Annotated in this window: 41 protein-coding genes, 4 rRNA genes and 1 pseudogene (2 of these 46 cut by a window edge); 20 read left to right on the forward strand and 26 right to left on the reverse strand. The window is 47.1% G+C overall.

What is annotated here, in order from left to right:
* The 5 genes from FJQ87_RS00215 to nfuA form a co-directional block, all read right to left on the reverse strand.
* A 16S ribosomal RNA gene (locus tag FJQ87_RS00215) occupies positions 1 to 701 on the reverse strand (it extends 846 nt beyond the left edge of the window).
* A gap of 1025 nt (positions 702 to 1726) precedes the next feature.
* Positions 1727 to 1842: ribosomal RNA gene (rrf, locus tag FJQ87_RS00220) — 5S ribosomal RNA — on the reverse strand.
* Positions 1843 to 1942: 100 nt separating this feature from the next.
* A 23S ribosomal RNA gene (locus FJQ87_RS00225) occupies positions 1943 to 4834 on the reverse strand.
* A 299-nt stretch (positions 4835 to 5133) separates the two neighbouring features.
* Positions 5134 to 6680 (reverse strand): 16S ribosomal RNA (locus FJQ87_RS00230).
* Together the 16S, 23S and 5S rRNA genes form the textbook arrangement of a ribosomal RNA operon.
* A gap of 533 nt (positions 6681 to 7213) precedes the next feature.
* The gene (gene nfuA / locus FJQ87_RS00235; RefSeq protein ID WP_140929979.1) at positions 7214 to 7792 is read right to left on the reverse strand and encodes a Fe-S biogenesis protein NfuA; all 579 of its coding nucleotides are present in this window, start codon (positions 7790 to 7792) and stop codon (positions 7214 to 7216) included.
* Between the two features lie 213 nt (positions 7793 to 8005).
* Between nfuA and FJQ87_RS00240 the strand changes: the two genes are divergently transcribed.
* Positions 8006 to 10552: a M14 family zinc carboxypeptidase gene (locus FJQ87_RS00240; RefSeq protein WP_140929980.1), complete on the forward strand. Its 2547-nt coding sequence runs from the start codon at positions 8006 to 8008 to the stop codon at positions 10550 to 10552.
* A gap of 61 nt (positions 10553 to 10613) precedes the next feature.
* Here FJQ87_RS00240 and FJQ87_RS00245 read toward each other — a convergent pair whose 3' ends face one another.
* The gene (locus FJQ87_RS00245) at positions 10614 to 11396 is read right to left on the reverse strand and encodes a ComF family protein (RefSeq protein ID WP_240778782.1); all 783 of its coding nucleotides are present in this window, start codon (positions 11394 to 11396) and stop codon (positions 10614 to 10616) included.
* A gap of 44 nt (positions 11397 to 11440) precedes the next feature.
* On the opposite strand from FJQ87_RS00245, the gene bioH reads away from it, so the two are divergent.
* A complete protein-coding gene (bioH, locus tag FJQ87_RS00250; RefSeq protein WP_140929981.1) occupies positions 11441 to 12238 on the forward strand; it encodes a pimeloyl-ACP methyl ester esterase BioH in 798 nt (265 codons plus the stop codon).
* 58 nt (positions 12239 to 12296) lie between these two features.
* Complete coding sequence (locus FJQ87_RS00255) at positions 12297 to 12764, forward strand: hypothetical protein (protein ID WP_140929982.1); 468 nt, start codon at positions 12297 to 12299, stop codon at positions 12762 to 12764.
* A 58-nt stretch (positions 12765 to 12822) separates the two neighbouring features.
* Here FJQ87_RS00255 and FJQ87_RS00260 read toward each other — a convergent pair whose 3' ends face one another.
* The 3 genes from FJQ87_RS00260 to FJQ87_RS00270 form a co-directional block, all read right to left on the reverse strand.
* The gene (locus FJQ87_RS00260) at positions 12823 to 15129 is read right to left on the reverse strand and encodes a Tex family protein (RefSeq protein WP_140929983.1); all 2307 of its coding nucleotides are present in this window, start codon (positions 15127 to 15129) and stop codon (positions 12823 to 12825) included.
* A 78-nt stretch (positions 15130 to 15207) separates the two neighbouring features.
* The gene (gene greB / locus FJQ87_RS00265) at positions 15208 to 15690 is read right to left on the reverse strand and encodes a transcription elongation factor GreB (RefSeq protein ID WP_140929984.1); all 483 of its coding nucleotides are present in this window, start codon (positions 15688 to 15690) and stop codon (positions 15208 to 15210) included.
* A gap of 394 nt (positions 15691 to 16084) precedes the next feature.
* Positions 16085 to 17884 carry an aryl-sulfate sulfotransferase gene (locus FJQ87_RS00270; protein WP_140929985.1) on the reverse strand — a complete coding sequence of 600 codons (1800 nt, stop codon included), beginning with the start codon at positions 17882 to 17884 and terminating at the stop codon, positions 16085 to 16087.
* A 258-nt stretch (positions 17885 to 18142) separates the two neighbouring features.
* On the opposite strand from FJQ87_RS00270, the gene FJQ87_RS00275 reads away from it, so the two are divergent.
* The 4 genes from FJQ87_RS00275 (at position 18143) to envZ (ending at position 22920) form a co-directional block, all read left to right on the forward strand.
* A complete protein-coding gene (locus FJQ87_RS00275; protein ID WP_140929986.1) occupies positions 18143 to 19186 on the forward strand; it encodes an HlyD family secretion protein in 1044 nt (347 codons plus the stop codon).
* Positions 19186 to 20703 carry a DHA2 family efflux MFS transporter permease subunit gene (locus tag FJQ87_RS00280; protein ID WP_140929987.1) on the forward strand — a complete coding sequence of 506 codons (1518 nt, stop codon included), beginning with the start codon at positions 19186 to 19188 and terminating at the stop codon, positions 20701 to 20703. Before FJQ87_RS00275 ends, FJQ87_RS00280 begins: the two co-directional genes overlap by 1 nt.
* Positions 20704 to 20815: 112 nt before the next feature.
* Positions 20816 to 21586 carry a two-component system response regulator OmpR gene (gene ompR, locus FJQ87_RS00285; RefSeq protein WP_276613151.1) on the forward strand — a complete coding sequence of 257 codons (771 nt, stop codon included), beginning with the start codon at positions 20816 to 20818 and terminating at the stop codon, positions 21584 to 21586.
* On the forward strand, positions 21583 to 22920 hold the full coding sequence (gene envZ, locus FJQ87_RS00290; RefSeq protein ID WP_140929988.1) for a two-component system sensor histidine kinase EnvZ: 1338 nt from the start codon (positions 21583 to 21585) through the stop codon (positions 22918 to 22920). Before ompR ends, envZ begins: the two co-directional genes overlap by 4 nt.
* A gap of 67 nt (positions 22921 to 22987) precedes the next feature.
* On the opposite strand, the gene FJQ87_RS00295 is transcribed toward envZ, so the two are convergent.
* Positions 22988 to 23461, reverse strand: a complete 474-nt coding sequence (locus FJQ87_RS00295; protein WP_140929989.1) for a peroxiredoxin — start codon at positions 23459 to 23461, stop codon at positions 22988 to 22990.
* Between the two features lie 435 nt (positions 23462 to 23896).
* On the opposite strand from FJQ87_RS00295, the gene FJQ87_RS00300 reads away from it, so the two are divergent.
* A complete protein-coding gene (locus tag FJQ87_RS00300) occupies positions 23897 to 25405 on the forward strand; it encodes an oligopeptide:H+ symporter (protein WP_140929990.1) in 1509 nt (502 codons plus the stop codon).
* Positions 25406 to 25480: 75 nt separating this feature from the next.
* Here the strand turns inward: FJQ87_RS00300 and FJQ87_RS00305 are convergent, their stop codons facing one another.
* From FJQ87_RS00305 to FJQ87_RS00325, 5 genes are all read right to left on the reverse strand, one after another.
* Positions 25481 to 26191 (reverse strand): ABC-type transport auxiliary lipoprotein family protein, encoded by a 711-nt coding sequence (locus FJQ87_RS00305; protein ID WP_140929991.1) that lies wholly within the window; start codon positions 26189 to 26191, stop codon positions 25481 to 25483.
* Positions 26188 to 27861, reverse strand: coding sequence for an intermembrane transport protein PqiB (gene pqiB / locus FJQ87_RS00310; RefSeq protein WP_140929992.1), 1674 nt, complete (start codon positions 27859 to 27861; stop codon positions 26188 to 26190). The genes FJQ87_RS00305 and pqiB overlap by 4 nt, the downstream gene beginning before the upstream one ends.
* The gene (locus tag FJQ87_RS00315) at positions 27848 to 29041 is read right to left on the reverse strand and encodes a paraquat-inducible protein A (RefSeq protein WP_240778783.1); all 1194 of its coding nucleotides are present in this window, start codon (positions 29039 to 29041) and stop codon (positions 27848 to 27850) included. Before FJQ87_RS00315 ends, pqiB begins: the two co-directional genes overlap by 14 nt.
* Positions 29042 to 29278: 237 nt before the next feature.
* On the reverse strand, positions 29279 to 29683 hold the full coding sequence (gene mscL, locus FJQ87_RS00320) for a large-conductance mechanosensitive channel protein MscL (RefSeq protein ID WP_140929994.1): 405 nt from the start codon (positions 29681 to 29683) through the stop codon (positions 29279 to 29281).
* A gap of 322 nt (positions 29684 to 30005) precedes the next feature.
* Positions 30006 to 30488, reverse strand: a complete 483-nt coding sequence (locus FJQ87_RS00325; RefSeq protein WP_140929995.1) for a GNAT family N-acetyltransferase — start codon at positions 30486 to 30488, stop codon at positions 30006 to 30008.
* A gap of 494 nt (positions 30489 to 30982) precedes the next feature.
* Between FJQ87_RS00325 and FJQ87_RS00330 the strand changes: the two genes are divergently transcribed.
* Together FJQ87_RS00330 and FJQ87_RS00335 are read left to right on the forward strand one after the other, a co-directional pair.
* The gene (locus tag FJQ87_RS00330) at positions 30983 to 31588 is read left to right on the forward strand and encodes a c-type cytochrome (protein WP_140929996.1); all 606 of its coding nucleotides are present in this window, start codon (positions 30983 to 30985) and stop codon (positions 31586 to 31588) included.
* 10 nt (positions 31589 to 31598) lie between these two features.
* Positions 31599 to 32666: a c-type cytochrome gene (locus tag FJQ87_RS00335; RefSeq protein WP_140929997.1), complete on the forward strand. Its 1068-nt coding sequence runs from the start codon at positions 31599 to 31601 to the stop codon at positions 32664 to 32666.
* A gap of 280 nt (positions 32667 to 32946) precedes the next feature.
* Here the strand turns inward: FJQ87_RS00335 and FJQ87_RS00340 are convergent, their stop codons facing one another.
* From FJQ87_RS00340 to FJQ87_RS00355, 4 genes and pseudogenes are all read right to left on the reverse strand, one after another.
* Complete coding sequence (locus FJQ87_RS00340) at positions 32947 to 33663, reverse strand: hypothetical protein (RefSeq protein ID WP_140929998.1); 717 nt, start codon at positions 33661 to 33663, stop codon at positions 32947 to 32949.
* A 201-nt stretch (positions 33664 to 33864) separates the two neighbouring features.
* Entirely contained in the window at positions 33865 to 35193 is a 1329-nt protein-coding gene (locus tag FJQ87_RS00345) for an ammonia-forming cytochrome c nitrite reductase subunit c552 (protein ID WP_140929999.1), read from the reverse strand.
* Positions 35194 to 35465: 272 nt separating this feature from the next.
* Positions 35466 to 36410 (reverse strand): hypothetical protein, encoded by a 945-nt coding sequence (locus tag FJQ87_RS00350; protein WP_140930000.1) that lies wholly within the window; start codon positions 36408 to 36410, stop codon positions 35466 to 35468.
* A 725-nt stretch (positions 36411 to 37135) separates the two neighbouring features.
* Positions 37136 to 37849, reverse strand: a pseudogene (locus tag FJQ87_RS00355) (class I SAM-dependent methyltransferase); the annotation flags it as partial.
* A 171-nt stretch (positions 37850 to 38020) separates the two neighbouring features.
* Between FJQ87_RS00355 and rlmJ the strand changes: the two are divergent.
* Positions 38021 to 38863 (forward strand): 23S rRNA (adenine(2030)-N(6))-methyltransferase RlmJ, encoded by an 843-nt coding sequence (gene rlmJ / locus FJQ87_RS00360; RefSeq protein ID WP_140930001.1) that lies wholly within the window; start codon positions 38021 to 38023, stop codon positions 38861 to 38863.
* Positions 38864 to 38911: 48 nt separating this feature from the next.
* On the opposite strand, the gene FJQ87_RS00365 is transcribed toward rlmJ, so the two are convergent.
* Positions 38912 to 39850: an IS4 family transposase gene (locus FJQ87_RS00365; RefSeq protein WP_140930002.1), complete on the reverse strand. Its 939-nt coding sequence runs from the start codon at positions 39848 to 39850 to the stop codon at positions 38912 to 38914.
* On the opposite strand from FJQ87_RS00365, the gene FJQ87_RS00370 reads away from it, so the two are divergent.
* Entirely contained in the window at positions 39803 to 40642 is an 840-nt protein-coding gene (locus tag FJQ87_RS00370) for an IS110 family transposase (protein ID WP_140930003.1), read from the forward strand. The genes FJQ87_RS00365 and FJQ87_RS00370 overlap by 48 nt on opposite strands.
* A 328-nt stretch (positions 40643 to 40970) precedes the next feature.
* On the opposite strand, the gene FJQ87_RS00375 is transcribed toward FJQ87_RS00370, so the two are convergent.
* Positions 40971 to 41615: a lytic transglycosylase domain-containing protein gene (locus tag FJQ87_RS00375; RefSeq protein ID WP_206194357.1), complete on the reverse strand. Its 645-nt coding sequence runs from the start codon at positions 41613 to 41615 to the stop codon at positions 40971 to 40973.
* Positions 41616 to 42150: 535 nt separating this feature from the next.
* On the opposite strand from FJQ87_RS00375, the gene FJQ87_RS00380 reads away from it, so the two are divergent.
* Positions 42151 to 43755 (forward strand): AbgT family transporter, encoded by a 1605-nt coding sequence (locus FJQ87_RS00380; protein WP_140930005.1) that lies wholly within the window; start codon positions 42151 to 42153, stop codon positions 43753 to 43755.
* A 210-nt stretch (positions 43756 to 43965) separates the two neighbouring features.
* Positions 43966 to 44523, forward strand: a complete 558-nt coding sequence (gene yfcE / locus FJQ87_RS00385; RefSeq protein ID WP_140930006.1) for a phosphodiesterase — start codon at positions 43966 to 43968, stop codon at positions 44521 to 44523.
* A gap of 86 nt (positions 44524 to 44609) precedes the next feature.
* Here the strand turns inward: yfcE and FJQ87_RS00390 are convergent, their stop codons facing one another.
* Together FJQ87_RS00390 and FJQ87_RS00395 are read right to left on the reverse strand one after the other, a co-directional pair.
* The gene (locus tag FJQ87_RS00390; protein ID WP_140930007.1) at positions 44610 to 47747 is read right to left on the reverse strand and encodes an efflux RND transporter permease subunit; all 3138 of its coding nucleotides are present in this window, start codon (positions 47745 to 47747) and stop codon (positions 44610 to 44612) included.
* Between the two features lie 12 nt (positions 47748 to 47759).
* On the reverse strand, positions 47760 to 48905 hold the full coding sequence (locus FJQ87_RS00395) for an efflux RND transporter periplasmic adaptor subunit (RefSeq protein ID WP_140930008.1): 1146 nt from the start codon (positions 48903 to 48905) through the stop codon (positions 47760 to 47762).
* 436 nt (positions 48906 to 49341) lie between these two features.
* Here FJQ87_RS00395 and FJQ87_RS00400 point away from each other — a divergent pair, with 436 nt between their 5' ends.
* A complete protein-coding gene (locus tag FJQ87_RS00400; protein WP_140933900.1) occupies positions 49342 to 50058 on the forward strand; it encodes a TorF family putative porin in 717 nt (238 codons plus the stop codon).
* 26 nt (positions 50059 to 50084) lie between these two features.
* Here the strand turns inward: FJQ87_RS00400 and FJQ87_RS00405 are convergent, their stop codons facing one another.
* Positions 50085 to 50801 (reverse strand): DNA-3-methyladenine glycosylase I, encoded by a 717-nt coding sequence (locus tag FJQ87_RS00405; protein WP_140930009.1) that lies wholly within the window; start codon positions 50799 to 50801, stop codon positions 50085 to 50087.
* Positions 50802 to 50852: 51 nt separating this feature from the next.
* Here FJQ87_RS00405 and FJQ87_RS00410 point away from each other — a divergent pair, with 51 nt between their 5' ends.
* Both FJQ87_RS00410 and FJQ87_RS00415 read left to right on the forward strand, forming a co-directional pair.
* The gene (locus FJQ87_RS00410; RefSeq protein WP_140930010.1) at positions 50853 to 51779 is read left to right on the forward strand and encodes a LysR family transcriptional regulator; all 927 of its coding nucleotides are present in this window, start codon (positions 50853 to 50855) and stop codon (positions 51777 to 51779) included.
* A gap of 33 nt (positions 51780 to 51812) precedes the next feature.
* The gene (locus tag FJQ87_RS00415) at positions 51813 to 52460 is read left to right on the forward strand and encodes a glutathione S-transferase family protein (RefSeq protein WP_140930011.1); all 648 of its coding nucleotides are present in this window, start codon (positions 51813 to 51815) and stop codon (positions 52458 to 52460) included.
* A gap of 16 nt (positions 52461 to 52476) precedes the next feature.
* Here FJQ87_RS00415 and FJQ87_RS00420 read toward each other — a convergent pair whose 3' ends face one another.
* Both FJQ87_RS00420 and prlC read right to left on the reverse strand, forming a co-directional pair.
* A complete protein-coding gene (locus FJQ87_RS00420) occupies positions 52477 to 53007 on the reverse strand; it encodes a thioesterase family protein (protein ID WP_140930012.1) in 531 nt (176 codons plus the stop codon).
* A gap of 163 nt (positions 53008 to 53170) precedes the next feature.
* Positions 53171 to 55219: an oligopeptidase A gene (gene prlC / locus FJQ87_RS00425; RefSeq protein WP_140930013.1), complete on the reverse strand. Its 2049-nt coding sequence runs from the start codon at positions 55217 to 55219 to the stop codon at positions 53171 to 53173.
* A 283-nt stretch (positions 55220 to 55502) separates the two neighbouring features.
* Between prlC and FJQ87_RS00430 the strand changes: the two genes are divergently transcribed.
* The 3 genes from FJQ87_RS00430 to gorA all read left to right on the forward strand — a co-directional run.
* A complete protein-coding gene (locus tag FJQ87_RS00430) occupies positions 55503 to 56210 on the forward strand; it encodes a hypothetical protein (protein WP_140930014.1) in 708 nt (235 codons plus the stop codon).
* Between the two features lie 141 nt (positions 56211 to 56351).
* Complete coding sequence (locus tag FJQ87_RS00435; RefSeq protein WP_140930015.1) at positions 56352 to 56891, forward strand: hypothetical protein; 540 nt, start codon at positions 56352 to 56354, stop codon at positions 56889 to 56891.
* 119 nt (positions 56892 to 57010) lie between these two features.
* On the forward strand, positions 57011 to 57671 hold the start of the coding sequence (gene gorA / locus FJQ87_RS00440; RefSeq protein ID WP_140930016.1) for a glutathione-disulfide reductase. Its footprint extends 695 nt past the window's final position; the window shows 661 of its 1356 coding nt (coding positions 1-661); it begins with the start codon at positions 57011 to 57013; its stop codon lies beyond the right edge, outside the window.

Below are 57671 nucleotides of genomic sequence, written 5' to 3' on the forward strand. Positions count from 1 at the left end.
GCATTTCACCGCTACACCTGAAATTCTACCCCCCTCTACAAGACTCTAGTTTGCCAGTTCAAAATGCAATTCCCAGGTTGAGCCCGGGGCTTTCACATCTCGCTTAACAAACCGCCTGCGCACGCTTTACGCCCAGTAATTCCGATTAACGCTCGAACCCTCCGTATTACCGCGGCTGCTGGCACGGAGTTAGCCGGTCCTTCTTCTGTAGGTAACGTCACAGCTAACGGGTATTAACCGTCAACCTTTCCTCCCTACTGAAAGTGCTTTACAACCCGAAGGCCTTCTTCACACACGCGGCATGGCTGCATCAGGGTTTCCCCCATTGTGCAATATTCCCCACTGCTGCCTCCCGTAGGAGTCTGGGCCGTGTCTCAGTCCCAGTGTGGCTGATCATCCTCTCAGAACAGCTAGGGATCGTCGCCTAGGTGAGCCTTTACCTCACCTACTAGCTAATCCCACCTGGGCTTATCCATCAGCGCAAGGACCCGAAGGCTCCCCTGCTTTCCCCCGTAGGGCGTATGCGGTATTAGCAGTCGTTTCCAACTGTTATCCCCCACCAATGGGCAAATTCCCAGGCATTACTCACCCGTCCGCCGCTCGCCGGCAAAGTAACAAGTTACTTCCCGCTGCCGCTCGACTTGCATGTGTTAGGCCTGCCGCCAGCGTTCAATCTGAGCCATGATCAAACTCTTCAATTAAAGTTTTGTTCGGACCCGAAAGTCCTGCTCAATGAATTCTGTCGATTCGATGATAAATCATCAAATTTGCATGTTATGCGGACATCGTTCGTTGAAGTCTCTTGCGAGACGTGTTAAATCGTTGTCGATTTATCAACTACTGTGAATGTCCACACAGATTTGCTTGTCTTCTACTTGTTAAAGAACGTTGCCGCTACGGGCTAGGGATGCGTATTTTACGCATTTCCTGTTGTGCGTCAAGTGTTTTATTCAACAACTTGTCGCCACTTCTGAATACCTTAAGTAGTCAGTAAGTCGTCACTATCGGCTGCGTTGCCGCGCCATCTCGTGTCGATGGGCTGCATTATAGGGAGTGTTCGCTATTGTGCAAGCGCTTTTCGCCATAAAGTGTCATTATTTATTTACACTCAACTTACGACCATGACGCGCACAACTTACCCCCAGAGTTACCCACAGCGCATTCATAAATTCAGTAGGCTGGACCTCGCGGATCTCTCGCTCTATCAAGGTTATCCATGACGAACTTCCCCAGTGAAAGGGCTAATCCCTTTGGTTTTCGCTAAGCCACCATCATCAAAAAGCACCAGAATTTACTTATCGTGCAATAAAAGCCGCTAACCAAACTTTCTTTGGCACAAAAAACACTTCAAAGTGAACCCAATGGAAACCTTACATAATTTTCATCCACTCTGAGTCAGCGTTTTGTGGCAAGAGTCAATCATCGCGATGACGATTAAACTTATCGTTGAGTGAGCATTTAACCTAATTTTGGCGGCTATATTGCTACCAAACAGTCTATCCCATAAGAATTGATAAGAGAAAGATGTCTAAATGAAGAGCGCATACGGCTCGCCAAAGGTCTGATTGGTCGATAAACACCACGATTAACATGCTGCTAAGGCAACGATTGGGCTAGCAAGCCCTAGTGCCAGAGGTTATCAGCGTATGTTAACAAAAAATTCCAAACGAAAAAAGCCCGTTGCGTGAGCAACGGGCTTTATCGACTCTCTTACGAGAAATTAGGCGCCTGGAGATGACCTACTCTCGCATGGGGAAACCCCACACTACCATCGGCGCGACTGCGTTTCACTTCTGAGTTCGGAATGGGATCAGGTGGTGCCACAGTGCTATGGTCTCCAGACAAATTTGGAAATTCGGAAAGCTAATTATTGAGTACTCAATCTTCAATCAAGTATTTTTCGATTCTTTCAGGCTTGTTCAGTAAAACCCATCTGGGTTGTATGGTTAAGCCTCTCGGGTCATTAGTACAAGTTAGCTCAACGCCTCACAACGCTTACACACCTTGCCTATCAACGTCCTAGTCTCGGACGGCCCTTCAGAGGACTTATAGTCCTAGGGATGACTCATCTTGGGGCTCGCTTCCCGCTTAGATGCTTTCAGCGGTTATCGATTCCGAACGTAGCTACCGGGCAATGCCATTGGCATGACAACCCGAACACCAGCGGTTCGTCCACTCCGGTCCTCTCGTACTAGGAGCAGCTCCCCTCAATCATCCAACGCCCACGGCAGATAGGGACCGAACTGTCTCACGACGTTCTGAACCCAGCTCGCGTACCACTTTAAATGGCGAACAGCCATACCCTTGGGACCGACTTCAGCCCCAGGATGTGATGAGCCGACATCGAGGTGCCAAACACCGCCGTCGATATGAACTCTTGGGCGGTATCAGCCTGTTATCCCCGGAGTACCTTTTATCCGTTGAGCGATGGCCCTTCCATTCAGAACCACCGGATCACTATGACCTACTTTCGTACCTGCTCGACGTGTCTGTCTCGCAGTTAAGCTGGCTTATGCCATTGCACTAACCGTACGATGTCCGACCGTACTTAGCCAACCTTCGTGCTCCTCCGTTACTCTTTGGGAGGAGACCGCCCCAGTCAAACTACCCACCAGGCACTGTCCCTAATCCCGATAAGGGACCTAGGTTAGAACATCAAAACTACAAGGGTGGTATTTCAAGGACGACTCCACACAAACTAGCGTTCATGCTTCAAAGTCTCCCACCTATCCTACACATGTAGGTTCAATGTTCAGTGCCAAGCTATAGTAAAGGTTCACGGGGTCTTTCCGTCTAGCCGCGGGTATACGGCATCTTCACCGCAATTTCAACTTCACTGAGTCTCGGCTGGAGACAGCGTGGCCATCATTACGCCATTCGTGCAGGTCGGAACTTACCCGACAAGGAATTTCGCTACCTTAGGACCGTTATAGTTACGGCCGCCGTTTACCGGGGCTTCGATCATGAGCTTCTCCGAAGATAACCCAATCAATTAACCTTCCGGCACCGGGCAGGCGTCACACCGTATACTTCATCTTGCGATTTTGCACAGTGCTGTGTTTTTGATAAACAGTTGCAGCCACCTGGTATCTGCGACTCCCGCTAGCTTAGAGAGCAAGTCTCATCACCGGCAGGAGCGTACCTTCTCCCGAAGTTACGGTACCATTTTGCCTAGTTCCTTCAGCCGAGTTCTCTCAAGCGCCTTGGTATTCTCTACCCGACCACCTGTGTCGGTTTGGGGTACGATTCCTGCTAACCTGAAGCTTAGAAGATTTTCCTGGAAGCATGGCATCAACTACTTCAGTCCCGTAGGACCTCGTCATCAGCTCTCAGCGTAAGTATTCCCGGATTTGCCTAAGAATACCGCCTACTACCTTAAACGCGGACTACCAACGCCGCGCTAGCCTAGCCTTCTCCGTCTCTCCATCGCAGTTAGCACAAGTACGGGAATATTAACCCGTTTCCCATCGACTACGCCTTTCGGCCTCGCCTTAGGGTCGACTCACCCTGCCCCGATTAACGTTGGACAGGAACCCTTGGTCTTCCGGCGAGGGGGTTTTTCACCCCCTTTATCGTTACTCATGTCAGCATTCGCACTTCTGATACCTCCAGCGTGGGTTACCCCTTCACCTTCAACGGCTTACAGAACGCTCCTCTACCGCGCATCTCTAATGAAATGCACCCGTAGCTTCGGTGACTAGCTTAGCCCCGTTACATCTTCCGCGCAGGCCGACTCGACTAGTGAGCTATTACGCTTTCTTTAAATGATGGCTGCTTCTAAGCCAACATCCTAGCTGTCTAAGCCTTCCCACATCGTTTCCCACTTAGCTAGTACTTTGGGACCTTAGCTGACGGTCTGGGTTGTTTCCCTTTTGACAACGGACGTTAGCACCCGCTGTCTGTCTCCCGCATAGTACTCATTGGTATTCGGAGTTTGCAAAGGGTTGGTAAGTCGGGATGACCCCCTAGCCTTAACAGTGCTCTACCCCCAATGGTATTCGTGCGAGGCGCTACCTAAATAGCTTTCGAGGAGAACCAGATATCTCCCGGTTTGATTGGCCTTTCACCCCCAGCCACAAGTCATCCGCTAATTTTTCAACATTAGTCGGTTCGGTCCTCCAGTTGATGTTACTCAACCTTCAACCTGCCCATGGCTAGATCACCGGGTTTCGGGTCTACACCTAGCAACTAAACGCGCAGTTAACACTCGGTTTCCCTACGGCTCCGCTATTCGCTTAACCTCGCTACTAAATGTAAGTCGCTGACCCATTATACAAAAGGTACGCAGTCACGGTCTCAAGAACCGCTCCCACTGCTTGTACGTATACGGTTTCAGGTTCTATTTCACTCCCCTCACAGGGGTTCTTTTCGCCTTTCCCTCACGGTACTGGTTCACTATCGGTCAGTCAGGAGTATTTAGCCTTGGAGGATGGTCCCCCCATGTTCAGACAACATATCACGTGTGCCGCCTTACTCGTTTTCATCTAAGGTTAGTTTTCATGTACGGGACTATCACCCTGTACCGTTGGACTTTCCAGACCATTCCACTAACACCCCCTAGACTTAAGGGCTAATCCCCGTTCGCTCGCCGCTACTTAGGGAATCTCGGTTGATTTCTTTTCCTCTGGGTACTTAGATGTTTCAGTTCCCCAGGTTCGCCTCATACAGCTATGTATTCACTGTATGATGACCACTTATGTGGCCGGGTTTCCCCATTCGGACATCGTTAGCTCAAATGCTTGTTACTAGCTCGCCAACGCTTTTCGCAAGTTACTACGTCCTTCATCGCCTCTGACTGCCAAGGCATCCACCGTATACGCTTAGTCACTTAACCATACAACCCAAATGAGTTTCACTTGAGCGTATTGCAACTAGCTGGTTTTACTGTCTCTTGCTTTCGCAAAAGAACGCCTTGATTTACTTCATTTCTGAAGTTAAAGAATATCCAAAACACTTGATTAAAGTATTTTGAGAACTCAATTTTGTATCACCTAATGCTCGCGCACTAAGTTCTACTATCAGCTTTCCAAATTTTTAAAGAACGACATCCCTTCAAAGGAAGGTAATGTTTTGCTCGTCAACAAGACAAGGCAATCTGTGTGAACACTCAACAGTAATTCTAAATCGCATAGGTAAGGAGGTGATCCAGCCCCAGGTTCCCCTAGGGCTACCTTGTTACGACTTCACCCCAGTCATGAACCACACCGTGGTAAACGCCCTCCCCGAAGGGTTAAGCTATCTACTTCTGGTGCAGCCCACTCCCATGGTGTGACGGGCGGTGTGTACAAGGCCCGGGAACGTATTCACCGTGGCATTCTGATCCACGATTACTAGCGATTCCGACTTCATGGAGTCGAGTTGCAGACTCCAATCCGGACTACGATCGGCTTTGTGAGATTAGCTCCACCTCGCGGCTTTGCAACCCTCTGTACCGACCATTGTAGCACGTGTGTAGCCCTACTCGTAAGGGCCATGATGACTTGACGTCGTCCCCACCTTCCTCCGGTTTATCACCGGCAGTCTCCCTAGAGTTCCCACCATTACGTGCTGGCAAATAAGGATAAGGGTTGCGCTCGTTGCGGGACTTAACCCAACATTTCACAACACGAGCTGACGACAGCCATGCAGCACCTGTCTCAGAGTTCCCGAAGGCACTAAGCTATCTCTAGCGAATTCTCTGGATGTCAAGAGTAGGTAAGGTTCTTCGCGTTGCATCGAATTAAACCACATGCTCCACCGCTTGTGCGGGCCCCCGTCAATTCATTTGAGTTTTAACCTTGCGGCCGTACTCCCCAGGCGGTCTACTTAATGCGTTAGCTTGAGAGCCCAGTGTTCAAGACACCAAACTCCGAGTAGACATCGTTTACGGCGTGGACTACCAGGGTATCTAATCCTGTTTGCTCCCCACGCTTTCGTGCATGAGCGTCAGTCTTTGTCCAGGGGGCCGCCTTCGCCACCGGTATTCCTTCAGATCTCTACGCATTTCACCGCTACACCTGAAATTCTACCCCCCTCTACAAGACTCTAGTTTGCCAGTTCAAAATGCAATTCCCAGGTTGAGCCCGGGGCTTTCACATCTCGCTTAACAAACCGCCTGCGCACGCTTTACGCCCAGTAATTCCGATTAACGCTCGGACCCTCCGTATTACCGCGGCTGCTGGCACGGAGTTAGCCGGTCCTTCTTCTGTAGGTAACGTCACAGCTAACGGGTATTAACCGTCAACCTTTCCTCCCTACTGAAAGTGCTTTACAACCCGAAGGCCTTCTTCACACACGCGGCATGGCTGCATCAGGGTTTCCCCCATTGTGCAATATTCCCCACTGCTGCCTCCCGTAGGAGTCTGGGCCGTGTCTCAGTCCCAGTGTGGCTGATCATCCTCTCAGAACAGCTAGGGATCGTCGCCTAGGTGAGCCTTTACCTCACCTACTAGCTAATCCCACCTGGGCTTATCCATCAGCGCAAGGACCCGAAGGCTCCCCTGCTTTCCCCCGTAGGGCGTATGCGGTATTAGCAGTCGTTTCCAACTGTTATCCCCCACCAATGGGCAAATTCCCAGGCATTACTCACCCGTCCGCCGCTCGCCGGCAAAGTAACAAGTTACTTCCCGCTGCCGCTCGACTTGCATGTGTTAGGCCTGCCGCCAGCGTTCAATCTGAGCCATGATCAAACTCTTCAATTAAAGTTTTGTTCGGACCCAAAGGTCCTGCTCAATGAATTCTGTCGATTCGATGATAAATCATCAAATCTGCATGTTATGCGGACATCGTTCGTTGAAGTCTCTTGCGAGACGTGTTAAATCGTTGTCGATTTATCAACTACTGTGAATGTCCACACAGATTTGCTTGTCTTCTACTTGTTAAAGAACGTTGCCTCGCTGGGCTAAGGGTGCGTATTCTACGTATTTTATCTTTAGCGTCAAGTGTTTTTATTTAAATAATCTGCATTTAGTTTTTTGGCGCAGCTAGCGATTAAAAGGCGCCTTATTAATGGGCTGAGAAAAAACAGAGATAAGTAAGTAAAGGTGCTCCTTACATGGACGACTATTCTAGCGCATACAGGGTGGATATAAAAAACCGAGTCCACAATGGGAACTCGGTATTAGGTAATGACTCAATCGCTTAGTAACTGCTTACTCATAGTAGGCTAAGCCATTAGCAAGTTAAGTCATCACTGCAGGTTACTTACTTATGTAACCTTGTATCAAGCAAGTGATTACTGATAAGAGTGATCACCATGTTGATGCTCAGTCACATCGCGCACACCCGTCAACTCACCGGCAAAGCGCTCTAGCATTTGCTTTTCGATACCATCTTTCAAGGTAACATCAACCATAGAGCAACCATTACAACCACCGCCAAACTGCAGAATAGCCACGCCATCGGTGGTGATTTCTACCAGCATAATATTGCCGCCATGGCTTGCAAGCTGTGGATTGATTTCCGATTGGATCATGTATTCAATCCGCTCATTTAACGATGCATCATCGGCCACTTTACGCATTTTGGCGTTAGGAGCTTTTAATGTCAGTTGCGAACCGAGTTGGTCGGTCACAAAGTCGATGCTAGCTTCAGCCAAAAATGGCGCGCTCTTTTCATCAACCATGGCACTAAAACCATTGAATTCTATTTCAACATCATCGGTTTCAACGGCATCGGGTGGGCAATATGACACGCCACACTCAGCTGAAGGGGTACCTGGGCTTATCACAAATACCCGAATATGGGTGCCTTCAGGTTGATCGGCCAATAACTTCGCAAAATGTGCCTGGGCGGCATCGGAAATCGTAATCATCTGAATCCTGCTCTACAGGTTAATACCTGAGTGATTTAGTAAGAATTAACTCTATCATACGCTGACTCAAGTCACCTTTGTAGTCCTGACCTGAGATTATCGGCGTATTTTGAGCTATCTGTCGAATAAACACAAATACAGCAACACTTGCCACCAAGGTAAACAAACTGTTAATTTGCAATGAATTTGTTATGAGTGCGGGACAATAAAAGCATGCCTATTTTGAGCTGTAAGCCCCTTATCGCATCCCTGCTGTTACTGGCAGCTATGTTCAGTGACGCGCTAGCAGCCAATGAGCCTTGGCAGCAACTGTCGCCGCACCAGCCTGAGCTGCCAAGTCCCGAGGCATTTTTAGGCTATCCCTTAGGCGAGTGGCATTTACGTCACGACCAACTTAATCAGTATTTACAGCAATTAACGGCCGCCAGCCCAAGATTGAGTATCGAGGCCACAGGCCATAGCCACCAGCACAGGCAGCAGCTGTCGTTAATCATCACATCTGCTGCTAACCAAGCCAATTTGGCGCAAATCAAACAGCAACGCCAACAAGTTAAGCCAACGGGGGAGCAAGATAAGTTAGTGCTGTGGCTTGCCTATTCGATTCATGGCGATGAAGCGAGCGGCGCTCACACGGCCATGGCATTAAGCTATTACCTAAGCCATAGCCAAGAGCCTTGGGTGCAAGAGTTACTTAATGATGCGGTGATTATTATCACCCCGAGTCAAAACCCAGATGGCATGGATAGATTTGCTACTTGGGCCAATGATAATAAAGGCCAGCAAGCGGTAAACCATCCTGATGATAGGGAGCACAATCAAGTTTGGCCTGGCGGGCGATTTAACCATTATTTAGCTGATCTTAATCGCGACTGGTTGGCGGTATCGCACCCCGAAACCGCGGGGCGTTTAGCGTTATTTCATCGTTGGATGCCGCACTTAGTGGCTGATTTTCATGAGATGGGGCATCACCAAAGTTACTTTTTTCAACCTGGCGTGCCTGAGCGCACTCACCCCCTCACCTCAGCTAACAACCAAGACCTAACCAATCAATTGGCACAATTTCATCGCCAAGCCTTAGATAAGCGCGATCAGCCGTATTTTAGCCGCGAGTCGTTTGATGATTTCTATTACGGCAAAGGCTCAACTTATCCTGACATTAATGGCGCCATTGGCATTTTATTTGAGCAAGCGAGCGCGCGCGGTCAGCGTCAACACTCTAGCGATGGCGAAGTGAGTCTAACCATAGCCATAGGCAATCACTTCGCGACCTCAATCTCAAGCTTACAAGGCGCGTTAGCATTGAAAAAATCGCTACTTAACCATCAGCAAGATTTTTATCAAGGCAAGAAATTGCAGCCGCAAGCGAGCTACGCTGGCCGCTTAGTCGGGACCCAAAGTGATAGTTCGCGCTTACAAGCCTTAGGTAAACTGCTGACGCAGCACCACATTCATTGGCGCTACCTCAACCAAACCATTGCGCTAAACAAGATTCAATTTACGCCTGAGACCAGCATTTTTATTCCTGAGGCGCAGCCGCAAGCAAGCTTAGTCAATGCGCTCTTTGATAAAACCACAGAATTTAAGGATGCCACTTTTTATGATGTCTCAAGCTGGGACATTAGCGCGGCCTTTAACTTAGATGTTGCCGCGACCAGCCTCACCGACAAGCAATTAAGCGCCACAGCTCCTGCGAGTAAGCCCGTGAGTTTAACTGCAGGCGCTGCGCTCATCATAGAGTGGCACTCCCATGCCAGCGCTCAGTTATTAGTTCAATTGCAGCAACTAGGCATTAAAGTTAGGGCCAGCAATCAATCTTTTACGCTCTCAACCAACGCCGGTGATGTGGCCTTTAGCGCTGGCTCGTTAATTATTTTTCAAGCGCAGCCGTTAATGGATAAAGCCGAGATCCTTGCCCAAGTGCAGAAGTTAAGCGCGCGCTATTCACTGCCAGTGTACAGCAGCACTAGCTTTGCCAGTATTAAGGGCATAGATCTTGGTAGTGAGAACATTGCCGCCATAGCCAGTGTCACGCCGCTTATCATCAGCGGCCAAGGCACGAATCCAAGTGAAGTGGGTGAATGGTGGTTATATCTTGATAAGCAACTGGGATTAACTGCGCAGCGCATAGATATCGACAAGCTCAATAACAATAGCCAGATTAACTTATCGGATTTTAGCCATATTATTCTCGCCGATGGTCGCTATCAGGAACCTAAAGCCGATGTCACCACTAAGCTGCAAACCTTTATGGCTCAAGGCGGGGTTATCATCGCCAATCAAGGCGCCTTAAGCTGGCTTAAAAGCAAAAATTTGACTCGTGCCAACCTGATTAGTCACGAGCAGTTAGCGTCGCAATTTAACTCCCTAGGCTTAAGTTATAGCGAGCAAGCTAAGCTCGCTGCAAAAAAAAGTATTGGTGGCGCCATAGTCACTCTTGAGCTTGATAACAGCCATCCTCTTAACTTTGGCATTCAGTCGGCGCATATCCGCGTGCTTAAAAACCAAGTGCTCGCCATCGAGCCTGGCATAGAACCATTTTTAAGCGCAGCGACTTATAGTGATGACTTACTTTCAAGCGGCTATTTAGCGCCAGAATATCAGCAAAGCTTTGCGGGCATGACGGCCTCACGCGTTGAGCAACAAGGCCAAGGCGCCCTTGTGCTATTAACTGATAACTTATTGTTTAGAAATACTTGGCCGCAGAATGAGAAAATTATTGATAACGCCTTATTTATGGTGCCAACCTTTATGACTAAATAGCTGTTACACAATGTAGCGTGCAGTTAAGCCTTTAGAGTATTAGCTAGCAACACTTACCAAGTTAGCGAGCACTTAGCTCAGGAGCTTCGGCGCGTGCAAGACACCAGACTTGCACCAAAATGCCTTCCGCCTCAAGTAGGGTAATAATTTCACGTACAGTTTCACCGGTAGTAACCACATCATCAATCAGCGCTACACTAAACACTGCGGGGCACTGCTTAAGCATAAAAGCATGCTGCATATTATGGCGACGCTGCCGACCATCTAAGCCCGCTTGCGGCAAGGTATCACGCACTCTCACAAGTATGTCAGTGAGCACTGGCAAACCGCTTATCGCTCCAAGCTCAGTTGCAATCACCCGCGCCTGATTAAACCCGCGCGCCTTTAATCGATTAGGATGCAAAGGCACAGGAATTAGTGCTTGCACCGGCCTAACATACCCTAAAGCTAATAAGTGATTAACCCGTATTAACAAGGCTTTGCATAACGGTGGAATGGCCACAAACTGCCGGCGATATTTAATTGCGGCCACCCAAGGGCCAAGTAAGGTGTGGTAACTCATGGGCGCGACTATCCGAGCAGGCTGCAAGCGCTGGCAACTCCCGCAAAAATCGCTACTGCAAGTTAACTGCCTGCCGCAGCCTAAGCATGTCTCTTGCTGATATAAACACGCCTGCAAGCAAAATCCGCATAAGCCTTTGCCGGGATGGGCAATTGCTTGATGACACAAGAGGCAGCGGTTGGGTAAACTGGCAAGCACAGGGGCAACGACAGCGCGCACTAAACTTGTATGGGTGAACTTGTGCCAATACTGGCGCCAATAATAGTGAAGTGATTGTCGCACTGATAACTCCGCCCTCAAACCCCACATAAACCAAGGAATTCGCCGTGACTCTGCCTGTATCTTGCCCGCTTGCTGTCAACATAATAGGTGAAGGCCCAAATCTAGTGTTATTGCATGGCTGGGGAGTCAATAGCGGCGTATTTATGCCCTTAGTGGCGCAATTGTCTCAGTATAAAGTGCATTTAATTGACCTGCCGGGCTTTGGCCATAGCCAGCTCACGAGTAACGAGTTAAATGTGTGGTTAGAACAATTACAAGCCGTAATGCCAAGCAATGCCATTATCTTGGGTTGGTCGTTAGGCGGCCTGCTAGCGAGTTTACTGGTGCATCAACATCCTCAGCATTACCAAGGCTTAATTACCGTGGCGTCATCACCATGCTTTTTAGCTCAAGCAGAGCAAGATTGGCCGGGGATAAAACCACAAGTGCTGAGCTTATTTCACCGCCAACTTGAGTTAGATTTATCCCTCACTATCGAGCGTTTCTTAGCCATTCAAGCCATGGGCTCTGCCAGCGCCAAAACCGATATTAAACAGATAAAAGAGCAAGTATTAGCGCGACCGCTGCCGCAACTGGCGGCGCTTGAAGTGGGACTAGATTGGTTAGCGAGCCTAGATATTCGCGCGCAGACCCAAGAAATTGAACGCCCATGGTTAAGGTTATGGGGCAAACTCGATGGCTTAGTGCCTAAAGGTGTGGTGGATTTAATGCCGCAGCAGCCACAATTTAGTGATCATGTGTTTGATAAAGCTTCCCACGGCCCGTTTATTTCACACCCACAAGAATTTGTGGCGGTGATCCATGAGTGGATTAAGCAGTTGCCGGCTAACTCTCAAGGCTAATTGTCTTTATCGGCCGTTTAGGATTATGCTTTAATCAAAATCGCAGGCAGGAGGCCTTATGCAGTCGGTAACCCACTATCCTCATGTTCCGCTTTCCACGACTAATGTGGGAACTGAGTTAGCTCGGGTTGATAATCTGCAAAAACCGCCATTACTGCCACCGCAGCAAGCTACTCCATCAGCAAATGAGCGGCCGCTTAATCAATATGATAAGTCGCCGCAGCCGTTAAGCATTCAAGAAAAACAGCAACATCAAGGCAAACAAGGCCAGCAAGAACAAGCCAATGTTCAGCAAGCACCAACTGTAGCTGAAAAACTGCCGCCCAAACGATTTGTCACTAAACCCGCCCTCAGCCGGCGCGACTTAATTAAGCCGGCCAAAACACCAGTGAGCTACTTCGCGAACCAGCTAACGCCACCTAAACTTGCGAGCCATTTAATTCCGTTGGTGCGCCAACATGTGCAGAACACCTATCAGCTTAATCAGGCAAGCCCAGCAGTTAATGAGTTTGATGTGCATGCTTAAGCCATAAAAAAACCGGCAATGCCGGTTTTTTTAAAGTGCTCAATAAGCGCAATACATCTTAGTTTTTCTTAAGCTTGGCAAAAGCATCAGCAAAGGCATTACCCATGGCAGCATTAGCTTGCTTAGGCTGTTTTGCCGCTTTTGGCTGACCGCTAGTTTTAGCGGCTGGCTTAGAGGTTGGCTTAGCTGCAGTATTGGCTTTTTCATCAAGGCGCATGCTTAAACCAACACGGCGACGCTCAATATCCACTTCCATTACTTTTACTTTAACCACATCACCCGCTTTCACAACGGTGTGCGGATCTGAGACAAACTTATCGGTCAATGACGAAATATGCACTAAACCATCTTGATGAACACCGACATCCACAAAGGCGCCAAAGTTAGTCACGTTAGTGACTACGCCCTCTAAGATCATATCCAACTTAAGATCTTTAAGTTCTTCCACCCCTTCTTTAAAGTGAGCGGTTTTAAACTCACCGCGCGGATCGCGGCCAGGCTTTTCAAGCTCGCTAATGATGTCGCTAATGGTCGGTAAACCAAAGTTTGCCGTCACAAAAGCGTTGGCATCAACTTTTGCCAATAACTCACTGTTGCCAATAAGCTGCTCGACAGGCACTTGATGATGACGAGCGATATGTTCAACCACGCTATAGGTTTCTGGATGAACTCCGGAAGCATCCAACGGGTTATTGCCGTGTAAACGCAAGAAACCCGCGGCTTGTTCAAAGGCCTTAGGGCCTAAGCGTGGCACCTTAAGTAGCGACTTACGATCGCTAAACTGGCCGTGCTCATCGCGATAGCTCACTAAGTTTTTAGCTAAGGTTTTATTTAAACCAGCGACTTGCGCCAATAACGGCGCGGATGCCATGTTTACGTCAACGCCCACATGGTTTACGCAATCTTCAACCACGGCTTCTAGCGAAGCCGATAACTGGCTTTGGCTCACATCATGCTGATATTGACCAACACCAATAGCTTTAGGCTCAATCTTAACTAATTCAGCCAATGGATCTTGCAGGCGACGGGCAATAGATACTGCGCCGCGAATAGTGACATCAAGATCAGGGAATTCCGCTGAGGCCAGTTCTGATGCTGAATACACAGAAGCGCCCGCCTCTGACACCATGATTTTAGTGACGTTAGCGTGAGTTTCTTTCACATAAGCAATCACTTCGGCGGCCAGTTTGTCGGTTTCGCGGGAAGCCGTGCCATTACCAATAGCAATCAATTCCACCTTATGCATTTTGACTAAGTTGCCTAAGCTGCGAACTGACTTTTCCCACTGATTTTGCGGCGCATGAGGGTGAATAACCGTATGACCCACAAGCTTGCCGGTGTTATCAACAATCGCCACTTTAACGCCTGTGCGCAGACCAGGATCTAGCCCCATAGTCGCTTTAGCGCCAGCCGGTGGTGCCATCAGCAAATCATTAAGATTGCGGGCAAACACTTTAATGGCTTCAGCTTCCGCTTGCTCACGCATGCGGGTAATAAATTCGTTTTCCATTTGCAGCGCGATTTTAATTCGCCACGTGGCAGTAACGACAGTGCGCAGCCAAGTATCCACTTCGCCTTTGCCTAAGTTCAACTGCAAACGATCAAGAATGATGTGCTCACAAATTGCAGCGCCATCACCTTGACTGTCGGCCTGCATGGCCAGTGATAACGCGCCTTCATTGCGACCGCGCAGCATAGCCAGCGCGCGATGGGATGGCACCTTGCTAATGGCTTCTTGATGTTCAAAGTAATCGCGAAACTTAGCGCCTTCTTTTTCTTTACCGGCCACCATTTGGCTTTTAATCACGGCTTCCTGTTGCAAGTGATTACGGATAGACAGCAGTAGCTCAGCGTCTTCTGCAAAGCGCTCCATCAAAATATAACGTGCGCCTTCAAGCACTGCTTTTTCGTCACTAAAGCCAGCCTCTAGATTGACATAGGCGCGCGCACGCTCATTAATATCGCCAGCGCGATCAGCAAGCAGACTGTCAGCCAGCGGCAGTAAGCCAGCTTCAATAGCAATCTGGCCTTTAGTGCGACGCTTAGGCTTAAACGGCAGGTATAAATCTTCAAGACGCGTCTTACTATCAGCGCTATCAATGGCACTGCGCAGTGCAGCGCTTAACTGCCCTTGGGCTTCAATGCTGGCCAAAATGACCTGACGTCTATCATTTAACTCCCGCAAATAACCTAAGCGTGAATGCAAAGTACGCAGCTGGCTATCATCTAAGCCGCCAGTTGCTTCTTTACGATAACGCGCCACAAAGGGCACAGTCGCGCCATCATCTAATAAGGCGATAGTGGCGAGTACTTGTTGTTCACGAACATTCAGTTCTTGGGCGATTTGTAGAGCAATATTATGCATAGTCAACTTCTGTCATATCTCTTGGGTTAAGCTCAGCGCTAGCGGCACGATACCATAAGCGTGAAACTTAACCGTAAACTAATCAGTAAATGCTTGATATTGGATGGCATTGACATACCAAAGTTTCAAGCCCAAAGGCGTGTTTACTTGCACTTCATCATCGACTTGCTTGCCAATTAAGGCGCGAGCCATAGGCGAGTCGATGGTGATATAACCTAATTTAGTATCGAGCTCATCTTTGCCGACTATGCGGTAACGCACCACATCCCCTTGTTCGTTCTCAAGTTCAATGTAGGCACCAAAAAATACCTTGCCATCTTGTTGGGGGGAATAATCGACAATCTTTAATTCTTCAAGACGCTTCACTAGATAACGAACTCGGCTATCTATTTGTCTTAACAGGCGTTTGTTATAAGTGTAATCAGCGTTCTCTGAGCGATCGCCCTGCGCCGCTGCCTCTTGCACTTTTAGGGTGATCTCTGGACGATATTGCTTCCACAGATACTTAAGTTCGGTATCTAAGGTTTGCCAGCCCTTGCGAGTAATCAGGTGTGCTTTCATGTTGTTTTGATCTCACTCTCGACCAAGCAGTTTATCTTGTGCTACTCGAGCTATTAAAGCGGAATGTCAGCTGCGGCTAGTTTATACCAATCACTTTAGGAAAGTGAGTAATTCAACTTATCAGAGTCGCAAGACATTTAGTTAGGGGTATTAGCTCGGGAAGTTTTAGCGCTGAATAGATAAATATTGAGACAAATAGATTGGGCGATGAAATCGATAGCATTGAAACCTAGGGTGTTAATTTAAGCTCTGGCGCTGCGCATAAGGAATAAACGTTATAAAACGCCGCAAATTTAAGGAGGCAATAACCGCAAGCCAAACACTTTCCCACCAGCCTATCAAAGTGAACTAGGCCAGTGGTAAGTTTTAGTGAGCTTAATTTAGTGCGCTTAGTTTATTTAAGCATTTGTTCAGGATGGATAACCTGGGCGCGATAACCGGTCGCAAACATATCGTGGCTTTTGATATCTATGCGCACCGCAGGTTTGGTTTCACCATATCTATGTTCAACCAAAATAGAGTGCACTTTACCTGTGGTTTCATCGAGCTTCATGTTGCCGTAACCGCCACCTAAACCAAATAAACCTGCTGAAGCAAAGTAGCTCATGATGCTGTCTTTATCGGCTTGATATTTAACGATAGAAGTCACTGGCGAATAGCCATCGTAACCTAGCTCATCTTTACCGTATTGCCACACTTGCTCGACAGTCATCTTGTCTTCATCAATCTTATATTCCACCGCGCGCGAATACTTACCAGTGGGGAACATAGGCTGGGCAAGATACCTACCATCGCCATTATCAAATACGGTAAACGTGCCCTTTTCATCAACTTTATAGGCAGTATGCGGGGTATAGACAAAGTCAAACTCGCTGCCAGCACACATGCCGCGCACTGTGCAGTTAATCACTTTGCCATCAGCATCAACTGGGGTTAGCAGCTTAGTGGCTAAGGCGTCATTCCAGCCGCGAGATGGACTTAAAATCCATTTAACTTGCTTATCGCGGCCAATTTTAATCACGGCCGATTGATGGCGCGAGCTAATAATAATGCTGTCATCTTTAGGATCGTAATCGATAGAATTAACGTGAGCCCAGTTGCGGCCAGTTTCAACCCCATGAATGTCGCCCATAGGCGCAGTGCGCAGATCGCGAGCGGATGATTGCTTGCCTGCTTGAGTAATGTCTATGTTTAAACACACGGCGCCAGCATCTAGCGACAAAAGGGCCGCGTCACGCATAGGATCTAAAATAGTGTTGAGATCCCAGTAGTCCACCAGCTTACCGCTCGCATCCACTTCGATAATCTGATCGCGCACGGTATTAACCATGACACCATCGGCGCGGCGGTAGTTTTTGGCCGCTACTCTTAATAAGAAATTACCGTTTTCCACTTGAATGCCTTCATGGGAGGCATCAATAAAGTTACCCGGCAAACGGTGCGATGACACCATGCGACCCATCAAGGTCATTTGCTTCCACGTCTGCCCTTGCACCCATACCATGTTGCCTTCCGCGGTCACGTTCATGCCCATGGCATAACCGGCGCCATCGTAACGGCTAGCATCGTGGGTGGTATAAGGATTCATGTACCAGCGAATATCGCCAGCGGTATCAATGATAAAGAAGCCCGGCTTTCCGTCCCACGAAAATGCGCCGGGCGCGGTGGGATTATTGTGCATTAATGGCGCGGCCTTACCGTCTGGGTTAGTCCAGTTGACGAAATATAATCTGTCTTTAAAGTCAGCATCGACCTGCTTAACGTCAACCGAGGGCGCTTTGGCCCACTGGCTTTCAGAAAAGCCCATATCAACATCTGGGGTCATCAAGCGATAATCGTGCTGCTTAGCTTCACCATTTTCTTGCCAGCTAATAGTGAATTTATTGTAATGATCTGGGTATAAACCAAAGATCGGCACGCCACCTTCATCCAGCACGCGCATATCGGCCACAGCATAGGAAATATCTACGCCTTGTTCGCCTTTCTTATGCACTTTAACGTTAACGTCCGAAATATGATGACCATCTAAGGTCACTAAGGCGGTTAATGGGGCATTTTCATAAGGGTTATGAATGATATAACCAAGAGGCGCACCTGCCACTGGCATAGGTCGCATTCCGGTTGATGAAGCCAGCGCTATTGATGAAGAACCTGCCGATACTACTACCCATACCAGCGCTAATTTTTTCCACATAACTTCTTCCCTCCTGAAAATTCGGCACCAGTATAAATAGCCTCCTACAGGAAAAAACCTTAGAGACCGAACAAGGGGCGGTGGCTCACAATTTCTGAGAGAAATTGCCCTTAAGAGTGAGTTTATAGCGCCAAACCAGCGGTTAAAATTATGTTAATCTTCAAGGGTTTTGGGCCAATGTTGCCAAAAATTAACTCCTAAACTAGGCTGATATTTGCTATTTCTACGCTCAGATAGCTTAAAAATTTAGGGATCATCATGCCAACTACCAACGACAATTCCGCCGACAGTGCAAGCGCGAGCTCCAATAAAGGACGCAACTTGTTCGTATTAGTTGTCATCATCCTTGCCTTTATCGCCGCGGGTTACTTTTATATCCAACATCAAAAAACCTATCCATCCACAGATGATGCTTATATTCACGCCAATATCTTATATGTGGCGCCCCAATTAAGCGGCAAAATCCAAGCAGTGGATGTACAAGATTATCAGCAAGTCAATAAAGGCGACTTACTGGTACAAATCGATCCTGCGCCGTTTGAAGCTCAATTAGCGCAAGCCAAAGCCGTGTACGAGATTGCCGCGCAAAATAACAAAGCGACCGATGACGCCATTCTTGCCGCTAGTGCCAATGTCCGCGCGGCCGATGCCAATCTGACTGATGTTCAAAAGAATTATCGCCGCACCATAGACTTAGTAAATCAAGCCTTATTGCCCCAACAAGATGCTGACAATGCTAAAGCTCAGCTTGCGAGTGCCCAAACTAATCTTGAGGCGGCGCGCGCTAAAATGAGCCAATTAATCACTCAGCAAGGCGCCAAGGGCGATGAAGCGCCACAAGTTAAGCAAGCAGCAGCCGCCTTAAGCCAAGCCACACTCAATTTGTCTTATACCAATATCATGGCGCCCCATGATGGCTATTTAGGCGATGTGTCTGTGCGTCCTGGCAGCGTGGTTTCCCCTGGCTTATCTATGATGCCACTGGTGGAATCAGACACTTTTTGGGTTGAAGCCAACTATAAAGAATCCACAGTTGGGCTATTAACCGTGGGCATGCCGGCCAATATCGTGGTGGATATGTACCCAGATGTAACCTATCAAGGGGTGATAGAAGCCATTTCACCTGCCAGCGGTTCATCGTTCTCATTATTGCCCCCTGAAAATGCCACTGGTAACTGGGTTAAAGTACCGCAGCGCTTCCCGGTTAAAATTAAGTTTCTCTCGTTGGCCGATAAACCCGCGCTGCGCGCTGGGGCGAGCGCCACTGTGACTGTTGATACCTTAGCTGTAGCGGCCAAGTAATGAGTGCTGACACTGCCAGTACCGTATTACCCAAAAACACTCGCACTATGGTGACTTTGGCCGTGATGCTTTCGGCCATCATGGTGCTGCTCGACATGACCATCGCTAACGTCGCGCTGCCGCAAATGATGGGCGCCCTCGGCGTGACCTCTGAGCAAGTGACTTGGGTACTCACCTCTTACTCTATGGCTGAAGCCATTTTTATTCCGATTGCCAGCTATTTATCGCTAAAAATTGGCTTACGCCGGCTATTACTCGTTTCAGTATCAGGCTTTGTGATTAGCTCAGCCTTATGCGGCCAAGCCGACTCACTCGCAGAAATGGTGATATTTAGGATAATGCAGGGCGCGTTTGGCGCGTCGGTAATCCCTTTATCGCAATCTATCATGGTACAAATTTACCCAGCCAATGAGCGCGGTAAAGCCATGGCACTCTTTAGCGTTGGCGTATTACTTGGCCCGATTTTAGGGCCGACACTTGGCGGCATTATCACAGAGAACATGGATTGGCGCTGGATTTTCTATGTCAATTTACCCATAGGTATCTTGTGTTTATCCCTACTGTATTTTTTCGTTAAACTCGATGGTCGCGGTAAAACTAGCGTCGATTGGCCGTTAGTATTTGGTATGGCTATCGGCATAGGTTTGCTGCAAATGGTGTTAGACAGAGGCAATGAAGAAGGTTGGTTTAGCTCGAATCTAATTCTGTTTGCCACCATCATAAGCGTGTGCGCGTGGATTTTCTTTTTGGCAAGATCTTGGCTCACTAAAGGCGTGATAGCGCCCATGTGGCTACTTAAAGATCGCAACTTAGCTGTGTCATGCTTATTGATGGCAGGCTTTTCTATGGGCATGTTTGGCATCACTCAGTTGCAACCTATGATGCTCGAGCAATTGCTCAACTACCCAGTTGAGGCCACAGGCTTTGTCATGGCGCCGCGCGGACTCACCTCGGCCATAGTGTTATTAGCCTTAGCGCGTTATATGGATAGACTCGATCCACGTATGCTGATTGCCATAGGCTTATTACTCAATGCCTTAGGCACCTACTTTATGATGCAGTATTCCATGGCAATTGATCTGCATTGGATATTACTGCCCTCTATCATTCAAGGCGCTGGCATGGGCTTAGTCTTTGCGCCGTTAAGTCAGCTCGCGTATGCCACCTTAAGCAAAAACGATACTGTTAGCGGCGCCGTGGTATTTAACCTTTGTCGCACCTTAGGCGGCTCTTTTGGTATTTCCATTGTAAACACCTACTTTAGCCGTACCCAGCAAGAGCAATGGCACAGCTTAGGCGCCGAGTTATCACCGACTAATCCCCTATTGCAACAAGCGGCAATGGCGCACCACACCAGCATTACTGACCCAAGCTTTATTGCTCAAATCACCCAATTGCTGCAGCAACAATCAACCTTGCTAGCCTTTGTTTATACCTTCGGTTTTATTATGTTTTCATACTTGGCCTTAGTGCCGTTATTGATGCTATTTAAACGTAAAAAACAGGCCAGCGCTTAATGGCAGCCTTAGGGCTGCCAAGTTAATGCAAACAGTTTGGGTAATTTTCTTTCCAGTATTGGTACTTAACTCCTAGTGTCTGTATATTTGCAGCATTATGAGTTCGCTTTGTGTGGCACACTATTTGCCAAGCGGTTACACCAATATGGGTACTATCATGGGACAAGAAACATCTAAAATTTTGATCGTTGATGATGACATGCGCCTGCGCGGATTATTAGAACGCTATTTATTAGAGCAAGGTTTTCAAGTGCGTAGCGCCGCCAACGCCGAACAGATGAATCGTTTATTGGCCCGCGAAAATTTCCATTTAATGGTTTTAGATCTTATGCTGCCGGGCGAAGATGGATTATCTATTTGTCGCCGTTTACGCCAGCAAGGCAATAACTTACCTATCGTCATGCTCACTGCCAAGGGCGATGAAGTTGACCGCATTATCGGCCTAGAATTAGGCGCCGATGACTACCTGCCCAAGCCATTTAATCCACGTGAATTACTGGCGCGGATTAATGCCGTAATGCGCCGGCGCGTACAAGATGTTCCGGGCGCGCCGACCCAGCAAGAAGAGCTGGTCACCTTTGGCGAATTTACCTTGAATCTTGCGACCCGCGAAATGTTCCAAGGCGAAACCAATATTCCGCTCACCAGTGGTGAATTTGCCGTGCTTAAAGTGCTAGTTAAGCATCCGCGTGAACCGTTATCCCGCGATAAACTGATGAACTTAGCCCGCGGGCGTGATTATTCAGCGCTAGAGCGCTCCATTGACGTGCAAGTATCGCGGCTGCGCCGTCTTATCGAAGTGGATCCGACCAGCCCAAGATACATACAGACTGTCTGGGGTCTAGGTTATGTGTTCGTTCCGGATGGCAGCAAAACCAAATGAGTTTAGCTAAATTACGGCGCTGGCTACCCCGCAGCGCTTTTAGCCAAATATTTGTATTGATAGCCTTTTTGCTGTTAATCAATCAAGTAGTGTCTTATATCACGGTCGCGGTTTATTTTATTAAACCTAGCTATCAGCAAATCAATCAATTGATTGCTCGCCAAGTCCATATGCTGTTTGCCGAAGGGGTCGAGATTGGCCGCGAAAACTTAACTTTGACCGATGCTCTCAATGCCAAGGTCAAAGATAATGGCATGCAGATTTATAACCAAAAAGATGCTGTGCTGGCCGGTGTCGATAAAGCCACTTCTTATCAGCTGCTATCCGCGCAAATGTCAGAATACTTAGGCGGTGAAGCCGAAGTGCGTGTCGCCCAAGGGCGCTCGTTTCAAATCTGGATCAAGCCGCCACAAGCTCCTTCGGTATGGATTAAGGTGCCCTTATCTGACTTTAATGAGTTAGAGCTGTCGCCCTTATTACTGTATTTAATCGTGATTGGCGGCCTCAGTGTCTTTGGCGGTTGGTGGTTTGCCCGTCAACAAAATCGGCCACTAAGGCGCTTACAAAAAGCCGCTATTTCAGTATCTAAAGGGCGCTTTCCTGAAACTCTGCCGTTAAGTGGCTCCACTGAATTGATTGAAGTGACCAACGCCTTTAACCACATGGCGCAAAGCATGCGCCAGCTAGAGCAAGATAGAGCCTTGTTAATGGCGGGGATTTCCCATGATTTGCGCACGCCCCTTACCCGTATTCGGCTGGCAAGTGAAATGATGGTTGAGGAAGATCAATATCTTAAAGATGGCATAGTCAATGACATCGAAGATATGGACGCCATTATCGATCAATTTATTTCCTACGTGCGCCAAGACTTAGCGGTCAAACGCGAAGCGCATTCTATCAATCGTTTATTGGAAGATGTGGCGGCGGCGGAAGCGGGTCGAATACACATTGAGCTTAAGCTCTCGCCTTGCCAAGACGTACCCATGAATGACATAGCCATTAAGCGGGTGATTGCCAACTTAGTTGAAAACGCCATTAAATATGGCAATGGCTGGGTCAAAATAGAATCGCGCCAGCTTGATGATGCCATTGAATTTACTATCGAAGATAATGGCGGCGGCATAGCCAATAGCGATATCCCTAAGCTATTTGAACCTTTTACTCGCGGCGATAGCGCGCGCAGCAACACCACAGGTTCAGGCCTAGGACTCGCCATTATCAAACGTATTATTGATATTCATAATGGCCAAGTGGAACTCAGTAATCGTGAGCATGGCGGCTTATTGGCTAAGATTCATTTACCGCTCAGTCAAACTCAATATATTGACGATTGATTGCCAAGATTAATCCCTGATACAAAAATGCCCAGCTTAGCTGGGCATTTTTTGAACCTTAACAAATCTATAGCGTGGCCAATACTGCCTCAGCGCTACTGATCCCAAACTGTTTTTCTGGTTCAACAAACAAGGCTGTCACCACACCATTATCAATCACCATGGCATAACGCTGCGAACGGGTGCCACCAAAACCAGCGGTTTCCATGGTAAGACCCAGTGACTTAGCGAAGCTACCATCGCCATCAGCTAACATGGTGAGCGCTTCAGCGTTATTAGCCTTGCCCCAAGCACGCATCACAAAGGCATCGTTGACTGATACACAAGCAATCAAATCTACGCCTTTGGCCTTAAGCTGGTCGGCATACACTACATACCCAGGTAAGTGAGTTTCAGAGCATGTCGGAGTAAATGCACCAGGCACAGCGAATAACACAGCGCGTTTACCCGCAAAGAGTTCACGCACTTGGTGCTGAGTCATACCTTCTGCAGATAATTCAGCTAACACACCTTCAGGTAACTTTTGTCCAACGGCTATCATAACGACTCCTGTTAATTATTAAGCTTCTACAGCATAGTCCCATTCTGCCTAGACAAAAACCGATAAGCAGCAAGGGTATTGTATAGAAAGTATCACACTTACAGCCATAATGTATAAGCTAATGATATATCAAATATTTAACCGCCAACCTCAGTTAGCTTTCATTAAACAATTGCCACGCTGTGAAAAAACAAATTCAAAAAATAGCTCACACTTGTTCCACTCTCAATAGCGCAATCATCGCCATAATGGATGCGCGCCAGCACCAGAACAAAATGCTAAATTTCCCCCATAAGGCCAGTCCATAAGGAGACTTCAACAAGATTTAATTAAATTCTCGCTGCAATGGCCTGTAACATGCCTAAAAGTCCGGTTGGTTGAAGCCATGCCGCACACTATATTTAATCCAATAAACCTCTCTGATGGGAAATCACGATGACAACTAAGGCTGTTACAGTAAGTCAGACCAAGTCATTCATGACAGTGTCATTGATCGAAATGTGGGAGCGTTTCGGATTCTACGGCATGCAAGCGCTCATAGTGTACTTTATGGTCGAGCGCCTTGGCTTTGAAGATAGCCGCGCCAACTTAGTGTGGAGTGCCTGCGCCGCATTAATTTACGTATCTCCCGCCATTGGTGGCTGGGTCGGCGATAAAGTGCTGGGCACTAAGCGCACTATGATCATAGGCGCCGTCATTCTCACCTTAGGTTATGCCTTAATGGCAGTCCCCTCTGAAAATACTTGGTTCCTATTTTCCGCCCTTGGCGTGATTGTGGTAGGTAACGGGCTATTTAAACCTAATGCCGGTAACTTAGTGCGTAAGATTTACGATGGTGATGATTCTAAAATCGATAGTGCCTTTACCATCTACTACATGGCCGTCAATATTGGCTCGACTTTTTCCATGTTGCTCACCCCGTTAATCAAGGATTATGTCAACAACACCTATGGCAATGGTTATGGCTGGCATGCTGCCTTCTCTGTGTGCTTTATCGGTTTAATTGTCGGTATCAGCAACTATTTAGTCATGCGCCAAAGCTTAGCGGCCTATGGCTCTGAGCCCGATTTACACCCAGTTAATACCCGTAAATTAACCATGGTGCTGGGCTGTTCATTGATTGCAGTGGCTATGTCGGCCATCATTCTTGAATATGAAATGGTCGCGCGGATATTTGTTTATAGCGCTGGCATTGCCGTGCTTGCTATCTTCATTCACCTTATTCGTAGCAGCCATGCCAATGAACGCGCGGGCCTTATTGCTGCACTGGTACTCACCATACAAACCGTATTCTTCTTTATTTTTTACCAGCAAATGTCGACCTCATTAGCGCTATTTGCTCTACGTAATGTCGATTGGGATTTTGTGGTCTTTGGCACCCATTTATGGACTTGGTCACCGGCGCAGTTCCAAGCATTAAACCCGATTTGGATCATGATCCTAAGCCCTGTGCTGGCTTGGGCTTATACCTGGGGCGGCAAGAATAATAAGGATATTTCCATTGCGGCTAAATTTGCCTTAGGCTTTGCCGTCGTGGCCTTAGGTTTCTTTATTTATAGCATTGCCGGCAACTATGCCATTAATGGCAAAACCTCATCTTGGGTAATGATTTGGGGCTATGGCTCGTATTCATTAGGCGAGCTATTAGTCAGTGGTTTAGGGCTAGCTATGATTGCCCGCTACGTGCCTGAGCGCATGGGTGGTTTTATGATGGGTGCCTACTTTGTGGCATCGGGTATTTCACAATACTTAGGCGGAGTTGTCGCTAACTTTGCCAGCGTGCCACAAGGCTTAACTAACCCGCTAGAAACCTTGCCCATCTACACCAGTTTGTTCAATAAGCTTGGGATTGCCGCCCTAGCGTGCACCCTTATCGCCTTGGCTGTATTGCCAATTATGAGCCGCTTAACTAAGACCCATAATAGCCATCAGAACAAAGGCTAATGTTCATCTGCTCTTTTGATATCAGTCTCGCCTTGTTACGTTAAGGCGAGACTGATTTAACCAAACAAACCCACCCTAAATGCTGGCCGTGATCTGCGCAGCTAACTGATTGACTAACTGGCGCATCACAGCAACTGAGGGTGAATAGCCATCAGCTGGCACTTTAGCTTCAAACGCAAACACTTGATCTAACTCATCATCCCCTTGCAAATACTGGTAACGGCCAGAAAGCACTACGGTAGATTGATTGGTCACATGAAAATAATCTATCTGCACCTTAAGCACAGGCGTTGGCGCTTGAGCATTGGCGTTAACTTTAGTGTTAGTGCGCGTTTGCACCACAAAGTCATAGCCTTTGTCACCACTTGCGCTTAAGCCATTAAGATCGCTTAGCAGCGCTTTGCGGGTGCTATCTATCAGCGGCTCAGCCCACATATGAAAACTGGCGTAATGGATTTTATGCTTATCGATTTGCATCACTAAATACGGCTCAGCCAAATACTTAGCTAAGCTCACAGCTACCACTACCTTAGGGCGCACTTGCGCTTTATCGGCGACGCTTAATTGATTTGCAGCATTAACGCCATCGCTAGGTAGTAATGATGCTTGGGTATTTAGTAAGTAATAACTGGTGGTTTTAGGCTCAGCGCTTGAACTGCAGCCAAGCAGTAAGCTACTGAGAGCCAGCAACATTAAGGCGGCGCGCTGACTCTTAACGTTCTGCTTAATCGCACTCAGGTTTATTGGGCAACAGCGTGCCACTCCTGCGGATAATCGGCTAATCATTGAGTCACCTCAGGATGTTTTTTCGGTTCTAAATGCTCAGTCCCAGAATCGAAGATGAGCCCGTTGGGTTGATGTTTTAGCTGCTCTAACAGCGGTTTTAATTCATACATAACATCCGAGATGCTTTGTATGCCTTGCTGCAATTGCTCGTAACCTGTCGAGCCTTGGGAGAAGTCGCCACTTAAACGCGAGATATTTTCAAGGGTGGCGGTTAACTCTTGGATTAATTGCTGCTGATCGGCTGCGGTTAACAGCTTATCTAAGCTATTGGTGCTGCGCTGTAAATCCACCAACAAGGCCGAAGCATTGGCTAAGGTCGTATTAGCATTGGTGAGCGTGGCATTGGCATTGGTCGCCATATCATTGATGGGCAGACGATTGATTTTATCCACCAACTGACCAAATTTGTCGGTGATCTGCGAGAACTCATTTTTCACGGTTGGAATAACCGCATAGCCTTTATAGCTAGCTATCTCTTTAAGCTTAGGTAAATCAAAATGCTGCAAGTCGACAAACAAGCTTCCCGTCAGCACATTGCCAGTTTTTAAGCTCGCCCGCAGGCCACTTTTCACCCAATTTATGTTTTGTTCATTCATTATCTCAGCCCCTTGCTGAGTATCAGGTAAGCCCACGCGCCCAGGGTTTAAGTTAATCAATACCGGAATACTAATGGCATCGTTATAAAGCTCCTTAGGATCAACGCTGCCCAAGTTCACGGCTGTGACTTGTCCAATTTGCACGCCGCGATACTCCACTGGCGCGCCAACATTGAGACCACGAATACTGTCATTCACTAGCATGACGTAAGGCAGCGACTGCGTATATCTGGCGTTACTGGCGCTAAGATAATCTTGATAAATATCAAAATCAGTACGTTCAGTAATTTTGTCGCCAAGCGGCATGCCATCTGGCACATCAAAGGTCACGCCATTGGTGAGCATGGTTTCAACATTGCCGGTATTAACACTTATGCCTTCGGCATTAAGAGAGACAGTTAAGCCGCTTGCATCCCAAAAGCGGGTATTACTAGTAATCAACTCATGATATGGCGCGTTAATAAAGGCGTTGTAGTAAACTACCCGCTGCTCAATGTTAAAAAACACATCATCAATCTGACCCACAGTTAAGCCTTTATAAATGATGGGATCCCCCTTAGCGTAATCAAATTCTTTATTACTATTAAGGGTTAAATGTAAGCCTGGCGTGCCTTTGGGAGTAATAGGGGCAGATTCGAGCGCGGTATAAGTATCGGCGGATTTTTTAGAAGCACCGGGCGCAAGCTCAATATATACCCCTGAAATTAAGGTATCTAAGCCAGATACCCCAGCCAAGGTGATTTTAGGGGTGACCACCCAAAAATTAGTGTCTTCCACCAGCATTTTTTCAGCGCTTTTAGCGAGCCGCGCGGTGACATTCACCCCATCGCCCTCTTCATTGAGACGAATGCTTTCTACTTCACCGATATTAACGTAACGGGATTTAATTTTAGTTTTGCCAGCTTCCATGCCTTCGGCAGAATCAAAATAAATGGTGATGGCAGGCCCTTGATGGCTTAAGTGGTAATACACCATCCAAACACCAATCAAAAGCGCAACTATGGGCACAAACCAGATGGCAGATATGCCTCTAACTGGCTTAATGTCAGCGTCCATTTGCTTATCTAGGTTCATAGCCAACCTTATCGTTATAAATTAATTTAGGTTCAAAACTCATGGCGGCCAACATAGTCACTATCACCACCGCAGCAAAGGCAAAAGTAGCCGAGCCTGGCACTATGCTCATGGCATTGCCTAGCTGCACTAAGCTCGCCAAAATGATCACCACAAAGATATCTATCATCGACCAACGCCCCACAAATTCCGCCAAGCGATACCAACGAATACGCTGCTTGGCGTAGCGAAACGCGCCGGTTTGCACGCTGTAATTAAGCCAAATCAGTACCAGTATTTTGATAATAGGCACCATCACACTCGCCACAAAAATCACCATAGCGATTGGATAAGAGCCGTGATGCCACAATAGCAACACCCCGCCGATGATAGTGCTCGGATCGTCTTGCCCTAACAGCCGCGTATTCATAATCGGCAAGATATTGGCCGGGATATATAACAAGATAGAAGTGATGATTAATGCCCAAGTGCGCTGAATCGACAGGCTGGGTTGCACCGGCGCATGAGGAACAGAGGCTGTAATAATTGCACTCGAGTGATTGTCATTAGCTGCCGCCGCGCAAGAGGCAAATGCCTGATTAAACGAGCGCTTATCAATATGCAGTAAGGTCGCCGTCATCGAAATAGAAAACAAAATGAAGGCAAAAAACGACGGCCCCAAATGAATGTCGGCAAGGGAAATAATCTTAACCAAGCTAACTAAGGTACCCACCAGAAAAATCTCTGCCATATTCCAAGGGAGCAAGCGGTAAATAAGCGCCATAATCTCGCGCCCTTGCCATGGCATGCGGCCTAACTTTAGCGATAAGGTCACATACATTAGGCTGATTAAGACCAGCATAGGGATTAACAACACGGTAATCACTTCAATCACGGCCAAAAAACCATAGCCACTACTGATTAAAATGGTCACGCTATCTAGCATCTTTATCTCATTCTCTAAGCCGCTAGATTTAAACGAAATAAAATGAAATGGCAGCGACAAGGCTAAAAAAATCAACGCCGTCAGCGCAAAGGCCAACATACGGTTTAAGGCATTGCGCCGTTTAGCCGCCAGCAAAAAACCACAACGCGGGCACAGCGCCTTTTGATTCACTTGCAAAGGTGGGATGGCAACCCGTAAATCACACTCATGACAAGTGTCATGCTCAACCACGACTAATGATTCGCTGCTGTTCATTGTCATTACCTAAATACATACCCAAACATCATTCCTTTTACCGCCTGTCATCACTCTTTAGCCGCTCACTCATTGGCGCGGTTTACCCTAACCAAACTCTCAGTATGGCTAATGGAGAATGACAATTGCCGACCAAATAGTCAACAAATCAATAACATCCATTATTTGCGAGCCTGTAGCCGTTAATAAAAAGGCGCCATCATTGGCGCCTTGTTTAGCTGAAATCGCTTCATCCAGTTACGATTTAGATTTCAATAAATCGCGGATTTCAGTCAGTAACACCTCTTGCGCCGATGGTGCCGCTGGCGCGGCTGGAGCCTCTTCCGCTTTTCTTTTTAATTTATTAATGACTTTGACCAGCATAAAAATCGCGAAGGCCACAATCATAAAATCGAGCACAGTTTGAATAAAGGCGCCGTAACTAATGACCACAGCAGGCGCGTCTCCCGCCGCCTCTTTGACCACCCACGCTAAGTCAGAAAAATTAACCCCGCCCAATAACACCCCAATTGGCGGCATGATGACACCAGACACTAACACAGTGACAATTTTACCGAAGGCCGCGCCAATAATAATACCGACCGCCATATCGACTACATTGCCTTTGACTGCAAATTCTTTGAATTCTTTCATCATGCCCATGGTGGTAAACCTCGTTAGTGTTTATTAACTATGTTTGCATTCGGTGGAAATTTTTACGTAAACACCCGTCCGTGTGTCACTCGCGCCTGCGTTAGAGCGGCACGCCGCTTACAGCTAACAGCCATCATAACGCTCTAATAATAGGCTACAAATATAGTGTAAAAAATGCGCAGCGTGAATAACTTATGAACTTTTAGCCGCGAATGAAATTAAAAAATGTCGAGCGCTAACGCTACACGCTGGGAAAAGGGTGATAAACAAAGAAGGGGGAAATGACAGCAACCAAGCAAGGTTGCTGCACCAGATGAATTAGCGGCAGTAATTAAGCGACTTGCGCGCGGCGCTCATTAAGATTAATGGCCATGATAGTGACCTCCGCATGCTGATAGCGCTCTTGCTTAATGGCTTGCCAGCCGAGCTTTTCATAAAACTCACGCTGATCTTCAGTAAATAAGTGCAGCAGGTCTAAACCCTTATCGGCAGCGATGCGCATAACTTCGTTTATCAAGATGCTGCCAAGGCGCTTACCGCGATACTCAGGTTTAATAAATACATTAGCGAGCCAAGGGGATAGCTCAGGATGAGTCGTCATATCTTGAGTTAAAATCGACGCGCTCCCCACCACTTCATCACCATCCACCAGCACCCAAGTGCTTGGCACTGCGTCGTCATTTAAACAGTTATGTAGATCGTTAACAAAATCTGCCAGCGTGCTGCCTGGATACAAGTCATGCCACTCAGTAAAGTGCCAAGTGGCCACTTCCGTCAGCTTGGGCACATAATTTTCTAATTTTTCAACTTTCATCAATCACACCCTAACAATAATCCAAGTATTCACGCAGTTAGCCGTTAAACCACATTAGGCATGGCCTCACGACCAACACAAACGCAGGATTCTACACTAATCGGCACTTTTTTAGCGAATCGCGTAAATAGCTATGCTGGGAGCGCTCAAGCCCAAGCAAGGATGAAATCCTCCACGCCTGATACCAACTGACAAGTAGCTTAAGCGCCCTAGTTGGCACGACTATTTCTGTATTATTTGATAGTTAGCTTGCTAAATCGTTATGAACAGGCGCAATTGCTTGTGGTGACTGTTTTTAATGGCTAGGGTTTGAACAGTTGCAGCCTTACCCGTGTAAAGGGTAAGGTAAACGCCTCCCATGTTGATTAAGCGAACGAACGCCATTAATGCAGATTAAGGCTAGCGTGAACTTTTATTCAAATGGGTTATGTGCGAGCAGCACATAAATAACAATAATCATTATGGTGTAAAGCCTAACTCTTCAAGGATAGAACATGAAGATGAAAACCCTCCTGATAGGCTTAACCCTATATAGTGGCTACGCAGCCGCTGCGCCTACAGACACTATCCCGCAACCAGCCCAACTATGTGTATCTTGTCATGGCATGCAAGGTGAGGGCATTGACCCTCTCGGCCCTCGACTAGCGGGATTATCAAGCGAATATATCTCATTGCAGTTACAGCATTTCCAAGCGGGAGTGCGCCAAAATCCGACCATGACCGCCATGGCCATGACGCTGCAAGGTGATGGTATCGAGCAAGTGGCTAATTATTTTTCAGCTAAGCCCGACACTGATGTTAAGCCCCTTATCCGCGGTCAGCAGGTAGTATTTTCTGACGATATCCAGCGCTTAGCCAACCAAGGCGATTGGTCACGAGGCATACCTGCCTGCGTAACCTGCCATGGCCCTTCAGCGCTCGGTGGCGGTTTATTTCCCCGCTTAGCCAATCAACAGGCAAGTTATATTAAGAGTCAATTAGTGGCATGGCAGTCTGGCACCCGCAAAGGTGATGTCGATGGCATGATGGCCAATGTAGCTAACAAGCTTACAGCCGCCGAAATCGATGCCTTAGCAAACTACTTTGCTAATTTGAAATAAGGAGCCAGACATGAAATCTTCTACCATGCTATTACTGGCCGCTATGGGGCCGTTAACTCTGCAAGCACAAGCCGCAACCGAGCCAGCGCAAGAACGCCCAGACAAGCAAGCCCCCTTGCCTTCTTTCCCTAAGGTAACGGATCAAACCTACCTGACCCCAAGACCTTTGAGTGACATTCCCGAAGGCGCCTTTGGTGACAAAGTACGTTTGGGATATCAGCTGTTTATGAACACCCAACAGCTGCGTGATAAATATGTCGGTAACGAGCTTAATTGCACCAACTGCCATATGGATGCAGGCCGTAAAGCCAATGCCTCGCCGCTTTGGGCGGCTTATTTTGCTTATCCTGCTTACCGCAAAAAAGATGATAAGGTCAGCAGTTTTGAAGAGCGTATTCAGGGCTGTTTTAATTATTCCATGAATGGCACCGCCCCCGCATCGGGTAGCCCTGAGTTAGTCGCTCTTTCTGCCTATTCCTATTGGTTAGGCATGGGTGGCTTGATGGACGAGGCGAAAATCAGCGGCCCAGTTCCTGAATTAAGCGACGCCGAGCTAGTTAAAGGTGGCAAACGCCAAGACTTCCCGCTGCCAGACGCATTAGCCAAAGCGATGACGATGGAAGAGCGCGCTAACTTGCCAGGTCGAGCCTATCCAGAAATTCCTAAACCTGAACTGGCCTATTCAGCAGAGCGCGGGAAAGACGTATATGTTGCCCACTGCCAAACCTGCCATAGCGCCGATGGTCAAGGTCAGGCAATGGCGGGCGTCTATGTGCTGCCGCCATTATGGGGGCCTCAAAGTTATAACTGGGGAGCCGGCATGCACAGGGTTAATACCGCCGCATTTTTCATATATGAAAACATGCCTTTTGGTAAAAGCATGCAGCTAACGACTCAACAAGCTTGGGACGTTGCAGCTTACATTAACTCCCACGAGCGCCCACAAGATCCGCGCAGCCAAGGGGATGTGAAGCAAACGCAGGAGAAATACCATAATGACAGTGACTACTATGGCATTGCTGTCGATGGCAAAGTATTAGGCACTGAGTCTTACCCCATTTTCCCTAAGAAGATGTAACCCAAGAGTTTAGGTACCACTTACAAACCTCTAGGCGTAGACCCCATGTTGGCGGTCTACGCCTTTCCCTTATTAACTAATGTCCAAAACTGAGCCTGATAGTCACTTAGACCCAAATAACAACCCAGGTATTTACGCCGATAGTTATAACTCGCCGTTACGCTACATCAGGTATGTGGCTTTCGACCAATAGAAACGCAGGGGGTTAAAAAATCCGTGGATTTTTAGCGAATCGTTCAAACTGAACCACTTAAATCCTGCCATCGATAACATAAAATGTTTACCGTCTCTTTTGGAGTGTTTGACATTGCTTATTCTGAGTTAAGTATTTAGCCTTCCTCAAAAAAGAGGCATACTTTTTTAGCGTCGCGCTGATTCCGAAACAAATTGACCAATCACCAGCGGCAGGAGAATAGAAACTCGATCCGGTTTCCGAACGAGGATCCCTCAGTAACAACCCCCGATTGATAAAATCTTCTGCGTAAGCAAATAGCTCATCAATATCGACGCCTAATTCAAGTTCAGGGTGATTAATATTGTTTATGAGATAGATTGGGAAGACAGTTTCCAAGTCTATGCACTTTAGCTCTGATAGCTTGATGAATAGATTAACTTTAAGGTCGTCCATACCTCTAATACACGAAATAAATCTGGCCTTCTCGTTTTCAGTGAAGCTGAACTGTCGATCATCAATAAGCAATAAAGCCAATGCTCTTATTGCAATATCACTCGATGTACTTGTTATGGCAGCAGCATAATCAGCTAGAACCTTTTGTGATTTTTTGTTATTTAAAAACTCATTAATCTCTTTTTGGCGTTCAATACTTAAGTTTTCAATTTCATCTTCAAGAGTGCTCAAAAACTGCGTTACCCTATATTTAACATATAGGTTATGTGCTTTTTTTAAAGTGTTAAGAACGGATTTTGATGTAGAAATTATGCTTTTCGCTGTTGATGGTTCCAACTCGGCTCCTGCTACCATAAAAGTTTCTTTCATTAAGTTATCATTTAACCACAACAATAACTTACCACTGGCAAAGCATCACTTTAATTAAATTGTGGCGCTAGGAAATAGAGATTAACTTTACCGCACACACCTAAGGTATCCGCGATGCAGGCAGCAAGGTGCCCCCCCCTTGCGACCTTGCTTATTTTCGTTACGATATCAAATCCATAAAATGGCGAAGCAGGCTTAAGGCTATTTATCAAGGCTATGGCTAGCGCTTGGCCAACTCGATTTAACTACCTCTTGTAAGAATTTTTGCTTCTCGGCCTTAAGCTGCGCCATATTGAGGCCAATAAAGGCTTGGGCATCGGCTTTAGACCTTAACGCTGGATAGTTAACGGTAGGCGCGTCTATGGTCTTTAACATCTGCGCCAACTTGGCTCTAGCCATTTCCACTTGCCGCTGCGCCACATCTAATAAATACATGGCTTCTTTGCTGTTGTGGGCGTGGGTGCCATGAGATGCCACCACATAATCCCAGCGCCACTGGGCATGGCGAATATCCATCAGCGCACTTTCCAAATCTCCCCATGCTAGGCCGCTATCCCACGCAGTGCCGGCCTCTATATGCGCTTTGACCAATAGTTTTTCAACGTCTGTGCGCTTGCTATCTAGCTCGCTTTTATTGGTGGCGATTAGCTGAGTTATCTCTGTCGCACTTTCATGGCATCCCGAGCACTTAGTCTCAAAGTTATTAAAACTGCTAGTGATTTTGTGGTTAGTGACTGCTTTGCCATCATTTGCTGTCGTGGTCGCCATGTGGCAATCAGCGCAGCCTATTTCACTTTGGGCGTGAACGCTGCGGCTCCAATGTTCAAATTCAGGGTGGCGCGCTTTGATGATAGGAACGCCAGAGATTGGGTGAACAAAGTCAGCAAAACGGCGGGTATCATAATATTTTTCAATGTTGTCAGCATCGTTACCAAATATCCATGGGATGTTTACCGCATTGGTTTTTTCTGGCTGAAAGTAATAAGTGACATGGCATTGACCGCACACTTGCGAAGCCTTAACCGCTGGGGTTTGAGCATCAAAAGGCATGCGGATTTTATTCATGGCATTACTGGCACGTGCGCGCGGCAAGGCTAATTCTGCTGAGCCTGACTTGTGGCAATCATCACAACCAACACTCACGTCCATGGCATAGGCAACATCGGCAAAGCTTTTGCTCGCAAACCCCTGCTCGCCCATGGTTTGAGTTAATGCGACGGCGCCAGGGGCTTTGCAAGACCAGCAACTTGCGCCCGGATCGCCCAAAGCTTTGGTGCCGCTGCCGGTGCGCAATATGTGAGTCGCGTCCATCACAGCAAACTGATGCCCTCTGGGGCTATTGTATTCCTTGGCGAAAGATGAACCCGCGTACAGCAGCACTAAATCAGGGCGCTCCGCCAATAAATCCACTCTGTGATCCGACTGCGCGGTTGCTTGCCAACTTTGCTGGGCGAGTTCAACGCGATTATCGGCATTGGCAATGGCTGTAAATGACATCAGCCCAAGTAGGTAAATTAGTTTTATATTCATGGCGATTTGGCAGAGGTTGTTTTTATATACAATAAGTTACATTAACACCTATTGTTGATACCCCTTTCTAGGTGGCGCCTAATTAATGTGAGACACAACACTTAATCTGACTAACTTAACTCTCTAGGTGTGACATTGACCTTACCAAACCTAAGGTAACTATATTTATCCTTCTGCAACGGCAAAAAGCAAATCCATGATATGTAGATAGCTATTTTGTCTATCAAAAACAAAAACCGGCATTTAGCCGGCTTTGTCGTAACATCCAATATTTATAAAGTAGGGTAAACTTCAAGCCAATAGGTGCCCCAACCTATCTTGTTACCTTTGCCGTTATACCAGTTACTGTCACCATCGGCCCAGGCAGTATCTTCACCAATAAAGAAATTTAAAGCAGGAACCGCCACCACAGTAATTTGCTGGGTAATCGCTCCAGCGGTATTGCGGCACAAAAGCACTAGCCCTTCAAAACTGCCCGCCTGATAAGTGCTACCATTTTCAACAGCGAGCGCAACTATGGCCAGTGCATTGGTCTCATTCCAGCTAATACCGCCGGCAGGCGACGTAGGATTGCTATCATCGGTCAGCTTCCAGATAGCCCCCTGAATATCTTGCCAAGAATACTGAGATTGACTCCAGTCTTGATTCAATATCCAAGAGACTGCATTCAGATTCTGCTCCTTATCGACCACGCCCAAATCAGGATCATTCAATGACCGTAACTCACAGTTGGTGTAGGTGGTGCCCGGAGAGATAAAACGCTCCAAATCCATACACCATGCATTAAAGGGACCTGTGCCATTGATGGTTGCATCAAAGTAAGAATCGCCACCAGGGAATTTGACAGAGTAGGAAACCGTCCCGCCTATGGGATAGCTCGACTGCTTACTTTCTGCATGATAAGCGACATACTGATCCACTGCGTTGACATCTACCCTATAGATATCACTCCGGGCGCAGCCTAGCTCGTGGCTATAGGGGAATTGTCCAGGCGCGGATGATAGCGGTTGGCTCTCTCCCACATACAGATGGGAACGCTCTAGACACCAACCGACTTCAGTCACCTGTACACTCACAACCAACTGATTCCCCTGATAAAGAGTTTCTACCTCACCAATCTCTTGATGTTGTCCAGCAAACAAGGGACGAGTAGATGCCTCAACCCCTCCAGCCAACAAGCTCGCAAAAAGCATGATCAATCCAAACGCTGACTTCATTTTATTACCCCGTTATTTACCTATGAGTAAGGACGAGCACGAAGAGGCAATTTGAATGCCGCTTTTAACCTATTGATTTTATTGTGCACGAGATAAGTTAAGTCTTATTTTTAAGATATGGATTTAGGCTATTGCCGCAGGACTTTGAATAACTCATTGAATTGAATATCTTTAGCTAAGTCTCAAAAATGAGACAGTTTTGAACGACTGACACCGCCGTAATAGTTAGCCATGAGCTTGGGTGATAGGTAGCAGTTAATAAATTGAACAATTATTATCATCTAAAACAACAGCATAATGCGTTTTTGGTTTGTACGAGCATAACGATAAGTCACTTGACGATGAAGAGGCAAACAAGAAATGGAGCAACCAGATGATAATAATCTATAGAGGATATTTAACTGAAAAATAATGACTTTTAGCAATAATAGCTCATTGCCTAGCTGGATGTTTTGAAGGGCACTGCCTATAAACTCGGTTTGAACTCAGCCCGCGTTACGATTCCAACAACTGAGACTCGAATGTTATTGTTATGCGATTACAAAGACAGCATGAGGTATCTGTGCTGCCAAACCCTTTATAGATAAGCGTTTCGACCGCTTAAGCTTGGTGTTGCTGCAAGCAGACTGGTGCAGCAACAAATAAATGTCGCTGCAAGCAGACTATTGACTTATATCAGACTACCATCATAATAAAATAAATTTATCACCAAAAACAAACTGTTATCAACTAACCATAGCGGCTTTAACATAGACATCAAAGCGGTTTTTCTTAGTCGCAATCACAGCATTTGGCTTAAGGCCATCGAGATCCTCGGCGTAATCTGGACGCTTAACTACCACGCGCTTAGTGGCCAAATCTAAGGCTGGTTGCAATAAGCCATCGGCATCAAGGTCGGCGCCCACTAAAGATTGAAATACCCGCATTTCTTTTTTCACTAGCGCTGATTTTTCGCGGTGCGGATACATAGGGTCGAGATACACCACATCAGGGCTTAAGCCTAATGCAGGCAATGCTTGCAAACTTGAGGCGTGCACTAAGCTCATGCGCTCACGCATCCAAGAGCCAATTTCAGCGTCCTGATAAGCGCGGTGTAAACCATCAGCTAACAAAGCGGCCACCACGGGGTTGCGCTCTAGCATAGTGACTTTGCAACCAAGGCTTGCCAGAACAAAGGCATCGCGGCCAAGGCCAGCAGTACCATCCACCACAGTGGGATTAGAGCCATGTTTTAAACCTACGGCTTTGGCAATGGATTGACCACGACCACCACCAAATTTACGGCGGTGCGCCACGGCGCCAGCAATAAAATCGACACTAATGCCGCCAAGTTTAGGCTCGTCGCGTTTAAGCAGAGTTAACGCCGCATCCACAAAGGTCAATTCAAACAAGGCATCTTGCTCAAAGCTCAGTTGCTGCTCATTGGCAATCGCGACCAGACGGTCATCATTAATATCAAAGTAAATCGCTTGGCTCACGGCATCACATCTAGGTTAAGTATCTCGGCGCCATTATGCCACTGTCTGCTTAGCTATGCACTCAAGCGTCCATGACATCTCGCCTATGGCTAGCTATAATGCGCCATTATTCTTTTGTTATCACAGGCTCCCATGCTTAGTTACCGCCACGGCTATCACGCCGGCAATTATGCCGATGTGCTTAAACACAGTCTGCTGCTGCAGACCATTCGCTTACTGCAAAAAAAAGATAAGCCATTTGTGTATGTCGACACTCATGCCGGCGCGGGTGGATATTCATTAAACGCTGAATTTGCCCAAAAAACCGGTGAGTATTTAGAAGGTATCGCTAAATTATGGCAAGCCACTGATCTGCCAGAGTCTTTGGCCGATTACGTGCGAGCTGTACGCCTATTTAATGGCGAGTCGGATGCACTTGAGTACTACCCAGGTTCGCCTTCTATCATGGATATGGAGCTGCGCCCGAAAGATCGTATGGTATTGCACGAACTGCACACCACTGACTTTGACACTATTTCCCAGCAGTTTGCTGGCGAGCGTAAAGTTAAAGTGCGCAATGCCGATGGCTTACAAGGCTTAATTGCTGCCATGCCGCCATTAGAGCGCCGCGCGTTAGTCTTGGTTGATCCAAGCTATGAAATGAAAACCGACTATGAAGATGTCGCCATCAGCGTGATTGAAGCCTATAAGCGCTTTGCCACTGGCGTCTATATGATTTGGTATCCAGTCGTTAATCGCGACCAAACCGAAGCCATGTTCGATATCTTAAAGGCCAGCGGTATTAAGCGCCAACTGCGTATTGAGCAAGCGATTGCTCCCGATAGCAATGAATTTGGCATGACTGCCGCAGGGTTATGGGTGATTAACCCGCCATGGCAACTCGACACCTTGGCAGAAGAGACCTTAAGCTATTTAAGCACTTGTCTAGATCAAGGCGGCGGCTTTACCCAAGTTAAATGGGAAGTTGGCGAATAAGCCTGAGTTTACATGGATTAGCCCAGCCCTGTGCATAATGCCACTCGCTTAAGAGCGAGTGGCATTTTTACTTGGATATTTCACTGTTTTCTTTAGCACCACACGCGGGTAGCTGGGCCGCTTCCTCTTTGGGGGTAAAATCAACCTTTTGCCATTTTCCCTCAGTCGTTTTAAGTGCTGTGGGATCGCTCCCGGACTCCCTCTGTCGCTCCAACCAAACTCATCCTGTATTAAAAACAGGGCATTAATGAAACTTATCCTCTGTGACTCAACTTTATGTTGCACTGCCATTGCGGCCATCTCTAGCCGAATAATATTGTAGGTCGTTAAGATCCCCCATAATTCTTGATACACCCCATCCTTCTTCTTACTGCGCAGGACAGGTTTATTTTCCAGTTGATATTGCTTTAGCTCACCATAACCCCTCTCTATCTCCCATCGCTGCCAATACACCTTGAGTAAATCGTTCACTGGATAGATGTTGGGGCATAGGCAGGACGTGATAAACCCTTTGATATCACCTTTGGGTGACGGAATAAGAATAAGGCGGGCTTGCCAGCTCTCCCCCAGATAAGGCGCTTGCTGTTGAGCTTGGGGTGATACCGGCATCTCAACCAGATGGTCATACTCTGAGAATGACTCGATAATTTGATAGCGGGTCTTAGACTTTATCGGGGTTAACCAATGGGTGTTTGCACCGCTTCCTTGCCCGCTGATGAGCAATTCGGCAGACATAAACCCACGGTCAAACAACGTGAGCGAATTCTCGGGAGCTGAGCCAACCAATTGCTGTGCATAGTGAATTTCACTGTGGGTAACAGGCCCGAAAGCCGCATCAGAAAGTAAGTGGCTACGAGTAGACATTAAGGTGACCGCCAGCACAGAGGGAAAAGAAGCCGTGCTTTGTGCAAAGCCAAAGTGATGGTTTTCTTCAGTGTTATGCGTCTTAAAATACGTCCCATCAACACTGAGCAATTTCGAAAGCATTTATCTCGCGCAAAACTTACTGAGTTTTTAGCTCAAATATCCGCAACAATCATAGCTATGGAGTCATGTGGTGGCTCACATTGGCTCGCTCGAAAGTGCCAGTCTTTTGGGCACGAAGTTAAACTCATTCCTCCGCAGTACGTTAAACCTTACGTTAAAACTAATAAAAATGATTACATCGATGCTGATGCAATAGCGGAAGCATCAACACGCCCATCGATGCGCTTTGTTGGTGTTAAAACTGAAACTGCTCAGGTTATCTCAGTGATCCAACGTATTCGTTCTAGTTACGTAAAAGAGCGTACCGCGTGCATGTCCCGTATTGGAGCTATCTTGCTTGAATTTGGTATGAGCTTCCCTAAAGGGCATAGCAAGATGAAACAGCTTGTCGAGCAAAATGAAGATGCTCAACTGCTTAAATCTATCCCAGGTGTGGGAAATTTAACAGCGAGTCAGTGTTTAGCGGATATCTCCGATGTGGGTCACTTTAAAAATGGACGACAGTTAGCCGCCTGGATAGGGCTTGTCCCACATCAATACTCAACTGGCGGCAAAACCACGCTTTTGGGGATAAGTAAGCGCGGCAACAAAGCGTTGAGGACGTTATTCATCCATGGTGCACGGTCGATTTTATCAAGGCCAGAGGTTGCAGTCGCTGTTTTTGGTGAATGGATTTTGGAGTTAAGAGCCAGAAAGCCATTTAACGTAGCGGTTGTCGCTTTGGCGAATAAGTTAGTGCGGATAGCGTGGTCAGTGTTATCGACCAAGCAAGCATTTGAAGTAAGAGTTTAAGCCGAGTTTGCAGATGATAAAAAAGATGGCAGAACGGTCAGACCACTAGATTGAAGACCTGACATAAAAAACAGCAACGCAGTATGCTTTGGGCTTTTTGAGGACAATCTAGCGCGGAACTCATCGTGGAGCGGGTGGTAGCACCTAATGAAGACTCCGAATACATTAGCGCAAACCAACCTCGTTATCGAAAATATCATTTGCAATAACGAGGCGGACCATACATTTTTATGGGGCGGTTAAGGCTGCTTATTAGGATGCTGAGCTATGAGCTTAGTGCTCTTAGATTAGTGTGCGTAGTTTAGGCTCTTAGTTTAGAGCTATGAGTTTAGACCGCTTGCTTACGGTAACGCGCCAGTAAAATCTTCACCCGCGCCACATAGGCGCGCGTCTCAGCAAAGGGCGGCACGCCATTAAAGCGCTCAACATTGGAGGCTCCAGCATTGTAGGCGGCACACGCCTTAGTTAAGTCGCCATTAAAGCGGCGCAGCATACTAGCCAAGTATTCAGTACCCGCCGAGATATTTTGTTCAGGTAAAAAGGCATTGGTGACCCCAAGCTCTTTGGCTGTGGGCGGCATTAATTGCATTAATCCCATGGCGCCGCGGCGCGACACAGCTAAGGGGTTAAAATTCGACTCGGCGTGAATAACGGCCTGAATTAAGGCTTCTTCCACTTGATGCTTATTGGCCGCTTGTTTGATGAGTTGTCGATAAGGGCCAACATGTAGCCCCACCCGCTTCCAATCTAAGCCATCATCACCACAAGCGAAGCAGTCAAACAGTAATAAGGTATAACCTTTGCTGGCAGGAGTTTTGTCGGTAAATACCCATAAACCATCGGCGCGCTGGTAGCGATAAACTGAATATTTTTTGTCAGCTTTAGCGGCTGATGCTGCAAAAGCGTCACTCACTGGCAGCAAGCTTAACAATAATATGCAGAGTAAATACCCTGTCCGTGGTTGCACTATCATCCCTAATTCCAAGTCCTTAAGCCTGCCTACCACTAACTCTAGCAAATTCACTGCCATACCAACACAAATAGACAACAAATGTTTTTACGCGTCTTTGTCTTAGCAATTTATCGATAAGCCAAGTTCTGGCGAATTTTTCCTTCCGAAATTATCGAATCATCAATAAAACATAGCATTTACATGATGTTGCGCATAGGTGTTGGCGGTATTTTTTAAGCAGCACGATAATTTAATTTAAGCAAAACTTAGATTAAACACAAAGTTAACTTTGCGAAGAGGAGGCATAATAAGTATTTTTTGACATGTGGCGCTAAATACCTGAATATCATAACCATACCTAGTTAAAGCTGTTGTTTTACTTAGGGTGGCGAGAGTGTGAAAAATACACGCCGCAGAATTTAGCTTAAATTCCAATACGCGCCACACAGTCAAAATTGTAACAACCCACCACTACCTGCAAGCTGCACCATAACTACAAATCGCAGCACAGTGATAACAAGAGTGCTTAGCACCTAACTAGTTGAAGGAAGTAGCCATGAGTCAATCATCGAGCCACGGGGTGAGCCATTCCCCGCAAGATCTCGCCAGCAAAGGCTGGTTTGTTAAGTTTTTGAACACTATTGAGCGCCTGGGCAATTTGTTGCCGCACCCCATCACCTTGTTTGCCATCTTCTGTCTCGCCATTTTAGTGATAAGCGGTATTGCCGGCTATTTTGGCATGTCGGTAGCTGACCCGCGCCCAGTCGGCGCCTCAGGGCGCAGTGCCGATGGCTTAATTCATGTGGTTAGCTTAATGAATGGCGAAGGCCTGCGGATGATAGTGTCAAACCTTGTCACTAACTTCACTGGTTTTGCGCCATTAGGCACTGTGCTAGTTGCGCTATTAGGCGTAGGTATTGCAGAGCGCTCTGGCATGTTATCCGCCGCCATGCGTTTACTGGTGATTGGCAGCTCCAAGCGCTTAGTAACAGTCACTATTGTGTTTGCTGGCATAGTCTCTAATACCGCCTCTGAGCTAGGTTATGTGGTATTAATTCCCATGGCCGCCATGATTTTCCACTCCCTTGGACGCCACCCATTAGCTGGTTTAGCCGCTGCCTTTGCTGGCGTATCTGGCGGTTATAGCGCCAACTTATTATTGGGGACTGTGGATCCATTGTTATCTGGTATCACAGAAACAGCCGCGCGCATGATTGACCCGCAATATAACGTAGGGCCAGAAGCCAACTGGTACTTTATGTTTGCCTCAACCTTTATCATCACCATCTTAGGCGCTTTTGTTACTGAGAAAATTGTCGAGCCTAACTTAGGCAAGTACGACCCAAGTGAAGCTGGCATTGATTTAAGCGATCAAAAAATGGAAACCGTTAGCCCTGAAGAAAAGCGCGCGCTTAAACTCGCGGGCTGGGCAACGCTGGCGTTTGTACTCACTATTGCCTTGCTGGTTGTGCCTGAAGGCGCGCCGCTGCGCAATCAAGCCACTGGCGCTGTGTCGGGTTCACCTTTCTTAAAAGGCATAGTGGCCTTCATCTTTATTGGTTTTGCTATTCCAGGCTTAGTGTATGGCAAAGCCATTGGCATAATGAAAACCGATAAAGATGTGATTGATGCTATGTCTCACAGCATGAGCTCAATGGGCATGTATATCGTATTGGTATTTTTCGCCTCGCAGTTTGTGGCTTTCTTCCAGTGGACTAATTTAGGCGCAGTATTAGCCGTAGCAGGCGCCGAAGCCTTGACGGCTATTGGCTTAACTGGCCCTATGGTATTTGTGCTGTTTATCTTTATGTGCGGCATTATTAACTTGTCATTAGGCAGCGCCTCAGCGCAGTGGGCGATTACCGCGCCTATCTTTGTACCTATGCTTATGTTAATTGGTTATGCGCCAGAAACCATTCAAGCGGCTTACCGAATTGGTGATTCAGTGACTAACTTGATCACCCCCATGATGAGTTATTTCGGTCTGATTTTGGCGGTGGCTTGTCGCTATAAGAAAGATCTCGGTATCGGCACGCTGATAGCAACTATGCTGCCCTATACCATCATCTTCTTTATCGGTTGGGTCAGTTTCTTCTTCTTGTGGGTGTTTGTACTTGGCATACCAGTCGGTCCAGGCGCTGCCACTTACTACGTACCTTAAGATAAATACTGACTTGCGATTAGTCGTACGTCACGCATCGAGCTAATGGCGGTGAGGGGCAACCTTAGCCGCCATTAGTTTTAATGCCAGCTCAAACCTCTGCGCCATGCCCGCGTTATCACGTCCATGATTTGCCGCTAACGCTTTACCCTTGCAAAGCTCGGCTTAGGCGCTATATTGACGGCCTGAGTTAGTTTGTAAGGTTTTATCATGACACTCTTTATCGCCTCCGATCTGCACGGTTCACTCACTGCTGGCCAAGCTATGCTTGAGCGCTTTGAGCAATCTGGTGCCCGTTATTTATTGTTACTTGGGGATTTACTCAATCACGGCCCGCGCAATGCTATCCCTGATGGCTATAACCCAGTGCAACTGGCTGAATTATTAAATACTTATGCCGACCGCATCATTGCGGTACGCGGTAATTGCGACAGCGAAGTCGATCAAATGCTGCTGCAATTTCCTATCACAGCCACTTATCAGCAAGTGTTAATGCCACAAATGCGCTTGTTCTTAACCCATGGCCATATTTACCATCCAGATAATCTGCCGCCGCTGCAAGCAGGTGACGCCTTAGTCTATGGTCACACCCATATTGCGACCGCTGAGTATCGTGATGGCATTTTGCTGATAAACCCAGGTTCCACCACCATTCCACGCAATCATGGCCGCGCATCGTACGCGCTGTTGACTGCCAGTCGCTGCGATGTGCATGCGCTCGATGACAATGAGTTACTGCTAACCACAGCAATTCATCACGCGCTGTAAGCCTCGCGCTAGTAAAATCCCTGCCTATTGCAGCCAATAAAAAACCCGCACTCGGCGGGTTTTTTAATTAGTTCACTCGTGTGAGTTTACTTCTTATCGGTAGTGCTCTCTTTGCCCTTACGTTCACGATGACTGAAGATGCGCTCAACAATCACAAAGAACAATGGGATAAAGAAGATACCTAAGAAGGTCGAGCTCATCATGCCGCCCAGTACGCCAGTACCGATAGCATTCTGTGCGCCTGAACCCACACCAGTACTAATGGCAAGAGGCACAACCCCTAAACCAAAGGCTAACGACGTCATTAAGATAGGACGTAAACGCACTCGCACTGCGTGCAAAGTGGCTTCTACTAATCCAGCGCCTTTCTCGTAGTATTCTTTCGCGAATTCTACAATCAAGATGGCGTTCTTAGTCGCTAAGCCGACTGTGGTTAACAGACCTACTTGGAAGAATACGTCGTTGTTAAGGCCGCGGCCATAAGTCGCTAACAAGGCGCCAATAACCCCAAGTGGTACTACTAGAATTACCGCAAAAGGTACTGACCAGCTTTCATACAGAGCCGCGAGCACTAAGAACACCACTAAGATAGACAGCGCATACAGCATAGGCGCTTGGTTACCTGAGAGACGCTCTTCATAAGACAAGCCGCTCCACTCAATACCAAAGCCTGCTGGCAACTGCTTAGCAAAGTTTTCCATGGTATCCATGGCAGCACCGGTACTTACGCCAGGCGCTGTTGCCCCTTGAATGTTAACCGCTGGCAAACCACCGAAACGCTCAAGACGCGGTGAACCGAATTCCCAAGTGCCAGTGGCAAACGCAGAAAATGGCACCATTTCGCCTTTGCTGTTACGCACGAACCAGGCATCTAAATCTTCAGCTTGCATCCGCGCTTCAGCAGCACCTTGCACAAATACTTTCTTCACGCGGCCGCGGTCGATGTAGTCATTGACATACGATCCACCCCAAGCGGTTGCCAGTACGCTATTAACGTCATCCAGATTCAGACTTAAGGCGCGCAGTTTGCCATGATCGATATGCAGTTGATACTGAGGCGCATCTTCCTGACCGTTAGGGCGAACGCCCATTAGGCTTGGATCTTGAGCCGCCATACCGAGCAGTTGGTTACGGGCAGCGATAAGCGCATCGTGTCCTTGACCACTTTTATCCTGCAGGTACATATCAAAACCGTTAGCCGTACCTAGCTCTAATACCGCAGGCGGCACGAAAGCGAACACAAAGGCTTCTTTAATTTGCATAAAGGCGCCCATGGCACGGTTAGCTACCGACTGCACATCAAGACCTGGCGCCGTACGGTCATCCCAAGGCTTCATGTCCACGAAAGCTAGACCCATGTTTTGGCCCATACCAGCGAAACTAAAGCCTGATACGGTAAACACTGAGTTAACTGCCTTCTCTTCATCCACAGTCAGATAATCATTGACCTTATCTAACACCTGCTGGGTCATTTCTTGAGTAGAGTTTGGTGGCAAAATGGCTTGCACGAACATCACGCCTTGGTCTTCATCAGGCAAGAAGGCCGTTGGCATGCGCATGAAAATCCAGCCCGTGGCAACCACTAAGGCTAAATAGATCACAAACACGCGGCCAGTACGCTTAACGATAGTGCCTACGGTTGATTCGTACTTGTTGGTCAGATTATCAAAATGACGGTTAAACCAACCAAAGAAACCAGTATTGATATGTGTGTGACCTTGCTTAAGCGGCTTAAGCATAGTGGCACACAAGGCTGGAGTCAGAACGATAGCCACTAATACCGACAGGCCCATGGCCGACACGATAGTAATAGAGAACTGACGATAAATAACCCCGGTCGAACCTGACATAAATGCCATAGGCACGAATACCGCAGACAGAGTTAAACCAATACCTACCAGAGCACCGGTGATTTGATCCATGGATTTACGGGTGGCCTCAAGTGGGCTTAAGCCCTCTTCAGACATGACTCGCTCCACGTTTTCCACCACCACAATGGCGTCATCCACCAGCAGACCAATAGCGAGCACCATAGCGAACATGGTTAAGGTGTTGATTGAGAAGCCTGCCGCCGCCAAGATACCAAAGGTACCTAACAGCACCACAGGTACCGCGATCATAGGAATTAAGGTTGCGCGGAAGTTCTGCAAGAACAGGTACATGATTAAGAAAACCAGTACCACAGCTTCCAGCAGAGTGTGCACTACGCCTTCAATCGACTTACCGACGAATGGAGTAGTGTTAAATGGGATCACCATTTCTAGCCCTTGCGGGAAGAAAGGCTTCATCTCTTCCATTTGCTCAAGCACTGCCGCAGCAGTATCAAGAGCGTTAGCGCCAGTGGCTAACTGAACCGCAAGCCCTGATGCTGGGCGACCGTTATAGAAAGAAGTCACCATGTAACTTTCGGCGCCAACTTCAACTTCAGCCACATCTTTTAAGTACACTTTTGCGCCGCTAGAGTCTGATTTCAGCACTATGGCTTGGAACTCTTCGGCGGTTTGTAAACGTGACTGAGCAGAAATAGTCGCGTTTAACTGCTGGCCTTTCACTGACGGCGTGCCGCCTAATTGACCGGCTGACACCTGAGCGTTTTGCTGGCGAATTGCCATCAAAATGTCATTGGTGGTTAAGCTGTATTGGTTTAATTTCAGCGGATCGAGCCAAATACGCATAGCATATTGAGCGCCGAATAACTGAATATCACCCACGCCTGCCACACGGCTTAATGGATCTTGAATGTTACTGGCAACATAGTCACCAATATCCGCTTTATCCATGGAGCCGTCTTGCGACACGAAGCCAAGTACCATTAAGAAGCCGGTACTGGACTTAGTTACGCTAATACCTTGCGCCTGCACTTCTTGTGGCAGTAAAGGCATGGCCAGCTGCAGTTTGTTCTGCACTTGCACCTGAGCAATGTCAGCATCGGCTTCGGCGTTAAAGGTTAAGGTGATGGTTGCACCACCAAAACTATCACTTTGCGAAGTGATATAACGCAAGTTATCCAGGCCAGTCATGCGCTGTTCAATAACCTGAGTTACTGTATCTTCGACAGTTTTTGCCGACGCACCTGGGTAAGTGGCGTTGATAACCACTGTCGGCGGCGCAATGCTTGGATACTGGGAGACGGGCAAGGTCTTAATCGCTAAGACCCCCGCCAACATAATAATAATGGCGATCACCCATGCAAAGATGGGGCGATCAATAAAATAACGTGCCATGAATTCTTCCCGTTACTTATCAGCAGTATTAGAAACTATCTGTGGAATAGCGGTCGCACCTGGACGTACTTTCTGTAAGCCCTCAACAATCACTAAATCGCCGTCTTGCAAACCACTGGTTACTAACCACTGGTTATTAATCACTTCCGCTGTGGTGACAATGCGAGCTTCAACTTTATTGTCAGCACCCACAACCATGGCAAGACCTTGACCTTTAGGGTTACGAGTTACGCCTTTTTGTGGCACTAAAATCGCTTTAGGATCATTACCTACTGTCATAGTGGTACGCACAAACATACCTGGCAGCAAGATACCATCGGGATTTGGGAACTCAGCGCGCATGCTTACTGAACCCGTGTTTTCATCCACAGTCACTTCAGAGAATTGCAGCTTGCCTTGATGTGGATAGGGCGTGCCATCTTCCAGTACCAGTCTTACCGCTGTGGTTTCTGGTTGCAGCAGTTGACCGCTAGCAATACGAGAATTTAAACGCAGCATTTGGGTGCTTGATTGCACTATGTCAACGTTGATTGGGTCAAGCTGTGAAATTTGCGCCAGCGCTTGGCTCTGGTTCGCGGTAACTAAGGCACCCGGCGTCACATTAGACTTACCAATACGGCCAGAAATTGGCGCCGCCATTTTGGTATAGGCTAAGTTGATTTCAGCATTGTTAATGGCAGCATTGGCGATAGCGACACTCGCCTTGGCTTCTAAGTAAGAAGCTTTAGCTTGGTCAAAATCTTGATCGCTAATGGCATTGGTTTTAACCAATTTTTGGAAACGGGCGGCGGTCGCCTTGGTTGAGACTTCCATGGCTTCAGCGCGAGCTAAGTCAGCTTTAGCGCTCACTAAGGCCGCTTCATAAGTAGAAGGGTCGATTTGATATAACGACTGACCCACTGTCACTAAACCGCCTTCAACGAAACTGCGCGCTTCAATGATACCGCTGACCTGTGGACGCACTTCCGCTTGCATAAATGCGCGGCTTCGACCTGGCAGTTCCATCATGATATCTTGCGCTTGCGTAGTAACCTTAACCACATTCACAGGAACTCCTTGCGGTCCTGCATTGGCTTTTGGCCCCTCAGCTTCAGAATTACAAGCTGTTATCCATAGCGCCGCAGTAATAACTGAGACTATCTTAAGCATATGCCGCATCAGAACTCCTAGAATATTGCAATTTCTCTGGATTTATCTCGCCGAATGTTGGTGGAGAAGATAAGGAGAATAAGGTGAATATTTAATTAACGTGCATTTATCTCATAACGAGGATTAGCAACACAACCAAGGTTGAGATAAAAAGTGTAAACGAATGAAAAAGATGATCGAACCACCAACCAAGCCGTTGCGCAATCTTTAAATCCAGCAAACAACGAGCAACATAGTTACATTTATCCTACATACAGTAAATATTAATTGATCGCTTTGATTTTAAGGAAAATTATCGGCGGCGTGAAAAATGTCGATGATCAACAATCTGTTTATTAGCAACTGCTATTCTTTAATTCGCGCAAGTAAACTTGTCGGAGAATGGATGAATATGAATACTCAAGCAGCCTCAGTGGCTAATCACCATAGCCCACTCACGTTAGCTATGGCCGGATTATTGTTATGCGGCAGCCAACTCAACTTAGCTAATGCGGCAGACAATCAATTACTCGGCGGTGAAATTACCGGCAAGTTAACCTTTGCCTCTGATTACGTGTTTCGCGGCGAGTCTGAAACTGTCGATGGTGAAGTTCCAGTAGTGCAAGGCACCCTCAATTGGGGCAATGCCCAAGGTTGGTATGCCGGCGTTTTTGCTTCCAACATTAAATTTCAAGATCCCAACCTTGAAATAGTGACCGCCCCCTATATAGGAAAAGCGGGCAACTTTGGCGATAGTGGTTTTAGTTATGATGTGATGGTTTTCTCTTACCTTTATCCTGGGGCGTCTTATTCCAATTACACCGAATTGTGGCTGCGTGTTGCCAAGCAATTTGATCAAGCCAAAGTGCAATTGGAAGTAACCCCAACCTTAGATGATTGGTTTGGCGTTAAAGACTGGTCTGGGGTTAACTATGCCATTCACCCCAGCTATCAATTTAGTAATGGCTTTAATGTGTCAGGCTCTTACGGTTACCAAGATTTAAGTGGCCCAGGGGCGGAAGGTTGGGGACACTGGAATATTGGCGTGAGTAAGCGCTGGGCATCCTTAGATTTTGATTTGCGCTACCACGGCAGCACAGTTGCTGGTGAGCACTTAGTGTATGGCGGCCAAACTGAAATTTTTGATGACAGACTTGTCATAGGTGTCAGTAAAAGCTTTTAAGCTACCGCCATATATTTAGATGCAATCTATTGCGCAGCGAGATAATTGTCGCCCACGCTCATGGCGACAATCATACTCAAGTGCGCTAACGAATAACCACTTTGTTGTTGCCACTCATTAAACACCGCCTGCATTTGACTTAAGCCTTTTTTGGATGTGATGGCTGCATCTAGTAATCCATGAGCTTGAAAATACCCAAGCACATCACGCGTCGCTAAAAAGGTGTCTTTTCCTAATGCTCGCAGTGCATAAGGCCCAGTATTGCCGCCTAAACGTGTGCCATGCTGCTTTAACCACAACCATAGCCCAGTGATATCTTCGCTCGGCCACTCACTAATAAACTGACCAAAGCCACCCCGTTGCGCCGAGGTTTCCATCACCATAATGGCATTATCATAAATGGCTTGGGTTTTCTTTTGATGGCGGATAAGGGCAGGATCGCGCGCACGCTCAGCCAATTGATCCGGTGACATCATAGCCACTTTAAAGGGCTCAAACCCAAAAAATGCTTGCTCATATTGCGGCCATTTGTGGGTCACTACCCGCCACACAAAACCACTTTTAAACACTTGCCGACTAAAGGCAGATAGATATTCAGCATCACTCAAGAGTGCTAAATCGCTTTGAATTGGGCTTGCTGGCAATAATTGCGCTAATGCTACTGGCCCGCCTTTACGCTCACAAGCGCGGGCATAAATGGTTGAAAATGCTTCCAATGTGTTACCTATGCTGGATAAAGTCATTAATCTCTACTAGTTTGGTTATTAGCAATGAATAATCAAGGATGAATCATCATGGATGCTACTCAGCTTTATCGCATGCTAGTGTTTGCCAATGTGGTCGATAAGGGATCATTTACTAAGGCGGCGCAGCATTTAGAGATCAGTCGCTCCATGGTCAGTCAACATATCAAGAAACTTGAGCAAACCATAGGGGTGAACTTATTGCAGCGCACTACGCGCTCTGTGCAACCCACCGACAGTGGCCGCCATTATTTTCAGTACTGCAACGAGCTCTTGCATCTGGCAAAACAAGCGCAGCAAGCTGTGATCCCAGATGCTAATACCCTTAATGGCAGCATAAAATTTGCCATGCCAAGAGACCTAGGTCGCCAACTGATTTTGCCTCATATAGGTGAGTTTCATCGCCGCTACCCGCATATTAAGTTGACGCTATTAATGGAGGATAACCGCCTTAATCTCGATGAGCACCATATCGACTTAGTGCTATACATGGGGCAAGCGCGGCCAGCAACGCCTCATAAAACTCAGCAGTGGCAAACCCTAAAACTTGCTGAATATGAAGAAATCATTGTCGCCAGCCCCAGTTATTTAAAAAACCATGGCCATTTGGCGCATCCCGATGTACTCAGTTGTCATCACTGGTTAACGGTTGGTAGTAATCAATTGCCCAAACCCATACGTCTTACCAATAGCCATAAAGATCATTTTGATATTCGAGTCAAAGCCGATATTAGCTGCAACTCTAGCCAAGCGGTTTTACAACTGGCATGCCAAGGCTTAGGGCTTGCTTGCGTAGCCTCAACACTGGCGCAGCCCTATTTGAATCAACAAGTGTTAAAACGGGTATTACCTGATTATCAAATTCAGCAAGGCGGCATTTTCTTAAGTCATAACCATAATGACACTCTGCCCCCGAGAATACGGGCGCTGGCGGCCTTTCTCAGTGAGCAGGTATTCAAAAAAGAGCTACAGTTATAAATAACTTCAAACAAGCCACAGGAGACCTGCCAGATGGACTTGTATTACCATCCCTTGTCTCGCTACTCACAAAAAGTATTGATTGCGCTTTATGAAAAACAAGCCAATTTTTATCCGCGCATCATAGAGTTAAGCGATCCTCTGGCGCGCCAAGATTATCGTAAACTGTCCCCCACTGGTAAGCTGCCCTTACTGCGTTATCAGCACAACCAACTCTATCCAGAGTCCACCATTATTATCGAGTTTTTAGATAACACCTTTCCCAATAACACTCAGTTATTATTGCGCGAACAGCCCAATAATCTTGCCACTCGGCTGTGGGATAGATTGGTGGATTTTGAACTCAATGAAGGTTTATGCTTGTATGACAAACACAGCAACACCAACAATCAATTAGAACAACAAGCGCAGCTTAGGAACATACGCCTATTCCTGCTGCGACTTGAACAGCAACTAACAACGCATTATTGGCTATGTGGTGATAGCTTATCCTTAGCCGATTGCGCGCTCATTCCCTGCATACACCACCCACTAATACTGAATGAAATTCGCGACTTGGAACATTTAAGCCGTTATCGCCAGCAAAGCTTAGTGCGCGGCGCTTGGATGCTAGTCAGTGATGAAATTGAACAAGCTCGCTCAGCCCATGCCGCAGGCTTAGCCATTCCGCCATTAAACTAATTGCAGCAGCTATTTTTTAAGTATTTTGCTGCTTTTTCACCTGTAAAAACTCTTTCCACTTAACCACTTCTGGCGGTAACTCCGGCGCCGGGCCATGATAATTGGCTGCGGTCACTAAGGTTTCGATTGGCACTTGGCGACGATCGCACACAAATACTCCGCGCAGATGCGCAATACAATGCAATCCGCGCTCACTCACAAACCTTTGTTCAATATAAAAATACTTTTCATCCCAGCCGACTAACTTAGTATCGATAGTAAATTTAGCCAACGGCTTAATGTCCTTGATATAAGTAAATTCCGCCGCATTGACTATTGGCATCCACTTAAGTTTGAGGAATTTTTTTAATAAGCCCATGTCAGCCAGCATGTAAGTACGGGCTAAATCCATAAAGGCTGGATAGCGGGAATTAGTGAGATGAAAATTGATATCGCAATCCGTTGGCAGCGCGCGATAACTAATGCTGCTGGTATCCAAAAAACCAATATTGCCACTGTGGCGCACTCGCCACAAAAACAGCCATATCAGGCGAAAATATAAGTTCATGGAACGTCCTTGCAGAGGTGAAAAGCTAACCATTAGCCAAAGGCTCACAGGCTAACAGAGGTCTTACCACACAACAAGTGTGAAATCAGTCACATTTATCCATGAAAAATGCCAGTGCGAGCACTGGCATAAGAGTCATAGCAATGAAACTCGCGCGAATGACTTAGTCTTGGGTTTCTATGATGCCGGAATGACGCAATAAGGCATCAATGCTCGGCTCGCGGCCACGAAAACGCGTGAACAACTCCATCGGCTCTTCACTGCCACCCATTTCTAAAATATGAGTTAAGAAGTCGGCGCCTGTGTGCGGGTTAAAAATACCCTCGTCCTCAAAACGCGAGAAAGCATCAGCCGATAACACTTCTGCCCACTTATAGCTGTAGTAACCTGCCGCATAACCACCCGCAAAAATATGGGCAAAACTATGCTGGAAGCGGTTAAACGCAGGCGGGAATACCACGGCCACTTGCTTGCGCACATCATCAAGAACCGCTTGCACTTTGGCGCCTTGCGCTGGGTCATATTCATAATGCAAACGGAAATCAAATAAAGACAATTCGATTTGACGCAGCATCATCATGGCAGATTGGAAATTCTTAGCCGCCAGCATCTTATCTAACATGACTTGCGGTAATGGCTCGCCGGTTTGATAGTGACCAGAAATCTCAACTAACGCTTCTTTTGACCAGCACCAGTTTTCCATGAATTGACTAGGTAATTCAACGGCATCCCAAGGCACACCGTTGATGCCAGACACACCGCCAACCTCTATCTTAGTCAGCATATGATGAATGCCATGGCCAAATTCATGGAATAAGGTAGTCACTTCATCATGGGTAAATAAGGCAGGTTTTCCGTCAACGGGCGCATTAAAGTTACAGGTCAGATAGGCTACAGGTAATTGCAACTGTTCACCGTCAAGACGACGAACTTTACACTCATCCATCCAAGCGCCACCACGTTTGCCGCTGCGAGCATAGAGGTCTAAATAAAAACTGCCACGCAGAATATTGCTAGCATCATAAATGTGGAAGAAACGCACATCTTTATGCCATTTATCAACGTCTTTTTGCTCTTCAATGCGCAGACCAAACAACTGCGACACAGTAAAGAATAAGCCTGATAATACCTTGTCTTCAGGGAAGTAAAGGCGCAATTCTTCCTGAGAGATTTCGTACTTATGCTCTTGTAACTTCTCAGCGTAATAGCTTAAATCCCACGAGGCTAACTCAGTCACACCATAGGTTTGCGCGGCAAATGATTTAAGCTCGGCTAAGTCAGCTTGCCCTTGAGCTTTACTGCGCAGCGCCAATTCATTTAAGAAGCTAATGACTTGCTCTGGAGTATCGGCCATTTTAGTGGCTAACGACTTTTCAGCGTAATTAGCAAAACCCAGTAAGTTGGCAAGTTCATGGCGCAGCGCAACAATTTCATCCATTAAGGCTGAGTTGTCATATTGACCCGCAAACGGCCCTTGATCTGAAGCGCGCGTAACATAGGCGCTATACATTTCTTGGCGTAAGTCGCGGTTATCGCTGTAAGTCATCACCGGCATGTAAGATGGGAAATCTAAGGTAAATACCCAGCCGCTTAACTCTTTTTCTTCAGCCATGGCTTTAGCCGCGGCGATTGCCGATTCTGGTAAGCCCGCCAATAGCGTTTCATCGACTATCTGCTTTTGCCAAGCTTCAGTGGCATCTAATAACTGGTTTGAAAACTGACTGGTGATTTCTGATAAGCGCTTAGCAATTTCGCCGTATCGTTTTTTACCAGCGTCATCTAAGCCTATGCCTGATAACTCAAAATCTCTGAGGCTATGCTCTATGCTGGTTTGCTGCGCTTTCGATAATTGGGCAAATTGCGGCGACTGATGCAGCGCTTTATATGCTTGGTACAGACCTTGATGTTGGCCTATCCATGTTCCATAGTCAGATAATAAAGGTAAGCAGGCATCGTGGGCGGCGCGCCATTCTTCAGTGCTCAGGACTGAGTTCATATGAGAAATAGGCGACCACATTTTACTTAAACGGTCATCAGCCGCCTCAAGAGGTGCCACTAGATTTGCCCAGGTAAATTGCTCAGTTCCTGAGACCACTTGTTCAACCAAGCGTCGACAATCTTCAATGGCTTGCTCGATGGCCGGTTGTATATGTTCAGGTTTGATTTTCGAGAACTGGGGTAGATCTGTGTTGCTAAGTAATGGATTACTCATTCCTTTCCCTCAGATGAAATTTTGGTGATAACAGTATAAATAAGGGCGCGATCGGTAATAATCAAGCCGCCAAAGGGGAATAGCAAAATTATTTGCTGCCGCATCCCAGGTTGATTTCAACTTTTACCGAGTTATGAAACACCTTTTTCGCGACCCTGCTGCTTATTAAAAATCATTAAGAATGATAAAAACCAAACCGATATCACAATTGATAATAATTATCATTCTTATAATTTAATCATTATTTAGGCACATTTATCAGTTTAACAGGGACATATTTTCGATGAAAACACCAATCGCGCTTGTTTTAGTAGGATCATGCATTAGTAGTGTCGCCATGGCTGGCGATATCAACCTAAGCACTGAATGGGATTCAAAATATATTTCAGAAGGTCGCGACCAACTCACTAAAGGCGGTATTTTTTGGGGCAATGCTTCATATACGGGTGAAAACTTCGGTAGCTATATCAGTGTCGGTCGCGGTGATAGCGTTAATTACACTGAAATGGACATTGGCGTCGAATATTACCTGCCCACTTTCTACGACATCAACACTACCCTGACCTATCAAAAGGTGGAAGGTTATGGCGATAACAGATATACCGACAATGACTTTATCGCCAACATGGAATACAACGGCATTGAATGGTTAACCCCTAGCATCAACTATCAATATTCAACCGTCAGTAAAGGCGGTTATTTAGAGCTCGGCCTGACTTCTGGATTCCACCCCACCGCAGCGACCTATTTATATGCCAGCGCCGTCCAAGGCTTTAACTATGGTTATGTGAATCATGACTATGAAGGCTCAGATAACACCACTTTGACTTTAGGGGCGCAGTTTACGGTTCAGCCAAACCTTACCGTTAGCGTCACTGCCAATCAAGTCTTTGCAGGCCACGCCATGGATCGCGAAACTGAAATCACAGGCGAAAAACACGCCAGCCAAGATGAAACTTGGGCCGGCATTAATTTGAGTTGGGCGATGTAATTTCATTGGTAATAATTATTGATTATCAAACGCTGATAGAGCAGTTTGATAATCAATAAGCCAATAAAGCCGTGATCTAGATTTAGAATATTAATGGCTTAATCGACTACACTCGAATTAATTAACGAGTTGGAGTCTGCTTTGGGATATAAAGGATTATTGAGCGTAGCGCGCAAACCGCAAACGCTGTTAGGGCTAATAACGGTCGCACTATTATTTACCACAGCAGCAATGGCCGCTGAACCCAAAACCGTACTCAAGGCTGATTATCCACTGCGACAAGAAGGCGCACGCGATGCCAATGGCCAACTAATCGTCCCAACGAATAATCAACCGCATCTAATACTGCCAGCCCCCAAAATATCACCTCAGCCAACATCCCCGCGCCAGCCTCAATATCAACAGCCTCAATATCAACAGTCTCACTCTCAACAATCTAGGTATAAACAGCCGCAAACTCGCATTAGCGCAACCAGCAGCGCAGCTGTGAGTCCGACATTTGCCAATGACCCCTCGTGCCGCTGGCTCAATAACCGCATACAACTTTTAAATGAACAGCAACAAGCCTTTGGTCATCAACCCGCCGAGCTCCGCCAGCGCCGACAAGAATGGCGCTGCTTAGACTGCAGTGGCGATGGCCCGACATTAAAGCAACGTCAGGTCTGTTCATTCAGCCACTAATAGTAAACACCATCGGCCTTAGCCGCTAAGGCTGGTGACGCAGCGCGGCTATCATTTTGCTTTTATCCTACTTACAATAAGCCATTATTGCTCGTTAGTCGCAAGGATGGAGATATCCAATGACACAACATTTTGACTATATATGCTTAGGTGCTGGCAGTGGCGGTATTGCTTCAGCCAATCGCGCGGCAATGCGTGGCGCCAAGGTTCTATTGATTGAAGCTAAAGCTTTAGGCGGCACTTGTGTCAATGTCGGCTGCGTACCGAAAAAAGTCATGTGGTATGGCGCTCAAGTCGCTGAAGCCATGCACTTATATGCCAAAGATTATGGTTTTGATGTCACAGTGAATAAGTTTGACTGGCAAACCTTAGTCAATAGCCGTGAAGCCTATATTAACCGTATTCATGGCGCCTATGATCGCGGTCTGGCTAGCAATCAAGTGACTGTGGTACGCGGGTTCGGCCGCTTCATCAATGACAACACTATCGAAGTCAATGGTCAGCACTACACAGCTAAACACATTTTAATTGCGACGGGTGGCAGCCCAAGCTTCCCAGATATCCCGGGCGCTGAGCATGGTATTGATTCCGATGGCTTCTTTGCTTTAACCACGCAACCTAAGCGCGTGGCTGTAGTTGGCGCGGGTTATATCGCCGTTGAAGTAGCAGGCGTTTTGCATGCCCTTGGCAGCGAAACCCATTTATTTGTGCGTAAGCACATGCCACTGCGTAACTTTGATCCGCTGCTTAGTGAAGCTCTGATCAATGCTATGGCGCAAA

Source organism: Shewanella sp. SNU WT4, from assembly GCF_006494715.1.
Taxonomy (GTDB): Bacteria; Pseudomonadota; Gammaproteobacteria; order Enterobacterales; family Shewanellaceae; genus Shewanella.

What these genes read in the sequence shown, in the direction of transcription:
- FJQ87_RS00315 (WP_240778783.1), bottom strand. Translation starts at nt 29,041, where the DNA reads ATGAACAGCAGCGAATCATTAGTCGTGGTTGAGCATGACACTTGTCAT.
- FJQ87_RS00370 (WP_140930003.1), top strand. Translation starts at nt 39,803, where the DNA reads ATGCGTCTTAAAATACGTCCCATCAACACTGAGCAATTTCGAAAGCAT.
- FJQ87_RS00260 (WP_140929983.1), bottom strand. Translation starts at nt 15,129, where the DNA reads ATGCATAATATTGCTCTACAAATCGCCCAAGAACTGAATGTTCGTGAA.
- FJQ87_RS00405 (WP_140930009.1), bottom strand. Translation starts at nt 50,801, where the DNA reads ATGACTTTATCCAGCATAGGTAACACATTGGAAGCATTTTCAACCATT.
- FJQ87_RS00335 (WP_140929997.1), top strand. Translation starts at nt 31,599, where the DNA reads ATGAAATCTTCTACCATGCTATTACTGGCCGCTATGGGGCCGTTAACT.
- rlmJ (WP_140930001.1), top strand. Translation starts at nt 38,021, where the DNA reads ATGCTTAGTTACCGCCACGGCTATCACGCCGGCAATTATGCCGATGTG.
- envZ (WP_140929988.1), top strand. Translation starts at nt 21,583, where the DNA reads ATGAGTTTAGCTAAATTACGGCGCTGGCTACCCCGCAGCGCTTTTAGC.
- FJQ87_RS00275 (WP_140929986.1), top strand. Translation starts at nt 18,143, where the DNA reads ATGCCAACTACCAACGACAATTCCGCCGACAGTGCAAGCGCGAGCTCC.
- FJQ87_RS00400 (WP_140933900.1), top strand. Translation starts at nt 49,342, where the DNA reads ATGGCCGGATTATTGTTATGCGGCAGCCAACTCAACTTAGCTAATGCG.
- FJQ87_RS00375 (WP_206194357.1), bottom strand. Translation starts at nt 41,615, where the DNA reads ATGATAGTGCAACCACGGACAGGGTATTTACTCTGCATATTATTGTTA.
- FJQ87_RS00395 (WP_140930008.1), bottom strand. Translation starts at nt 48,905, where the DNA reads ATGCGGCATATGCTTAAGATAGTCTCAGTTATTACTGCGGCGCTATGG.
- FJQ87_RS00345 (WP_140929999.1), bottom strand. Translation starts at nt 35,193, where the DNA reads ATGAATATAAAACTAATTTACCTACTTGGGCTGATGTCATTTACAGCC.
- FJQ87_RS00340 (WP_140929998.1), bottom strand. Translation starts at nt 33,663, where the DNA reads ATGAAAGAAACTTTTATGGTAGCAGGAGCCGAGTTGGAACCATCAACA.
- FJQ87_RS00240 (WP_140929980.1), top strand. Translation starts at nt 8,006, where the DNA reads ATGCCTATTTTGAGCTGTAAGCCCCTTATCGCATCCCTGCTGTTACTG.
- FJQ87_RS00295 (WP_140929989.1), bottom strand. Translation starts at nt 23,461, where the DNA reads ATGATAGCCGTTGGACAAAAGTTACCTGAAGGTGTGTTAGCTGAATTA.
- prlC (WP_140930013.1), bottom strand. Translation starts at nt 55,219, where the DNA reads ATGAGTAATCCATTACTTAGCAACACAGATCTACCCCAGTTCTCGAAA.
- FJQ87_RS00420 (WP_140930012.1), bottom strand. Translation starts at nt 53,007, where the DNA reads ATGAACTTATATTTTCGCCTGATATGGCTGTTTTTGTGGCGAGTGCGC.
- yfcE (WP_140930006.1), top strand. Translation starts at nt 43,966, where the DNA reads ATGACACTCTTTATCGCCTCCGATCTGCACGGTTCACTCACTGCTGGC.
- FJQ87_RS00415 (WP_140930011.1), top strand. Translation starts at nt 51,813, where the DNA reads ATGGACTTGTATTACCATCCCTTGTCTCGCTACTCACAAAAAGTATTG.
- FJQ87_RS00350 (WP_140930000.1), bottom strand. Translation starts at nt 36,410, where the DNA reads ATGAAGTCAGCGTTTGGATTGATCATGCTTTTTGCGAGCTTGTTGGCT.
- FJQ87_RS00330 (WP_140929996.1), top strand. Translation starts at nt 30,983, where the DNA reads ATGAAGATGAAAACCCTCCTGATAGGCTTAACCCTATATAGTGGCTAC.
- nfuA (WP_140929979.1), bottom strand. Translation starts at nt 7,792, where the DNA reads ATGATTACGATTTCCGATGCCGCCCAGGCACATTTTGCGAAGTTATTG.
- FJQ87_RS00325 (WP_140929995.1), bottom strand. Translation starts at nt 30,488, where the DNA reads ATGAAAGTTGAAAAATTAGAAAATTATGTGCCCAAGCTGACGGAAGTG.
- FJQ87_RS00305 (WP_140929991.1), bottom strand. Translation starts at nt 26,191, where the DNA reads ATGATTAGCCGATTATCCGCAGGAGTGGCACGCTGTTGCCCAATAAAC.
- FJQ87_RS00410 (WP_140930010.1), top strand. Translation starts at nt 50,853, where the DNA reads ATGGATGCTACTCAGCTTTATCGCATGCTAGTGTTTGCCAATGTGGTC.
- FJQ87_RS00380 (WP_140930005.1), top strand. Translation starts at nt 42,151, where the DNA reads ATGAGTCAATCATCGAGCCACGGGGTGAGCCATTCCCCGCAAGATCTC.
- FJQ87_RS00280 (WP_140929987.1), top strand. Translation starts at nt 19,186, where the DNA reads ATGAGTGCTGACACTGCCAGTACCGTATTACCCAAAAACACTCGCACT.
- FJQ87_RS00430 (WP_140930014.1), top strand. Translation starts at nt 55,503, where the DNA reads ATGAAAACACCAATCGCGCTTGTTTTAGTAGGATCATGCATTAGTAGT.
- greB (WP_140929984.1), bottom strand. Translation starts at nt 15,690, where the DNA reads ATGAAAGCACACCTGATTACTCGCAAGGGCTGGCAAACCTTAGATACC.
- FJQ87_RS00390 (WP_140930007.1), bottom strand. Translation starts at nt 47,747, where the DNA reads ATGGCACGTTATTTTATTGATCGCCCCATCTTTGCATGGGTGATCGCC.
- FJQ87_RS00255 (WP_140929982.1), top strand. Translation starts at nt 12,297, where the DNA reads ATGCAGTCGGTAACCCACTATCCTCATGTTCCGCTTTCCACGACTAAT.
- FJQ87_RS00300 (WP_140929990.1), top strand. Translation starts at nt 23,897, where the DNA reads ATGACAACTAAGGCTGTTACAGTAAGTCAGACCAAGTCATTCATGACA.
- pqiB (WP_140929992.1), bottom strand. Translation starts at nt 27,861, where the DNA reads ATGAACCTAGATAAGCAAATGGACGCTGACATTAAGCCAGTTAGAGGC.
- FJQ87_RS00365 (WP_140930002.1), bottom strand. Translation starts at nt 39,850, where the DNA reads ATGCTTTCGAAATTGCTCAGTGTTGATGGGACGTATTTTAAGACGCAT.
- FJQ87_RS00270 (WP_140929985.1), bottom strand. Translation starts at nt 17,884, where the DNA reads ATGTGGAAAAAATTAGCGCTGGTATGGGTAGTAGTATCGGCAGGTTCT.
- mscL (WP_140929994.1), bottom strand. Translation starts at nt 29,683, where the DNA reads ATGGGCATGATGAAAGAATTCAAAGAATTTGCAGTCAAAGGCAATGTA.